The sequence below is a fragment of the Streptomyces sp. NPDC001407 genome, from assembly GCF_042895325.1.
Classification (GTDB): domain Bacteria; phylum Actinomycetota; class Actinomycetes; order Streptomycetales; family Streptomycetaceae; genus Streptomyces.
Window position 1 is genome coordinate 522,750 of the sequence record NZ_JBIAWF010000001.1, and the last position, 57,671, is coordinate 580,420.

Annotated in this window: 47 protein-coding genes (2 of these 47 cut by a window edge); 24 read left to right on the top strand and 23 right to left on the bottom strand. The window is 68.6% G+C overall.

What is annotated here, in order from left to right:
- From ACFY1P_RS02370 to ACFY1P_RS02390, 5 genes are all read right to left on the bottom strand, one after another.
- A protein-coding gene (locus ACFY1P_RS02370) for an ABC transporter ATP-binding protein (protein ID WP_361525093.1) crosses the window boundary here: on the bottom strand, window positions 1–398 show its 5' end (the start). It extends 556 nt beyond the left edge of the window; the window shows 398 of its 954 coding nt (coding positions 1–398); its start codon is at window positions 396–398; the stop codon falls past the left edge of the window.
- A 166-nt stretch (window positions 399–564) separates the two neighbouring features.
- On the bottom strand, window positions 565–3,048 hold the full coding sequence (locus ACFY1P_RS02375; protein WP_390749380.1) for a hypothetical protein: 2,484 nt from the start codon (window positions 3,046–3,048) through the stop codon (window positions 565–567).
- A 306-nt stretch (window positions 3,049–3,354) separates the two neighbouring features.
- Window positions 3,355–3,735, bottom strand: coding sequence for a DUF6113 family protein (locus ACFY1P_RS02380; RefSeq protein WP_361532439.1), 381 nt, complete (start codon window positions 3,733–3,735; stop codon window positions 3,355–3,357).
- 5 nt (window positions 3,736–3,740) lie between these two features.
- Window positions 3,741–4,634 (bottom strand): N-acetyl-1-D-myo-inositol-2-amino-2-deoxy-alpha-D-glucopyranoside deacetylase, encoded by an 894-nt coding sequence (mshB, locus tag ACFY1P_RS02385; RefSeq protein ID WP_390749381.1) that lies wholly within the window; start codon window positions 4,632–4,634, stop codon window positions 3,741–3,743.
- Between the two features lie 71 nt (window positions 4,635–4,705).
- Window positions 4,706–4,900 (bottom strand): hypothetical protein, encoded by a 195-nt coding sequence (locus ACFY1P_RS02390; RefSeq protein WP_361532418.1) that lies wholly within the window; start codon window positions 4,898–4,900, stop codon window positions 4,706–4,708.
- 186 nt (window positions 4,901–5,086) lie between these two features.
- Here ACFY1P_RS02390 and ACFY1P_RS02395 point away from each other — a divergent pair, with 186 nt between their 5' ends.
- The 6 genes from ACFY1P_RS02395 to ACFY1P_RS02420 all read left to right on the top strand — a co-directional run bounded on the left by ACFY1P_RS02395 (window position 5,087) and on the right by ACFY1P_RS02420 (window position 13,589).
- Window positions 5,087–7,204 carry an alpha/beta fold hydrolase gene (locus ACFY1P_RS02395; protein ID WP_390749382.1) on the top strand — a complete coding sequence of 706 codons (2,118 nt, stop codon included), beginning with the start codon at window positions 5,087–5,089 and terminating at the stop codon, window positions 7,202–7,204.
- Window positions 7,205–7,556: 352 nt separating this feature from the next.
- Window positions 7,557–8,534 carry an ABC transporter permease gene (locus ACFY1P_RS02400; RefSeq protein WP_361532424.1) on the top strand — a complete coding sequence of 326 codons (978 nt, stop codon included), beginning with the start codon at window positions 7,557–7,559 and terminating at the stop codon, window positions 8,532–8,534.
- Window positions 8,535–8,581: 47 nt separating this feature from the next.
- The gene (locus tag ACFY1P_RS02405) at window positions 8,582–10,387 is read left to right on the top strand and encodes an ABC transporter substrate-binding protein (RefSeq protein ID WP_390749383.1); all 1,806 of its coding nucleotides are present in this window, start codon (window positions 8,582–8,584) and stop codon (window positions 10,385–10,387) included.
- Between the two features lie 120 nt (window positions 10,388–10,507).
- Window positions 10,508–11,485, top strand: a complete 978-nt coding sequence (locus ACFY1P_RS02410; protein ID WP_361532430.1) for an ABC transporter permease — start codon at window positions 10,508–10,510, stop codon at window positions 11,483–11,485.
- Window positions 11,486–11,498: 13 nt separating this feature from the next.
- Entirely contained in the window at window positions 11,499–12,512 is a 1,014-nt protein-coding gene (locus ACFY1P_RS02415; RefSeq protein WP_361532433.1) for an ABC transporter ATP-binding protein, read from the top strand.
- Between the two features lie 18 nt (window positions 12,513–12,530).
- Entirely contained in the window at window positions 12,531–13,589 is a 1,059-nt protein-coding gene (locus tag ACFY1P_RS02420; protein ID WP_361532436.1) for an oligopeptide/dipeptide ABC transporter ATP-binding protein, read from the top strand.
- Between the two features lie 258 nt (window positions 13,590–13,847).
- Here ACFY1P_RS02420 and ACFY1P_RS02425 read toward each other — a convergent pair whose 3' ends face one another.
- The 5 genes from ACFY1P_RS02425 to ACFY1P_RS02445 all read right to left on the bottom strand — a co-directional run bounded on the left by ACFY1P_RS02425 (window position 13,848) and on the right by ACFY1P_RS02445 (window position 19,458).
- Window positions 13,848–14,888 carry a dipeptide ABC transporter ATP-binding protein gene (locus ACFY1P_RS02425; RefSeq protein ID WP_361534660.1) on the bottom strand — a complete coding sequence of 347 codons (1,041 nt, stop codon included), beginning with the start codon at window positions 14,886–14,888 and terminating at the stop codon, window positions 13,848–13,850.
- On the bottom strand, window positions 14,878–15,879 hold the full coding sequence (locus ACFY1P_RS02430; RefSeq protein WP_361534663.1) for an ABC transporter ATP-binding protein: 1,002 nt from the start codon (window positions 15,877–15,879) through the stop codon (window positions 14,878–14,880). Before ACFY1P_RS02430 ends, ACFY1P_RS02425 begins: the two co-directional genes overlap by 11 nt.
- Window positions 15,880–15,890: 11 nt before the next feature.
- The gene (locus ACFY1P_RS02435; RefSeq protein WP_361534666.1) at window positions 15,891–16,862 is read right to left on the bottom strand and encodes an ABC transporter permease; all 972 of its coding nucleotides are present in this window, start codon (window positions 16,860–16,862) and stop codon (window positions 15,891–15,893) included.
- Window positions 16,855–17,778: an ABC transporter permease gene (locus ACFY1P_RS02440; protein ID WP_361534669.1), complete on the bottom strand. Its 924-nt coding sequence runs from the start codon at window positions 17,776–17,778 to the stop codon at window positions 16,855–16,857. Before ACFY1P_RS02440 ends, ACFY1P_RS02435 begins: the two co-directional genes overlap by 8 nt.
- 66 nt (window positions 17,779–17,844) lie before the next feature.
- Complete coding sequence (locus ACFY1P_RS02445) at window positions 17,845–19,458, bottom strand: ABC transporter substrate-binding protein (protein ID WP_390749384.1); 1,614 nt, start codon at window positions 19,456–19,458, stop codon at window positions 17,845–17,847.
- Between the two features lie 470 nt (window positions 19,459–19,928).
- On the opposite strand from ACFY1P_RS02445, the gene ACFY1P_RS02450 reads away from it, so the two are divergent.
- The 12 genes from ACFY1P_RS02450 to asnB all read left to right on the top strand — a co-directional run bounded on the left by ACFY1P_RS02450 (window position 19,929) and on the right by asnB (window position 31,610).
- Complete coding sequence (locus tag ACFY1P_RS02450; protein WP_390749385.1) at window positions 19,929–20,057, top strand: hypothetical protein; 129 nt, start codon at window positions 19,929–19,931, stop codon at window positions 20,055–20,057.
- 73 nt (window positions 20,058–20,130) lie between these two features.
- The gene (locus ACFY1P_RS02455) at window positions 20,131–20,853 is read left to right on the top strand and encodes a 2OG-Fe(II) oxygenase (protein ID WP_390749386.1); all 723 of its coding nucleotides are present in this window, start codon (window positions 20,131–20,133) and stop codon (window positions 20,851–20,853) included.
- A 48-nt stretch (window positions 20,854–20,901) separates the two neighbouring features.
- Window positions 20,902–22,242 carry a serine hydrolase domain-containing protein gene (locus tag ACFY1P_RS02460; RefSeq protein WP_390749387.1) on the top strand — a complete coding sequence of 447 codons (1,341 nt, stop codon included), beginning with the start codon at window positions 20,902–20,904 and terminating at the stop codon, window positions 22,240–22,242.
- A complete protein-coding gene (locus tag ACFY1P_RS02465; protein WP_390749388.1) occupies window positions 22,221–23,198 on the top strand; it encodes a hypothetical protein in 978 nt (325 codons plus the stop codon). Before ACFY1P_RS02460 ends, ACFY1P_RS02465 begins: the two co-directional genes overlap by 22 nt.
- Complete coding sequence (locus ACFY1P_RS02470) at window positions 23,180–24,343, top strand: cytochrome P450 (RefSeq protein WP_390749389.1); 1,164 nt, start codon at window positions 23,180–23,182, stop codon at window positions 24,341–24,343. The genes ACFY1P_RS02465 and ACFY1P_RS02470 overlap by 19 nt, the downstream gene beginning before the upstream one ends.
- Window positions 24,340–25,227, top strand: coding sequence for an aldo/keto reductase (locus ACFY1P_RS02475; protein ID WP_390749390.1), 888 nt, complete (start codon window positions 24,340–24,342; stop codon window positions 25,225–25,227). The genes ACFY1P_RS02470 and ACFY1P_RS02475 overlap by 4 nt, the downstream gene beginning before the upstream one ends.
- Window positions 25,228–25,674: 447 nt before the next feature.
- Window positions 25,675–26,349 (top strand): NADPH-dependent F420 reductase, encoded by a 675-nt coding sequence (locus ACFY1P_RS02480; protein ID WP_390749391.1) that lies wholly within the window; start codon window positions 25,675–25,677, stop codon window positions 26,347–26,349.
- Entirely contained in the window at window positions 26,343–27,308 is a 966-nt protein-coding gene (locus tag ACFY1P_RS02485; RefSeq protein ID WP_390749392.1) for a Gfo/Idh/MocA family protein, read from the top strand. Before ACFY1P_RS02480 ends, ACFY1P_RS02485 begins: the two co-directional genes overlap by 7 nt.
- A gap of 1 nt (window position 27,309) precedes the next feature.
- Window positions 27,310–28,590 (top strand): MFS transporter, encoded by a 1,281-nt coding sequence (locus ACFY1P_RS02490; protein WP_390749393.1) that lies wholly within the window; start codon window positions 27,310–27,312, stop codon window positions 28,588–28,590.
- A gap of 53 nt (window positions 28,591–28,643) precedes the next feature.
- The gene (locus ACFY1P_RS02495; RefSeq protein WP_390749394.1) at window positions 28,644–29,444 is read left to right on the top strand and encodes an SAM-dependent methyltransferase; all 801 of its coding nucleotides are present in this window, start codon (window positions 28,644–28,646) and stop codon (window positions 29,442–29,444) included.
- 43 nt (window positions 29,445–29,487) lie between these two features.
- Window positions 29,488–29,751, top strand: a complete 264-nt coding sequence (locus ACFY1P_RS02500) for an acyl carrier protein (protein ID WP_390749395.1) — start codon at window positions 29,488–29,490, stop codon at window positions 29,749–29,751.
- 17 nt (window positions 29,752–29,768) lie between these two features.
- Window positions 29,769–31,610: an asparagine synthase (glutamine-hydrolyzing) gene (gene asnB / locus ACFY1P_RS02505; protein WP_390749396.1), complete on the top strand. Its 1,842-nt coding sequence runs from the start codon at window positions 29,769–29,771 to the stop codon at window positions 31,608–31,610.
- On the opposite strand, the gene ACFY1P_RS02510 is transcribed toward asnB, so the two are convergent.
- On the bottom strand, window positions 31,594–32,592 hold the full coding sequence (locus ACFY1P_RS02510; RefSeq protein ID WP_390749397.1) for a LuxR C-terminal-related transcriptional regulator: 999 nt from the start codon (window positions 32,590–32,592) through the stop codon (window positions 31,594–31,596). The two genes, asnB and ACFY1P_RS02510, sit on opposite strands and share 17 nt — an antisense overlap.
- 498 nt (window positions 32,593–33,090) lie before the next feature.
- On the opposite strand from ACFY1P_RS02510, the gene ACFY1P_RS02515 reads away from it, so the two are divergent.
- Entirely contained in the window at window positions 33,091–34,152 is a 1,062-nt protein-coding gene (locus ACFY1P_RS02515) for a tetratricopeptide repeat protein (protein ID WP_390749398.1), read from the top strand.
- A 942-nt stretch (window positions 34,153–35,094) separates the two neighbouring features.
- On the opposite strand, the gene ACFY1P_RS02520 is transcribed toward ACFY1P_RS02515, so the two are convergent.
- From ACFY1P_RS02520 to ACFY1P_RS02550, 7 genes are all read right to left on the bottom strand, one after another.
- A complete protein-coding gene (locus ACFY1P_RS02520) occupies window positions 35,095–36,246 on the bottom strand; it encodes an ABC transporter ATP-binding protein (RefSeq protein WP_390749399.1) in 1,152 nt (383 codons plus the stop codon).
- The gene (locus ACFY1P_RS02525) at window positions 36,239–37,300 is read right to left on the bottom strand and encodes an ABC transporter ATP-binding protein (RefSeq protein ID WP_390749400.1); all 1,062 of its coding nucleotides are present in this window, start codon (window positions 37,298–37,300) and stop codon (window positions 36,239–36,241) included. Before ACFY1P_RS02525 ends, ACFY1P_RS02520 begins: the two co-directional genes overlap by 8 nt.
- Window positions 37,301–37,311: 11 nt before the next feature.
- Window positions 37,312–38,262 carry an ABC transporter permease gene (locus ACFY1P_RS02530; RefSeq protein ID WP_390749401.1) on the bottom strand — a complete coding sequence of 317 codons (951 nt, stop codon included), beginning with the start codon at window positions 38,260–38,262 and terminating at the stop codon, window positions 37,312–37,314.
- A complete protein-coding gene (locus ACFY1P_RS02535) occupies window positions 38,255–39,184 on the bottom strand; it encodes an ABC transporter permease (protein ID WP_390749402.1) in 930 nt (309 codons plus the stop codon). The genes ACFY1P_RS02530 and ACFY1P_RS02535 overlap by 8 nt, the downstream gene beginning before the upstream one ends.
- A gap of 145 nt (window positions 39,185–39,329) precedes the next feature.
- Window positions 39,330–40,940, bottom strand: coding sequence for an ABC transporter substrate-binding protein (locus ACFY1P_RS02540; protein WP_390749403.1), 1,611 nt, complete (start codon window positions 40,938–40,940; stop codon window positions 39,330–39,332).
- A gap of 450 nt (window positions 40,941–41,390) precedes the next feature.
- The gene (gene typA / locus ACFY1P_RS02545; RefSeq protein WP_361530808.1) at window positions 41,391–43,295 is read right to left on the bottom strand and encodes a translational GTPase TypA; all 1,905 of its coding nucleotides are present in this window, start codon (window positions 43,293–43,295) and stop codon (window positions 41,391–41,393) included.
- A 219-nt stretch (window positions 43,296–43,514) separates the two neighbouring features.
- Window positions 43,515–45,560 carry an ABC transporter family substrate-binding protein gene (locus tag ACFY1P_RS02550; RefSeq protein WP_390749404.1) on the bottom strand — a complete coding sequence of 682 codons (2,046 nt, stop codon included), beginning with the start codon at window positions 45,558–45,560 and terminating at the stop codon, window positions 43,515–43,517.
- Between the two features lie 305 nt (window positions 45,561–45,865).
- Between ACFY1P_RS02550 and ACFY1P_RS02555 the strand changes: the two genes are divergently transcribed.
- From ACFY1P_RS02555 to ACFY1P_RS02575, 5 genes are all read left to right on the top strand, one after another.
- Window positions 45,866–46,150, top strand: coding sequence for a hypothetical protein (locus ACFY1P_RS02555; RefSeq protein ID WP_361530802.1), 285 nt, complete (start codon window positions 45,866–45,868; stop codon window positions 46,148–46,150).
- A 56-nt stretch (window positions 46,151–46,206) separates the two neighbouring features.
- Window positions 46,207–47,052 carry a hypothetical protein gene (locus tag ACFY1P_RS02560; RefSeq protein WP_361530799.1) on the top strand — a complete coding sequence of 282 codons (846 nt, stop codon included), beginning with the start codon at window positions 46,207–46,209 and terminating at the stop codon, window positions 47,050–47,052.
- Between the two features lie 14 nt (window positions 47,053–47,066).
- On the top strand, window positions 47,067–49,010 hold the full coding sequence (locus tag ACFY1P_RS02565; RefSeq protein ID WP_390749405.1) for a fumarate reductase/succinate dehydrogenase flavoprotein subunit: 1,944 nt from the start codon (window positions 47,067–47,069) through the stop codon (window positions 49,008–49,010).
- Entirely contained in the window at window positions 49,007–49,774 is a 768-nt protein-coding gene (locus ACFY1P_RS02570; RefSeq protein WP_390749406.1) for a succinate dehydrogenase/fumarate reductase iron-sulfur subunit, read from the top strand. The genes ACFY1P_RS02565 and ACFY1P_RS02570 overlap by 4 nt, the downstream gene beginning before the upstream one ends.
- An 89-nt stretch (window positions 49,775–49,863) precedes the next feature.
- Window positions 49,864–51,873 (top strand): TPM domain-containing protein, encoded by a 2,010-nt coding sequence (locus ACFY1P_RS02575; RefSeq protein WP_390749407.1) that lies wholly within the window; start codon window positions 49,864–49,866, stop codon window positions 51,871–51,873.
- A gap of 25 nt (window positions 51,874–51,898) precedes the next feature.
- Here the strand turns inward: ACFY1P_RS02575 and ACFY1P_RS02580 are convergent, their stop codons facing one another.
- The 5 genes from ACFY1P_RS02580 to ACFY1P_RS02600 all read right to left on the bottom strand — a co-directional run.
- Entirely contained in the window at window positions 51,899–54,418 is a 2,520-nt protein-coding gene (locus tag ACFY1P_RS02580; RefSeq protein WP_390749546.1) for a SpoIIE family protein phosphatase, read from the bottom strand.
- A 192-nt stretch (window positions 54,419–54,610) separates the two neighbouring features.
- Window positions 54,611–55,030: an ATP-binding protein gene (locus ACFY1P_RS02585; protein WP_361528819.1), complete on the bottom strand. Its 420-nt coding sequence runs from the start codon at window positions 55,028–55,030 to the stop codon at window positions 54,611–54,613.
- A gap of 186 nt (window positions 55,031–55,216) precedes the next feature.
- Window positions 55,217–55,618 carry a (deoxy)nucleoside triphosphate pyrophosphohydrolase gene (locus tag ACFY1P_RS02590; RefSeq protein WP_361528817.1) on the bottom strand — a complete coding sequence of 134 codons (402 nt, stop codon included), beginning with the start codon at window positions 55,616–55,618 and terminating at the stop codon, window positions 55,217–55,219.
- Between the two features lie 56 nt (window positions 55,619–55,674).
- Window positions 55,675–55,854: an SPOR domain-containing protein gene (locus tag ACFY1P_RS02595; RefSeq protein ID WP_361528815.1), complete on the bottom strand. Its 180-nt coding sequence runs from the start codon at window positions 55,852–55,854 to the stop codon at window positions 55,675–55,677.
- Window positions 55,855–56,107: 253 nt separating this feature from the next.
- Window positions 56,108–57,671, bottom strand: the 3' portion of a protein-coding gene (locus ACFY1P_RS02600) for an APC family permease (RefSeq protein WP_361528813.1). 80 nt of this gene lie beyond the right edge of the window; the window shows 1,564 of its 1,644 coding nt (coding positions 81–1,644); the start codon falls outside the window, past its right edge; its stop codon occupies window positions 56,108–56,110.

Genomic DNA, 57,671 nt, shown 5'->3' on the forward strand with positions numbered 1-57,671 from the left:
AGGTCGGCGTTCGCCATGACCTCCTGCACCGGATACGCGCGCGGGTGCAGGTCGCAGGCGAGCTTCACCAGCTCGCGGACCTTCACCTCCTCCATCAGCCCGCCGCTCTGGAGCATCGCGCCGACCTTGCCCTGGGCGATGGCCTGCTGCGGAGAGGTCCCGAACAGCTCCACCCGGCCGGCGTCGGGGGTCCGCAGGCCGAGGAGGAGGTCGAGGGTCGAGGACTTGCCCGCGCCGTTGGGGCCGAGGAGGGCGACGGTCTCGCCCGGGTGCAGCTGAAGGTCCAGATCGGCGACGGCCCGCACTTCGCCATAGCTCTTGCTTACATTCTCAAAGCTGACCACGGGGGCGCCGGTGCGGCGCCCTTCCCCCGTGAACGTGCTCGCTGTAGTGGTCATACCCACGATGGTTCCAGGCCGTGGCCCCCCTCGGCAGTGTCAGCCGTCGTGTACTGCCGATGACAGATGTCATGGTTCGGATAACCAGCAGGTCACGGGCCCCGAACGCACGCGAGCCCCCGTGCCGGGTGAGGCACGGGGGCTCGCGTGGGCCGACGGGCGTCCGTCAGCTCGGGTTGAGCGGGATGACGCCGACGCGCTCGGCGGGCGTCTTGCCCATCAGGGCCTTGCGCAGGGCGCCCACGACGTCCTGCGGGGTGACATCCGTCTTGCTGCCGTCACCGCGCTGGATCTTGACCCCGGCGAAGGTGGTCCCGTACAGCTCCTTGATCGCTTCGAGGTCGTAGGAGTCGACGAGCTTGCCGTCGACCTCCTTGACCGAGAGGATCTTCGGCAGCGAGCGCTCCGGACCGAACTGGATCTTGTGTGCCGCGTCGGTCTGCACGGTGACCAGGCCGGACATCGCGGGGATCGCGAAGCTCTGCATCTCCCGGTCGACCTCGGCCTTACTGACCTTCGGCTGCTGGCCCGCGCTGGGCAGTTCCACGGTCTTGTCCTGGCCGGTGGCGGCCCGGTCGCGGTACGCCTGGGCGACGGCGGCGACGGCCTTGTCGGTGTCCAGGCCCTGGTAGGCCTGACCGTAGACCGGCACCGCCTTGCCCGCCTCGAACTTGATCGTGCCTTCCTTTGCGGTGCCCGTCTCGCCGGAGGCCCGCTTCAGGGCGTCCGCGATCTTCTCCTCGTCGGCGCCGATCGAGGGCTCGGCCGTACGGGTGCCGCCGACGAGGGAGCCGATGACGGTGATCGGGTTGTAGTCCCGCCCGGCCGCCGCCCGCACCGTGGCCTGCGTGTCGATGGTCAGCCCGGCCACCGCCGGCTTGAGCGTCGCCTGCTTGCCGCCGATCGACACCTTCAGCGGCGCGGTCGCGCGGTCGCCGAGGGCGGAGTCGAGCTTCTGCACGGCCTGCTCCTTGGAGCTGCCGCCGATGGAGACGCCCAGCACGGTCGTGCCGTTCGGCACGTCGGCGTGGTCGAGCAGCAGCCCGGCACCGTACGCGACACCGACGATCCCGACGAGCGCGCCACCGGCCAGGACGAGCTTGGAGCGGCCCTTCTTCTTCGGGGCGCTCTTCGCGGGCGCGCTCTTGGCCGGCGCGCTCTTGGTCCCGGTGGACGCCGCGCCGGGCGCGGGCACCTTGGGCTTCGGCACGGGCACGCGGGGCGCGCCGCTGTCCACGGGCGCCTTGGCGCCGGGGCCCGCCGGCGGGGGCACGACGGGGACGCCGCTGACGAGCGTCTCGCCGGCCGCCTTCTGCCCGCCGGGCGGGGGCACCTTGGCGCCGCCCTTCTTGCCGCCGCCCTTGGCACCGCCCTTGGCCTGCTTCGGCGCCTGGGTGGCCGCGGGGGCCTGCGGGGCCGCCTGCGCGCCGGTGGCCGGGGCCGGGACGCGCGGGAAGCCCTCGCGCGGCGTGTCCGTACGTCCCTCGGCGAAGGCGCCGCCGCCGGGCGGGGCGGGGGCGAACGGGTCCGCGAGCGCGTTCTGGCCCATGGTGGGCGCGGGGAACTGCTGCGTGGACTCCACGGCCTCGTTCCACGGCGCGGCACCGGCCGCCGGGTTCGCGCCCGGGGTGCCCGTGGCCATGGGGTCGGCGGGCCAGGGCGTGGCACCGGTCGTGGAGGGGTCGGCGGGCCACGGCGTGCTGCTCGTCGTGGACGCGCCCTCGCCGGGCGCGGGCGGCTGCGGTACGGCACCGGTCGTCGAGGACCCGCCGGGCCAGTCGTCGACCTGCGAACCGGAACGGCGCGCGGCGCGCGTGCCCGAGCCGTTGCCCTGCCAGGACGCGGTGCCCGCGCCGGACGCGTCGAGCGGCCAGTCGTCGGCGGGGGCCGGCGCGCCCGCGGCCTGGGCGTCGCCCGGCCAGGGGGTCGCGGCGGTGGTCGAGGGGCCGCCCGGCCAGTCGTCGGCCGGGGCGGCGAGAGCGGTCGGGCCGCCGTTCTGCCAGGGCGTGGCGCTCGTCGTGGAGGTGTCGGCCGGCCAGTCGTCCAGGGGCGCGGCGACGGGCGGGGGCGCCTGCATCACGGGGTTGGCGCCGGTGGCCAGCGGGTCGGCGGGCCACGGGGTGGCGGCGGTGGTCGAGGGGTCCGGGGCGCCGGTCATGGGTGCCTGCCGGGGGACGCCGCCGCTCGGAGTGCCACCGGAAGCGGAACCTCCGCCGAAGCCACCGGCCGCGCCGGAGCCGCCGCCTGACGCACCGCCGACAGCACCGCCCTGCGCGCCCGTACGCCGCGCCGCACCGGTCGAGGGGCCGGGGGCCGACGGGCCGGACTTGCGCGGGGCGAACCAGTCGCTCGTCTTCTCCTTCTCGCCCGTGCCGCCCTGACGCTCCGCCTCCGCGCGCGCCGGGGCCGCGGACGGCTCGGGGCGGCGGGGCAGCGCGGGCTTGCGCTCGCCCGTGGCGGGTGCGGCGGCCGCTCCGGGCGCGGCGGCCGGAGAGCCCGGCGCCGCCGGGGCGTTGCCGCCCTCGGCCTTCTCGTCGGCGACGGGCGTGCGCATGATGACCGGCGGAATGGGGCGCGAGCCCGGGATGTTGATGCGGATCCGCGTCGTCAGCGTGGTCTCGGTCCTGGGCTCTTCCGGCTTCGGCGGCACGGCCGGCTCCTCGCTGCCACCACCGTCCGAGGACGGGTGACGGGTTCCGTACGGCGGGGTCCCCGACGGGTAAGCGGCGCCACCGCGCCCCTGGGGCCCGGAGGACGAACTGTCAGATTCACGGCTCAAAGCAGGTTCTCCCGGTTAGCTCCGCCGCCCGTCATGACCTCGTTCGGGCGGCTCGGCGGCGCGCACCACCATACTGGGCACCGCGGACACGCACTTGACGGCTGCCGGATCCCCCCGGCGGCAGGGAGCACGGGGCGCGCCATCGCGCCTCGCGCTCCTCAGGCAGAAATCGTCACGTCACTTGCCAAGTCGGACTGAAGGCCCGTCCGGTTGCGGCACTTTCGGGAGCGTGGCGCACATCACAGCCACGGCCATCCCGCCCAGCAGAAAGGCGTACGAGCCCAGTCCGGCGCTGAAGAGGAAGTCGCCCTCCGGTCTGCTCGCGGTCAGCAGCAGCACCGCGACGATCCAGCCGATTCCGGGCGCCATGCCGCCGCCGCGGGTGCGGGTCGCGAGGAGCCCGCCGTAGCTCAGCCCGGCGATGGCCAGCAGAGCCAGCGTCAACCCGCCGGGGAACCAGCCGCCTTGCACCAGCGACCCGGCGGCCCCGGCCAGCGCCCCGAGGACGGTGAGGCCGAGGTAGGAGCCGATGCGCGCGGCGCCGATCGGGGAGGCCATGCCGCTCACGCGTCCACCCCCGCGAAGAGGTCGTCCTCGCGCGCGGCACCCGCGGTGCCCCTCACGAGTCTGTAGTGCTCGGTGGCGAAAAGCGGCTGCCCCAGATCGTTGGAGAGCGCGAAGAAGGGGCCGTCCACGGCGATCTGTGTGACGTGGGCGCGCATCGCGGCCGCCTTGGCCTCGGCGTAGGCGGAGCCGTCGACCGCCGCGGTCACCTCGGCGTCGTCGACGACACCCGGCACGTCCGTCTCGGCGGCGATGCCCGGGAAGGGCTTGCCGACGCCCATCTCGCGCAGCCGTGCGAAGCCTTCCGCCAGGACGGAGCGCGGCACGCAGTTCCAGTAGACCTTCGCGACCTCGTGCGGGTCGCCGAGGTCGCGGCGGAACGCGCTCTCCCCCGCGAGCTCCACGGCCCGCATCGCGACACGGTGCGCCTGGATGTGGTCGGGGTGGCCGTAGCCGCCCTCGGGGTCGTAGGTGACCAGCACCTGGGGCCGCGTCTCGCGGATCACCTCCACGAGGAAGGTGGCCGCCTCGTCCACGTCGGCCTGCCAGAAGGACTGGGGGCGCTCGTTCTGCGGGGCGCCCGTCATGCCGGAGTCGCGGTAGTGCCCGGGGCCGCCGAGGAAGCGGTGGTCGGTGACACCCAGCTCCCGCATGGCGTCGGCGAGCTCGCCGGCGCGGTACGGCCCGAGGGCGTCGTCCCGGTCGGCGGCGAGGTGCGCCAGTCCGTCCGGGATGACCTCGCCCTCTTCACCGAGGGTGCAGGTCACGAGGGTGACATGGGCCCCTTCGGCGGCGTACTTGGCCATGGTCGCGCCGTTGTTGATCGATTCGTCGTCCGGGTGCGCGTGCACCAGGAGCAGCCGGCGGCCCGTCGGGGGGAAGCTGTCGGTCATGGGAACAGCCTACGAGTCCGACCGGCCCCGCGGGGCGCCCGCCCGCACTGTCGCCGGCGCCCGTGAGCCGATCAGAACTTGATGTTGCTGATGACGTCGGTTGCGCTCTTGCTCAGCTGGTTGAGCGTCGGGGCGATCGACGAGCTCGCGAGGTAGAACCCCAGCAGCACGCAGACCGCGGCGTGGCCCGCCTTCAGCCCGGACTTCCGGACCAGCAGGAAGACGATGATCGCCAGCAGCACCACCGCCGAAATCGAGAGTGCCACAGCGGTTCACCTCCATGTACGCGCGGTCGGACGGACAAGGGGCGGATGACATACGGATGCCACCCGCGACATACCAACTATGCGTCAGTGATCATAACTTTCCGGTGCCCCGACCTCACTCGGTGCACAGGAGCAAATCCGGGGCGCACGGCGAGATCGCGCCGCCCTCGCCGTAGGCTCGCCGGCATGACCGGACAGCTCACATTCCCACGTCAGTACGCCAGAACCCAGCGCTTCTCCCTCGGCGCGCCGCGCGCATTCACCGTGTCGCCGGATGGTTCACGTGTCGTCTTCCTGCGCTCCCGCACCGGGTTCGATCGGGCAAACGTTCTATGGGTGGTCGACCCCGGAACCGGACGGGAGTATCCGGCCGCCGATCCCGCCGTGTTGCTGGGCGGCGCGGACGAGGAGCTCTCGGCGGAGGAGCGGGCCCGGCGCGAGCGCAGCCGCGAGGGCGCTGCGGGAGTGGTCGGCTATGCCGTGGACAGCGCCGTGGAGTTGGCGGCGTTCGCCCTCTCCGGGCGGTTGTTCATCGCGGAGTTGCGTGGCGGCACCGCCCGTGAGCTGGTCGTTCCCGGTCCGGTGGCCGATCCGCGCCCGTCTCCGGACGGCCGCCGGATCGCCTATGCGGCGGGTGGCGCGCTGCGGGTGGTCGAGGCGGACGGCAGCGGCGACCGCGCCCTGGCCGAGCCGGAGAGCGCCACGGTGACCTGGGGGCTGGCGGAGTTCATCGCGGCCGAGGAGATGCACCGGACGCGTGGCTTCTGGTGGGCGCCCGACGGGGAGTCCCTGCTGGTCGCACGTGTGGACGACGCGCCCGTACGCCGCTGGTGGATCGCGGACCCGGCCAATCCGGACCGCGAGCCCGCCGAGGTCGCCTATCCGGCCGCCGGCACCCCCAACGCCGAGGTGACGCTGTCGCTGCTGGGCCTCGACGGCTCGCGCACGGACGTTGCGTGGGACCGTGAGCGCTACCCCTATCTGGCACAGGCGCACTGGTCACAGGGCCATCCGCCACTGCTGCTCGCACAGGCGCGCGACCAGCGGAGCCAGGTGTTCCTGGCGGTGGACACGGCGACCGGCGCGACCCGCGTCCTGCACACGGAGGAGGACGCAAACTGGCTGGATCTTTTCCCTGGCGTGCCCGCGTGGACCCCGGACGGCCAACTCGTACGGATCTCCGACGAGAGCGGCGTACGGACCCTGACGGTGGGCGACCGGGCCCTGACCGGACCGGCGTTGCACGTCCGCGCCGTACTCGACGTCGGCCCCGGCGACCTGCTCGTCTCCGCCTCCGCAGGGCCGGAGGCCAAGGAGCCGGAGACCGGCGAGACGCATGTCTACCGCGTCGGCGAGCACGGCGTGGAGCGCGTCTCCCAGGGCCGGGGGTGGCACTCGGCGACGCGGTCGGGTGCGGTGACCGTCCTGGTGTCGACGTCGCTGGAGCACAGCGGGGCGACGGTTCAGGTCCTGCGCGACGGCGTACGGACCGCCACGGTCACCTCCCACGCGGAAGCGCCGGTGCTGACCTCCCGCGCACGGCTCACGGAGGCGGGCGCGCGGCGCATCCCGTGCGCCGTCCTGCTGCCGACCGGCTACGCGGAGGGTGACGGGCCGCTGCCGGTGCTCATGGACCCCTACGGCGGACCGCACGGGCCGCGCGTGGTGGCCGCGCACAACTCCCACCTGACCTCGCAGTGGTTCGCCGACCAGGGCTTCGCGGTGGTGGTCGCCGACGGCCGCGGCACCCCGCACCGCTCCCCCGCGTGGGAGAAGGCGGTCCGGGACGACTTCGCGGGCGTGACCCTGGACGACCAGGTCGAGGCGGTCCGGGCGCTCGCCGAGGAGTACCCCCTGGACCTGGGCCGGGTCGCCATCCGCGGCTGGTCGTACGGCGGCTACCTCGCGGCGCTGGCCGTGCTGCGCCGCCCCGACGTCTTCCACGCGGGCATCGCGGGCGCCCCGGTCACGGACTGGCGGCTCTACGACACCCACTACACCGAGCGCTATCTGGGCGACCCGGCGGAACAGCCCGGGGTCTACACCCGCAATTCGCTCGTCACCGACGAGGGCCTGGGCGAGGCGGCCGGGCAGGCACGGCCACTGATGATCATCCACGGCCTGGCCGACGACAACGTGGTCGCGGCCCACACCCTCCGGCTGTCCTCAGCCCTCCTCGCCGCGGGTCGCCCGCACGAGGTACTGCCGCTCTCCGGGGTGACGCACATGACGCCGCAGGAACAGGTCGCGGAGAACCTCCTGCTCCTCCAAGTCGACTTCCTCAAGCGGTCGCTGGGCATGTAGCCGGGGCCACTCTCGCCGGACGGGCTCGCGTGGTGAGCGGCGGGCGGGCCGCCCCGCCGGCATGCCATGCCATGCCATCCACACCAGCCGCATCAAGCCCGTCCGGCGTTTGAGGACAACGCGCGAGGCGTGTTGCGGGAACAAGACGGCCCGCAGATCCGCGACCAGCACAGCCCGAAGGGCTGTCAAGCACGGCCCGCGCTCGATCCGCTCAACCTTCACCCAAGAAGCGCCGCCTCCGCACGCAGACCCCTTGACTGCGCTGTGAATCCATTGCCAAAGTCCGCTCAACCCACCGTGCGCTCCAGGTCCGCGATGGGCCAACTGGTCTACAGTGCGGGGGATTTAGGCGATGACGAGTCCTTCCCGGAGCACCCTGGCGCAACCGGAGCTCGCGGGCCGCTCACCCGGCCGGCTGATGTGGCGCCGCTTCAAGCGCGACCGCGCCGGGGTCGTCTCCGCGTACGTCGTGCTGTTCTTCTTCCTCGTCGCCCTGGCCGCCCCGCTGATCTCCAAGCTCTACGGGAAGGACGCGACGACGACCTATGGGCTCGACGAGCGGGGGCTGCTCAACGAGTTCGGCTATCCCGTGAAGCCCAACGGCGGTATATCCGGCCGCTTCTGGTTCGGCATCGAGCCGACGCTGGGCCGGGACGTGCTGTCCCAGCTGGTCTACGGGATCCGTACGTCCCTGCTCATCGCGACCGCCGCCACCGTCCTGTGCGTGATCACGGGCGTCCTGGTGGGGGTGACGGCCGGATATCTGGGCGGACGGACGGACTATCTGCTGGGGCGGTTCATCGACCTGCTGCTGGCCTTCCCCTCCCAGCTGTCCTTCATCGCCTTCACGCCGGTCGTCTACTCCCTCTTCGTCAGCCCGGAGAAGGAGACGCCCACCTATCTGCGGGTGGTGACCCTGATCCTGGTCCTGTGGGTGCTGGGCTGGATGGGGCTGGCGCGACTGCTGCGCGGGCAGGTGCTGAGCCTGCGGGAGCGGGAGTTCGTCGAGGCGGCCAAGGTCACCGGCGCCTCCCCCTGGCGGATCATCAGCAAGGAGCTGCTGCCCAACCTCTGGACCCCGATCCTGGTGCAGTCCACGCTGATGCTGCCCTCGATCGTGACCATCGAGGCGGGCCTGTCCTTCATCGGCGTCGGCATCGTGGAACCGACCCCCGACTGGGGCCGGATGTTCGCGAACGGCGCCCACTATTACGAGAGCGACATCACCTACATCTTCTTCCCCGGCCTCGCGATGATCATTTTCGTGGTCGCCTTCAACCTGCTCGGGGACTCGGTCCGGGACGCCTTCGACCCCAGGACCGGTCGCTGACGCGAGTGCCCTACCAGTTATCGACGGACAGGCAGGTGCATCGACCCATGAACCCGCTGACGAGACATCGCAGGTCAAGATCCCGGCTGTGTGCCGCCGCGGCCCTGGCGGCCGGGGCCCTGGCGCTCTCCGCGTGCAGCAGCGGAGGCGGCGGCGGGGACGGGGGGAAGGACCAGGGGCCCGGCGCGGACAAGAACAAGTCCTCGAACTACTCGATCGGCACCAAGGAGGACTCGGCCGGCCCCGCCCCCGGTGTCCCCGGCGCCAAGAAGGGCGGCACCGTCGGAGTCCTCCAGCGCGACGCCTTCGTCCACCTGGACCCGGCGCAGATCTACTACAGCGACATGCTCACCGACCAGATGCTCTACAACCGCTCGCTGACCTCGTACAAGGTGGACGACAAGGGCCAGGTCAAGGTCGTCGGCGATCTGGCGACCGACCCGGGCACGCCCTCCGACGGCGGGAAGACCTGGAAGTTCACCCTCAAGGACGGGCTGAAGTTCGAGGACGGCTCGGCCATCACCTCCCAGGACGTCCGGTGGGGCATCGAGCGGCTCTACGCCGCCTTCGAGACGGACGGCCCGCAGTACATCCCGCAGTGGCTCTCCGGCGACGGCACCGCCTTCCGCAAGGCGCTGCCCGACGGCCCGTACAAGGGCAAGCACCTGCCCTCGTCCGTGCTGGACACCCCGGACGACAAGACGATCGTCTTCCACTTCCTGGCGCCGCACGCCGACACGCCCTTCGCGACCGCGATGCCCAACATCGGCGCGGTCAAGGCGGCGAAGGACACCCAGCGGAAGTACGACAACGCGCCCTTCTCCTCGGGCCCGTACAAGGTCGGGGACTACAAGGTGGGCAAGTCGCTGACGCTCGTGCGCAACGACCAGTGGGACCCGAAGACGGACCCGGTGCGCCACCAGTACGCCGACCGGTTCGAGATCAGCTTCGGCCATCAGTACGCCGACTCCACCCGCCGCTTCCTCGCGGACCAGGGCGGCGACAAGAACACCATGTCCTTCACCAACGCCGTCGCCCCGGAGATGACGGAGAAGGTGCTGAACCAGGCGGACACCAAGGACCGCCGCTTCGTGGAGATCCAGCCGTACGTCGACTACATCAGCTTCAACATGGACCGGCTGAGGGATGTCAGGGTCCGCAAGGCGCTCGCGTACGCCATCCCCAACGGGCAGATCCTCCAGCAGATGGGCGGCACGACCGCCGGGGTGCTGGCCACCAACTACCTCTCCCCCGCCATGGACGGCTACCAGCCGACCGACCCGTACGGGAAGAAGGCCAAGCCCGCCGGTGACCCGGACAAGGCCAGGGAGCTGCTGAAGGAGGCCGGCAAGGAGGGGCAGGAGATCGTCTACGCCTACCCCAACACGGACCTCCAGCAGAAGGTCTCCGTGGTCGTCACCCAGGCGCTGGAGCGCGCCGGCTTCAAGGTGCAGAAGAAGGAGATCGACTCCAACACCTGGGCGACCGCGATCGCCGAGGTGAAGAACAAATTCGACATCTACCGCACCTCGTGGGGCGCGGACTGGCCCGTCTCCTCGACCGTGGTGCCGCCGCTCTTCGACGGCCGGGGGATCGCCGACGGCGCCCAGAACTACGGCCACATCAACGATCCGGCCGTCAACAAGGAGATCGACCGGATCAACGCCATCCCCGATGTGAAGAAGGCCGCGCCCCAGTGGCAGAAGCTGGCCGACAAGATCTTCACGGACGACGTCCCGGGCGTGCCGACCTTCTACAACCGGCAGTTCGCGCTGTGGGGTTCGAACCTCGGCGGGGTCCGCTACCACCCGGTCTACGGCACCGCCGACCCGACCGGCGTCTACGTCAAATAGCGCCGGTCCCCGTGCGGCCGGACCAGCACCGGCCCGGCCGCACCCCCGCGCCGGACCCGTACCGCCGCCCGGCCCGCGCCCCGCCGTCCGGACAGCCCGCCGACCGGAAGACCGCGAACCATGCTTCGATTCCTCGCCCGCCGCTCGCTCGGCGCGATCGTGATCATCCTGCTGATCAGCGCGATCACCTTCCTGCTCTTCTTCGCGCTGCCCTCCGAGCCGGCCCTGATGTCCTGCGGCAAGAACTGCACACCGGACGCCATCGCCGTCATCAACAAGAACCTGGGACTCGACCAGCCGGTGCCCGTGCAGTACTGGCACTACATGACCGGCATCTTCGTCGGCCGCGACTTCTCCGTCGGCCACTGCCCGGCCCCCTGCTTCGGCTACTCCTTCTCCAACCAGCAGCCGGTCTGGGGCACCATCGTCGACCGCTTCCCGACCACCTTGTCCATCACCCTCGGCGGGGCGGCCGTCTTCCTCTTCGTGGGCGTCGGCATCGGGATGCTCGCCGCCGCCTTCCGCGGCACCTGGATCGACAAGTTCTTCAGCTCCCTGTCGCTGGTCGGCAACGCCCTCCAGATCTACTTCGTCGGCGTGATCGCGCTCGCCGTCCTCGTCAGCGGGCTGCACTGGATGGACAACCCCGCCTACTACCCCATCACCCGGAACCCCGGGAAGTGGTTCATGGGGATGCTCATCCCCTGGCTCGTGCTCTCCATCATCTTCATCGCCAACTACAGCCGCATGACCCGCTCCCAGATGATCGAGCAGCTGGGCGAGGACCATGTGCGCACCGCCCGCGCCAAGGGCCTCAGCCGTCGCACCGTCTTCTTCCGCTACGCCTGGCGGGGCGCGCTGGCCCCCATCGTCACCATCTTCGGCATCGACCTCGGGTCGCTCTTCGGCGGCGCGATCATCACCGAGTTCACCTTCAGCCTGCACGGGTTGGGGCGGCTGGCCGTCTCCTCGGTCAGCGAGACCGACCTGCCCACCCTGATGGCGGTGATGCTCGTCGGCTGCACGGCGATCGTCGTCGCCAACATCGTGGTGGACGCCGCCTACGCCCTCATCGACCCGCGCGTGCGCCTCGCCTAGGAGCAACCACACCGTGACCACATCCGAGGGCGCGTTCCTGGCCGTACGGGACCTGTTCGTCCGCTTCGACACCGAGGACGGCGTCGTCAAGGCCGTCGACGGGCTCTCCTTCGAGCTGGAACGCGGCCGTACGCTCGGCATCGTCGGCGAGTCCGGCTCCGGGAAGTCCGTCACCAATCTCGCGGTCCTCGGGCTGCACGACCCGCGGCACACCGAGATCAAGGGCGAGATCCTGCTCGACGGACAGGAGTTGACCGGCGCGCCCGAGTCCACGCTGGAGAGGCTCCGCGGCGACAAGATGGCCATGATCTTCCAGGACTCGCTCACCGCCCTCTCGCCGTACTACACCGTCGGCCGCCAGATCGCCGAGCCCTACCGCAAGCACACCGGCGCCTCCCGGCGCGAGGCCCGGCTGCGCGCCGTGGAGATGCTCGACAAGGTCGGCATCCCCAACGCCACGCTGCGCGTGGACGATTACCCGCACCAGTTCTCCGGCGGGATGCGGCAGCGGGCGATGATCGCGATGGCCCTCGTCTGCGACCCCGAGCTGCTGATCGCCGACGAGCCGACGACGGCCCTCGACGTCACCGTGCAGGCCCAGATCCTCGACCTGCTCAAGGAGCTCCAGCAGCAGACCGGTTCGGCGATCATCCTCATCACCCACGACCTCGGGGTGGTCGCGCACACCGTGGACGAGCTGCTGGTGATGTACGCGGGCCGGGCCGTGGAGCGCGGCACGGTCCGCGAGGTGCTGAGCGAGCCCCGCCACCCGTACACCTGGGGGCTGCTGGGCTCCATGCCGCTGCTGGACTCCGACGTCGAGGAGCCGCTCGTGCCCATCCCCGGCTCCCCGCCGAGCCTGCTCACGCCGCCGCCGGGCTGCCCCTTCCACCCGCGCTGCGGCTACGTCACCGAGGTCGGCGGCGACCTGTGCCGCACCGAACGCCCCGAACTGCCGCCCGGCCGCGGCGCGGCCTGCCACCTCCCGCCCGCCCGGCAGCGGACGGCCTTCGGCCGGCCCGCCTGACAACGTAACGGAGTCCTGATGAGCGACCAGGTGTCCCCGGGCGAGCCGCTGCTCGTCGCCGAGGGGCTGACGAAGCACTTCCCGATCATGGGCGGCTTCCCCTTCCGGCGGAAGGTCGGGGCGGTGCAGGCGGTGGACGGCATCGACCTGACCGTACGGGCCGGCGAGAGCTTCGGCCTGGTCGGTGAGTCGGGCTGCGGCAAGTCCACCACCGGGCGGCTGCTCACCCGCCTGCTGGAGCCCACGGCCGGCCGGATCACCTATGAGGGCCGCGACATCACCCACGCGCGGCGCCAGGAGCTCGCGCCGGTCCGCGCCCAGATCCAGATGATCTTCCAGGACCCGTACGCCTCCCTGAACCCCCGGCAGACCGTCGGCCGGATCATCTCCGGGCCGATGGAGATCAACGGCATCCGGCCGCCCGGGGGCCGCGAGGCGCGCGTACGGGAACTCCTGGAGACCGTGGGGCTCAGTCCCGAGCACTACAACCGCTTCCCGCACGAGTTCTCCGGCGGCCAGCGGCAGCGCATCGGGGTGGCCCGCGCGCTGGCCCTGGAGCCGCGGCTGGTGGTGGCGGACGAGCCGGTGTCCGCCCTCGACGTGTCCATCCAGGCGCAGGTGGTCAACCTGCTCCGCTCCCTCCAGCGGGAGCTGGGCATCGCCTTCCTCTTCATCGCCCACGACCTCGCCGTCGTGCGGCACTTCTCGCAGCGCGTCGCCGTGATGTACCTCGGGCGCATCGTCGAGGTGGGCGACCGCGACGACATCTACCGCCGCCCGCGCCACCCTTACACCCACGCCCTGCTCTCCGCCGTCCCGGAGGGCTTCACCACCGGCGCGCCGCCCCGCGAACGGATCCGCCTCGCGGGCGACGTCCCGTCCCCCATCAGCCCGCCTTCGGGGTGCCGCTTCCGGACGCGGTGCTGGAAGGCGCGGCCTCGGTGTGCTTCCGAGGAGCCTTTGCTTGTGCGGCTGGAGGGGAGTGGTTCCTCTCACTTGACGGCGTGTCACTTTCCGGAGCCGCCGACGGTGGAGCGCGACCGTGAGGTGATCCTGGATCCGGCCCTGTCGGGGTGACTTTTTCCTTCCCCAGCCCCGCCCCTTCCCGGCTGCATCCGATTTGCGGCTCCGCCGCGCGGGGGGGGCTTCGCCCCAGACCCCGGACTGCGCTGACGCGCGGTGTCCTCAAACTCCCCCAGCTACCTCCCCCAGACTCCGTCCGGGGGAGGTAGCTGGGGGAGGCAACGGACCCGCAGTCGGGGGTCTGGGGCACGCGCCCCAGTTTCGGGAAGGGGCGGGGCTGGGGAAAAAGAAACCCGCACCCGGAAGCGCACCTCAGCCAGAGCCCGGCAAAACCTCCCGCTCCTCCGCGAAATGGCACGCAGAATCATGCGTCGCTCCCCCACTCCCCTCCCGGAACCAATCCGGCACGGACAGCGGCGGCACCACCTCCGCGCACTTCGCCTGCGCCTTCCAGCACCGCGTCCGGAAGCGGCATCCGGAAGGCGGATGCGCGGGTGACGGCACGTCGCCGGCCAGGAGGATGCGTTCGCGGCGGCCCCGGGCCCGTGGGTCCGGCACGGGGACGGCGGAGAGCAGCGCCTGCGTGTAGGGGTGCGTCGGATGCTCGTAGATCTGCGCGTCCGTGCCCACCTCCGCGAGCCGCCCGAGGTACATCACCGCGACCCGGTCGCTGATGTGCCGGACCACGGACAGGTCGTGGGCGATGAAGACGTACGACAGGTCGAACTCGGCCTGGAGCCGCTCCAGGAGGTTGACGACCTGGGCCTGCACCGAGACGTCCAGCGCCGAGACCGGCTCGTCGCAGACGATCACCTCCGGGCGCAGCGCGAGGCCCCGGGCGATGCCGATGCGCTGGCGCTGGCCGCCGGAGAACTGGTGCGGGTAGCGGTTGATGTGTTCGGGGTTGAGGCCGACGACGTCCAGCAGGTCGCGGACCTTCTGCCGCCGGCTGCCCTTGGGCGCCACCTCGGGGTGGATCTCGAAGGGTTCGCCGATGATGTCGCCCACGGTCATGCGGGGGTTGAGCGAGGTGTAGGGGTCCTGGAAGACCATCTGGATGTTGCGGCGCACGGCCTTCAGGGCGCGCCCGGACAGCTTGGTGATGTCCTGGCCCTTGTAGCTGATCCGCCCGCTCGTCGGCCGTTCCAGGTTGACCAGCAGCTTGGCGACCGTGGACTTGCCGCAGCCGGACTCGCCGACGATGCCGAGCGTCTCGCCGCGCCGCAGGTCGAAGGAGACGCCGGAGACCGCCTGGACGGCGCCGACCTGCCGCTTGAGGACGATGCCCTGGGTGAGCGGGTAGTGCTTGACGAGGTCGCGTACCTCCAGGATCACCTCGCCGTCAGCTCTCATCGAGGGTTTCCTTCCAGAAGTGGCAGGCGCTGGTCCGGCCGGGGGCGACGGTGAAGAGCGGTGGCCGGTCGGTGCGGCAGATGTTCTGGGCGCGGGGGCAGCGGGGGTTGAAGGGGCAGCCGGGCGGGATGGCGGTCAGGTTGGGCGGCAGCCCCTTGATCGCGTAGAGCTGCTCGCCCTTGCGGTCCAGGCGCGGGATGGAGTCGAGCAGGCCGCGGGTGTAGGGGTGGGCGGGTGCCGCGTAGAGGTCGCGTACGGGTGCGGTCTCGACGATGCGGCCCGCGTACATCACGGCGATCTTGTCGGCGACGTCCGCCACCACACCCAGGTCGTGGGTGATGAGCACGAGGCCCATGTTGTACTCGCGCTGGAGCTCGGCCAGCAGGTCCATCACCTGTGCCTGGACGGTCACGTCCAGCGCCGTGGTGGGCTCGTCCGCGATGATCAGGTCGGGCTCCAGGGCGATCGCCATCGCGATCATGATGCGCTGGCGCATGCCGCCGGAGAACTGGTGCGGGTAGTCGCCCACCCGGTCCTTGGCCCCGGGGATGCGGACGCGGTCCATCAGCTGGACCGCCGCTGCCCGGGAGTCCTTGCGGGTCATCCCCTCGTGCACCTCGAACATCTCGCTGAGCTGGGCGCCCACGCTGAGCACGGGGTTGAGCGAGGAGAGGGCGTCCTGGAAGATCATGGCGAGCTTGGCGCCGCGCACGCGGCGGCGCGTCTCGGCGGGCATGGTCAGCAGGTCCTGGCCGTGGAAGAAGACCTGGCCGCCGGTGACATGGCCCGGTGGCGAGTCGAGGATGCCCATGATCGCCTGGGCGGTCACCGACTTGCCCGAGCCGGACTCCCCCAGCACGGCGAGCGTCTCGCCCTCCCTGACGCTGTAGTCGACGCCGTTGACCGCCTTGGCCACGCCCTCGCGGGTGCGGAACTCGACCTTGAGGTCGCGTACGTCCAGCAGGACCGGCTGTGCTTCCTGGTGCTCCATCCGCCCGCTCCTCAGCGCAGTTTGGGGTCGAGGGCGTCGCGCACCGCGTCGCCGAGCATGATGAACGCCAGCACCGTGATGCTCAGCGCTCCCGCGGGCCACAGCAGCATGTGCGGGGCGTTGCGGATCTGGACGGAGGCGTTGGAGATGTCGATGCCCCAGGAGACGGTGGGCGGTTTGAGGCCGACGCCGATGAAGGACAGCGTCGCCTCCAGGGCGATGTAGGTGCCGAGCGCGATGGTCGCCACGACGATGACCGGCGCCACGGCGTTGGGCGCGATGTGCCGCAGCAGCAGCCGCCGGTCGTCGGCGCCGAGCGCCCGCGCGGCCTGGACGTAGTCGTTCTGTTTCGCGGTGACCACGGCGCCGCGGGCGATGCGGGAGATCTGCGGCCAGCCCAGCAGCACGATGAACCCGACGACGGGCCACACCGATCCGCTGGTGACGACCGAGAGGAAGACCAGTCCGCCCAGGATGATCGGGATGCCGAAGAAGACGTCGGCGAGCCGGGAGAGCAGCGCGTCCCACCAGCCGCCGTAGTATCCCGCGAGCCCACCGAGCACGCTGCCGAGCAGGGTGGCCCCGGCCGTGGCGCAGATGCCGACGGTGATGGAGGCGCGCGCCCCGTGGACCGTACGGGTGTAGACGTCGCAGCCCTGGGCGTCGTAGCCGAAGGGGTGGCCCGGCGCGGGACCGTCCTGGGCCCTGGCGAGGTCGCACTGGAGCGGGTTACCGCTCGCGATCATCTCCGGCCAGACGGCGATCAGCACCAGAAAGACGATGATCAGCGCCGAGACCACGAAGACGGGGTTGCGGCGCAGGTCCTGCCAGGCGTCGGACCACAGGCTGCGGGGCCTGCCCGTGGGCACGCCTCCGGTCGGCGGCGGCCCCTGCTCCAGGGTCTCCGCCTCGCTGGTGGCCAGGCTCATCGCGCCGCCCCCGGCGGGGGTGATGGCGTCCTGCGGGTCGGGGGACTCAGGCATAGCGGATCCTCGGGTCGAGCACGGCGTAGAGGAGGTCGACCAGCAGATTGGCCAGCAGGAAGACGATGACGAGGATCGTCACGAAGCCGACCACGGTCGGCGAGTTCTGCCGCAGGATGCCCTGGAACAGCTGGTAGCCGACGCCGTGGATGTTGAAGATCCGCTCGGTGACGATGGCGCCGCCCATCAGCGCGCCGATGTCGGTGCCGATGAAGGTGACGACGGGGATCAGGGAGTTGCGCAGCAGGTGCCGGGTGATGATCCGGCGCCGCGGCAGGCCCTTGGCGACGGCCGTGCGGATGTAGTCCGCGCGGGAGTTCTCGGCGATGGACGTACGCGTCAGCCGGGTGACGTACGCCAGCGAGGTCAGGCCCAGCACGACCCCCGGCAGGATCAGCTCGTCGAGCGGGGCGTCGGGCGAGACGGAGGGCGAGGCGATCCCCCATTTCACGCCGAAGAGGAATTGCAGCACATAGCCGCTGACGAAGGTCGGGATGGAGACCACGACGAGGGTGAGCAGCAATACCGAGGTGTCCGCCGGGCGGCCGCGGCGCAGCCCGCCGAGGACGCCGAGCACGATGCCCACGACGATCTCGAAGACGATGGCGGTGAGCGTGAGCCGCAGGGTCACCGGAAAGGCGTTGGACATCAGCTCGGTGACCTTCTGGCCGTTGAAGGCCGTGCCGAAGTCACCGGTGAGGATCTGGCCCATGTAGTGCAGGTACTGCTTCCACAGCGGCTCGTCGAGATAGAGCTCCTGGCGGATCCGCGCGGCGGTCGCGGGGTCGGGCGCCTTGTCGCCGAAGAGCGCGGCGACGGGGTCGCCGAGGGTGTAGACCATGAAGAAGATCAGGAACGTGCTGCCGATGAACACCGGGATCATCTGGAGCAGCCGCCGGATCACATACCGTCCCATGAGGGCTCCGGGGGTCGTGGCGGGAGGCTCTGGCGGGCCGGGTCTCCCGGTCCGTACGAAGGCTCGTCAGCTGACCTTGATCTGCTCGTAGACGGGCACGCTGAAGGGATTGAGCGTGACCTCGGAGAGCTTCTCGGAATAGCCGGCGCTGCCGTTCTGGTACCACAGCGGAATGGCCGGCATCTGCTCGGCGAGGATCTTCTCGGCGTCCTGGAACGTGGCGTTCGCCTTGTCCGCCGAGCTTTCCGCGTTGGCCTCGTCGACGAGCTTGTCGAACCGCGGGTCCGAGAATTTCCCGTAATTCGACGAGGCGTCGGTGTAGTAGAGCGGTTGCAGGAAGTTCTGGATGAGCGGGTAGTCCATCTGCCAGCCCGAGCGGAAGGGCCCGGTCATCCGCTGCTCGGCGGTCTGGTTCCGGAAGTCCGCGAAGGTGCCGACGGGGTTGACCGTGCACGCCCGGTCGTCGCCCAGGGCGTTGTTGATGCTGTTGCAGACGGCGTCCATCCACACGCGGTGCGAGCCGGTGTCGACGTTGGAGGTGAGGGTGACCCGGCCGCCGGGCAGCCCGCCGCCGTCCTGGATCAGCTTCTTCGCCATGACGGCGTCGTACGTGCAGGCGTCACCGCACAGGCCCGACCTGTAGCCGCCCTTGTCGCCGAGGGCCGGGGAGGTCCAGTCGGTCGCGGGGGTGCGGGTCTTCCGGTAGATCTGATCGGTGATCTGGGCGCGGTTGATGGCCATGGACAGGCCCCTGCGGACCTTTTCCATTCCGCTCCTCGACCAGGCCGGGTCGTACATCGGGAAGTCCAGGGTCTGGATGATGCCGGCCGGCTGGTTGATGTAGCGGTCACCGAGGTCCTTCTTGACGTTCTTCAGCTGGGCGCTCGGAATGTCGTCGACCAGGTCGAGGTTCCCGGCCTGGAGGTCGGTGTACGCGGTGTTGTTGTCGGTGTAGACGCGCAGTTCCACCCCTTTGTTCTGCGCCTTGTCGGGGCCGGGGTAGGCGTCCCACTTGAGGAGCTTCATCGACGAGCCCTTGTTGTAGGAGTCGATGACGTACGGGCCGTTGCCGATGGGCTTCTTCAGCCAGGCCGCGTGGTTCTCGAAGAAGGCCGCGGGCAGCGGGGCGTAGGCGGCGTAGCCGAGGGTGTCGGGCCAGGTGGAGAACTTCGTCCGCAGCTTGACCGTGAAGGTCCGATCGTCCTTCACGGACAGGCCGGGGAGAGTCTTCGCCGCCGCCGTCCCGCTGGCCGGGTGGACCTTGTCGTAGCCGTCGATGTAGGCGAAGAAGGAGGAGTTCTTCTGTTTGTTGTCGATGAGGGCGGCGTAGTTCCAGGCATCCACGAAGGATTTCGAGGTGACCTTCTCGCCGTTGCTGAAGGTCCAGCCGTCCTTGACGGTGATGGTGAAATTCTGCTGGTCGGAGGTCTCGATCCGGTCGGCGAGCATGTTCTCGGCCGCGCCGCTCCTGGGGTCGTACCGCTTGAGCCCCCGGAAGATCATGTCCAGCACCTTGCCGCCCTGGACCTCATTGGTGTCGGCGGGCTCCAGCTGATTCTGCGGATCCCCCCAGGAGGCTCGCACGACCCCCTTGACCGCGCCGCCTCCCCCACAACCCGAAGCCAGCAGCACCACCGACAGCACACAGACACCCCACCGGACACGCGCGACTCCCCGCATGGGGCCCTCCTCGTCCTCAGCCTCACTAGGACGAGATCACACCCCATGAGGTGACGCGACGGGGCTCATTGGGTGCCGGACGGCGCAGAAACCGCCCGTATGCGTGAGTGAGGGTCCTCGAACGCGGGACGCGTAGCGGTGCCCGAGGGCAACAGGGGTTACGCCGACCATGAGGTCGGCAGGAAGTTCGACCCGCGGGCTGGGTAACGCCCCCCCAATAGCTCAGCGTGACAGAACAGGCCAACTGGCATGAAAAGTTACAGTACGCACCACCCGCCCCCTTCAGGTTCCTGCAACGCCACATGATGGCCCATTGCCTTCATTGTCGCGCCAGCACCCTCTGGGCAATTCTTGCCTTAGCGAACAAGCAAGCCCCGAGGTAACCGGAGGAATCCCTTCAGGTGTCTCTGAGCTTGCTCTTGCTGAAATATACGGCAGGGGAGTCACCTCCTCCTAAGAAGGGAATCGCAATGGAGTCTCAGGACAAGAGCATTGAGATCGCCGAGAACAACGAGCAGTCCGTCTTCGAGGACATCGAGATGCTCTCTTGGCCGCGCTGCCTGGCTGCCGTCCCGGCGGATGTCCTCGACCTGGTCTAAGCAGGAGTGAGGGGCGGGCCGGCGCTACAGCGAGGCTGGCCCGCCACGCATCACAGAAAGACATTCCTCTCTCATGAAGATCACCATTCAGACTCCCCATCTCACAGTGATCGACGACTTTCTCAGTGACATTGAATTCGCATCGCTGGCGACTTCGTTGCAGTTCCTGTCATACCGTTCCATGCACTCCAAGGGATGGGTCAAAGCGTACGGACTGCCCTCGGCGGCAGTTCTTCAAAGTGAGCTGGCTACCCGAGGGATAGTGGACTCCACCCCTCCGGGTATGAGCCTGGTGGGAAATCTCGTCGAACGAATCGCTCAGCCTGATGAAGCGCTGCAGAGTCACTATCCGCAAGGAATCACCGGCAAGAGGGCGACGGTCACCGGGCGTATTGTGCTTTCAGGAGTCGGGGCCGGGCTGAACTGGCACAACGACGCAGAGAGCCTGTTGGGCGCCTATGTTTTCTACGGACACCCGCGATGGGGTTCCTCATGGGGCGGAGAACTGCTCGTTCTCGCCGACGGCGAAGCGGGCGACCAGGGCAGACCTGAAAGCCCCGGAAGGCAGCCCCGGCAGGTCATTGGCGATGTGGGGCCCGACTTCATGCTCGACGTGAGTGCCGAGCAGTACAGGAATAGCATCGGGCACGGCACCTTCGTCTCCGCACGGCCCAACCGGCTGGTCCTGCTCACTTCTCGCGTCCATCACAGAGTCACGCCGGTGACGCCCAGTGCGGGAGACCAGCCGAGGGCAGCTGTTGTCGGATTCTTTGTATCTGATGCAAATCCCTCCTGAGGAGTTCCACCGCGTCGTTCTCAACTTCCAGCTCGGATTAGTGATCCAGTGACACCGCAGATAAAGATTCAAGGCGCACTAGACCAAGCAATCGTAGAGGCGGGCGCCGGCGGAAATTGCGTGGTGCTTCTCGTGGACAGGGGAAATGAATTTCTGGTGGAGCGAGGGATCCACAACGCCGCCGCGACGCCGATGGAGCAGTACTACCAGCTCGGGTCCCTGTCAAAATTCATCACTGCGGCAGCGTGCCTCTCCCTCGGGGAGCAAGGCGTGCTGGGCTTGGATGATCCCCTGCAATTCGCCGAGCATCTGATCCCTCGATATCTAAGCCAACGGGTCGCTATCACGCCGCGTCAGATCCTCCATCACATTACGGGCCTAAACGTGCGCAGCGTTCCCGGATACCCACGCGACGAGGATATCCCCACTCTGGCAGAGGTCATTGCCGGGCAGGGCAGGTCGCCAGCTCTCGCTTTTACCGGAATCCCGATGGGCCGCGTAGTCTACAGCAGCGGAGCCTTTACTCTTCTTCAGGCGGAGCTTGAAGAAAGTCATGACCTTCCTGGGCTCCTCCTCGATGCCATCCGGAATATTTCTCCTAGCGCGACAATACTTGCCGAATCGCCTACGGGACCGGAATCCACCCTCACAGCAAAAGGCTTCATCCACTCGGCGATACCTGTTCCGCACGGCTCGCTCCATTACCCCGAGATCTGTGCCGGCGGCCTGTGGGCGCGCCCCCAGGACCTCATGTCATTGCTTATCGACATCGCACCTCACCTGCGAGGTGCAGGCAGCAACAACACTGTGAGCAGCCGGATCCGTAACGAACTGCTCTCTCTCCACCTCCATCCGAAGATGGCAATGTCCGTCCTCGTCGACGAGGACCGAGATGGACGGACGTACTACCACCATCAGGGAGCCAGCGCCGGATTCACGACCGAATTCGTGAGCTACCCCCATGAGGACGTACACATCGTCGCCATGGCATCAGCTGCTGTCACCCCTCCGGAGTTGCGCACAGTGGTCAAACAGGCGCTCGCCGCCTCCTCGGTAAGCCCCTCGACAGCGCCCATGCCGGGTGTGCTTCCGGAGAGCACCCCGTCGACGGAGAGCCATACCGAGGCTGTCGGGACTTACGCCGGCGACTCACTCGAAGCCGAGGTAGCCGCAGAGATCGTGACGGTACGGACTCGGAGCGGGTTCGAGCTAGAGCTGCGAAGGACGGCCCCCTATCTCTACTCGGTACCAGGAGAGCCATATCCCCGGTGCGTTATCGAGGGCGAGAGGTTGCGGTTCAGCGATGGCTCCCGCTTGTACAGGCTCAACCGCTCCCCGAGTTCCAAACAGAAAGATCGGTGGCTTCGGTGCCCGACCCCCTCGTGCTGACCAGGATCCAGGGTGGCTGGGACCTCTTCATGACCAACTACGTCGAAGCAGCTCGGACGTTGCGTCGAAACCCCGATCAGCTGGCACGGCTTCTTGCCGAACGTCGTCGCGCCGTGGAGCGCCACCCTCTCACCGATGCGGTACGGGAGATCTATGACGGCCAGATCGGCCGGAGCCGGACCGCCATGGCAGAGCTGGCACCGCCACAGCTTCAGCGGTACGCCGACAGTGCGGTGCCACTGATCGAACAGACGTGGTTGCGGAGTGATTCCACGCGGAGCAGTGCGGTCGAGGCAGCTCGAGTTGTGTTGAGAGGTCTGTCCCTCCCGGACCAGCACGCACTCGATGTGGTCACCAGCCCACCCGGAGGCGGCCCGGCTGCCCGAGTCGCCAAGACAGACACCGGATTCATCATTCTGGCTACCGACGACGGGACGACGTCGTCCCTCGCGGTCCTCCTCCATGAGCTGGGGCACTTTCTCTACGAAACCGCCCCAGGGGCAGGGCTGACCGAAAGCTTTCCACACTACGTCGAATCCGAAGCTGCAGCACTAGCGCTCGGACGAGTTGGCTTCGACATGTATCTCGCCGCACTCCCGGAGCCCAGCGAGAAGCAGAAGCTCTGGGCTTCGTACTGCGACACCGAAGCATGGCTGAACCACTTCTACTTCTTGACGGAGGCATCCGAACTGGGCCTCTGCGAGCCACCTCCGAAAACGTTGGACATGCTCTACCTTCGGGACACGTACAGCACCTCGGTTGGATACCAGGTTGTGTACGCCATGGCATCAAGCCTAATTGCCGATGATCCGGGGCAGTTTGTTACCCAACTTGCCTCAAGGCACAGATCCACTGAGGCGAGCAGTCGGTACTTTCAGCCCGCACCTCCAGAGTTCAAACTGCCACACCACCGCGTAGGAGAGGAGAGGACCTCCAGATGGCGACCGACTGCGTAGAGCTCGACCCCCAAGATGAAGTCGCAGCACGCTTCTACAGCAAGATTGACCGGAGCAAGGCCGTCCAGCGCACTGGTGAAGGGCTCTGGTTGGTGCTCGGACATCCGGAGGCGGTGCAGCTGCTGCGGAACCGCACCGTGAGCAGCGTGACCAGAAAGCCAGCACTCGGGATCTGGGACCAGGTTTCATCCCGTTTCTTCATGTTCAAGGACACCCAGCAGCACCTGAAACTACGACGCATGGTGAGTGACTGCTTTACGCCCGCCCGATTGAACGAGCTGAAGGCCATCGTTCACCAGACGACCTCGGATCACCTGGATCAGCTGAGCGAGCTTACTTCGGTAGAGGGACGTCAGGTCGACATCATGAAGACGGTTGCCTACCCGGTCACAGCGGACGCCATATGCCGTCTGCTGGGCGTATCCCCGGTCGAGGGGACCTTCCTCGGTCAGTGGGCTGTCTCCCTGTCTAAGCACACCAGCGACGAGCAGTTCAATCGCAGCGCCGAACAGATCCTCGCCTTCTTCCAGGACCAGCTGTCTGCCTACCGGAACATCTCCAATGGTTCGGGGTTGTTGCCGATCATGGCCGAGCGGGCCCTTGCTGCAGGCATCGACGATGACGAACTCCTCGCCACATGCATCCTGCTGGTGGTCGCGGGCTTCGAGACGAGTGCCAACTTCTTCGGGAACATGCTCTTGTCGCTGTTGTGGCGGCGCGAACGGTTCGAGCACCTGGTCGCAGACGAGGCACTCATTGGTCCGGCGGTCGAAGAACTGCTGCGACTGCACACCCCTGCGCATGTTGTGATGCGCAGAACGACCGAACCTACCGTCGTGGGAGATACGGTCATACCGGCCGATGTCCAGGTAGCCGTGCTTCTTGGGTTGTGCAATAGGGACCCGCGGATTTTCGACGATCCGGACGCGTACCGTCCTGACCGCTCCTCCAATCCCCATCTCAGCTTTTCCCAGGGGTCGCATTACTGCGTGGGCGCGTCACTGGCCCGAGTTGAGCTCGAAGCGATGCTGCGCGCCGTCCTCACTCATCTCCCCATGCTGTCCCTCCACACGGAGCAGCCGCTGCGCTGGTCCGGTCGCTTCCTGGGCAGAGGCCTCGACCAGCTACAGGTCCTTGCATCATGAGTCCACAGAGCCATGCCGTCGTCGGTAATCCGTCCACACTGAAGCCGGCGCTGGAGTGGGGCCCCTTGCGCCTGGGGCTAGGCGGCAACCGCCTGGCGGGGTCCGACTCCTTCGGCCCGCCCAGGGACACGGCCGAGAGCCGCAGAGTCGTCCAGCTCGCCTGTGACAGCGGAATAGCAGTCATCGATACTGCCGACTGCTACGGCCCCTACTGGTCCGAACGCATCATCGGCGAGGTACTCAGCCGGCGGAACGCCCGTCCGCTCATTGCCACCAAGGCCGGTGTGGTGCGCGATACTTCTGGTGGTTGGGCAGTCGACGCGCGGCCGAAGAGCCTGGCCCGGGCCGCTGAAGCCAGTGTCCGCAGACTGAGGCTCGATACGGTCGACGTGCTGCAACTGCATCACCCCTCCACTCGCATTCCACTGGAGGATCAAGTCGGTGCCTTGCAGGACATAAGGCGCCGAGGCCTGGCCCGTCACGTGGGCCTGTGCAATGTAACTCTCGAGCAGTTGCAACGGGCCGAGCACGAAGGTCCGATCGCCAGTGTGCAGAACCACTTGCATGCCCAGCGCATCACCCCGGACGTGCTGCGCCTGATGGCGTACTGCAAAAGCCGCGGGATCACCGTCATGGCTTACCAGCCCTTCGCCGAAGGAGCCCTGCTGAAGGACCCGAGGATGATGCGAGCGGCTGAACGGAAGGGCATTTCGGTGGTCCAGGTGGCACTCGGCGTGCTGCTCGATCTCGGTGACCATGTAGTGCCGATTCCAGGGGCCGGGTCGACCCGCCACGCTCAGGCGAATGTCAACGCCGTCGTGGACCACCTCGGCCTCGCCGAGCGCGTGCTTCGACCGACACTGTCCGATGCGGAGCACCTGTGATGCGACTGCCCGAACGCTTGGGGCCCCGGCCTTCCACCAGCCCCACCGTGCCACACCAACAGCTGACCCAGAACTCCCCGTACCACGTGCAGCAACGACTCCTACGCAGGTGCGAGGGGCTCGCTGGCGTAAAAGTGTCTGCCACCAGGATCTCCGTCCCAGGTGCCGTGGGCCTTCACCTCACCGCAGAGGGGCAACACAGCCGGACAATCGAGTTCGCACATGCCCATCCTTCGTACGACGGCTCGTGGCACGTCTGTCTGCCAGTAGCCGGGGCAGCCGCAGTCATCAAAGCGGGCTGGGGCGAGTACCACCCGCTCGCTGGTGATCGGCTTCCCCAAGGCACCGTCCTGCTGTTCGCGCCGAGAAACTGCGAAGAGTCCGACATCTGCTTCGACGTCCTGGAGAGCGCTCATGCTTTCGCGGTCCGTGCCATCGGAGGAGACCATGAGTGACGACGGCCACCCTTCGGTATGCGTGCTGGGCGCGGGGCGTTTGGGAACAGCTCTTGCCCTGCGGCTCATGGACTACGGGGTCAGGACTCGAGTCGCGACACGCCGGTCCGACTCCGAGGCACTCGGACGCTTGCATCCCCTGCTGGAACGTCGGGCTGTGCGGCCGACGCCTGAAGCACTTGACGGGGCGGACGTAGTGGTGCTCGCGCTTCCGTTTCTTACCGCAGTGAACCTGGCGGAGAAATTCCCAGGGTTCGCTGAGGGGCGGATCGTCGTGGATGCGACGAACCCGCTGACCGACGAGCTTGATGGGCTTGTTCTGCCTCCTGACACCAACGGAGCCGTCGAAATCGCGCGGCGTATCCCGTACGCGCGCCTGGTCAAGGCCTTCAGCACCTGCACCTCCGGAGATCTGATGTCGGAGGAGACGGGGGCGGTCAACCTGGTCGCGGGAGATGACCAGCAGGCGAAGCAGACCGTGCTGCGACTGTCCCGTCACATCGGTCTCGCAGCTCTCGACGCCGGCGTGCTCGCACACTGCGGCGTGCTGGAAGGCATGGTGCTCTTGCGCGAGGAGATCAGCCGTCGCAACCCGGACGTGCCGGATCCCCGCCTTTCGACGGGAGCTTTGCTTTCCCTCGCCCCAGGGGCAGGACGCTCATGGTGAACTGGGGATTCATCGGCGCCGGCCATGCGGCCCGGGTCGCCCTGGCACCGGCGGTCCACCAATCCCAACTGAGTGCACTGCGGGTCGTGGCATCACGGGATCTACGGCGAGCCGAGGCTCTTTCCCCCCAGTGGCACACCGCCGACTACGAGGACGTGCTGGCGGACGACGAAGTCGAGGTCGTTTACATCAGTTTGAGTAACGAGAGTCATCTTCCCTGGTGTCTAAAGGCACTTGAGGCAGGCAAGCACGTGTTGTGCGAAAAGCCGCTCGCGCTGTCCGCCGTGCAGGTGGATCGGATCACGGAAGCGGCGGACCGTGCGGGACGTACCGTCTCGGAGGCCATGTGGTATCGGTGGCACCCTCGGATGCGTTCGGCAGAGCGGATCGCTGAGTCCTTCAGCGATGGAGCACACATCGAAGCGACCTTCGCTTTGCATCGAGCAGACCATGACAACTATCGGTGGGACCCATCGCGCGGTGGTGGCGCACTGTACGACCTGGGGGGCTACGTCCTGAGCGCGGTGCTGGCAATGAACGGCTGGCGATCGCCCCGGATCAGGTCGAGCACAATGACCATCGACTCGACTGGGATTGACACGAGCACCACGGCATCACTGGCATGGGACAGCGGTACAACGGCCGCGCTCCACGTGTCCTTCACCGCCGAACGGCCGCGCGAGGTATTCACCCTGCGTGGAGCCGGCGAGCTGTTGTCGCTGCCCGATTGGCCGTTCTCCGCGATGGCGCGGGACACCGTGCACCTGATTCACCGGAACGCGGCGGGCTCGGAAAGGACGTCGGAGTATTCCGGCATCGACCCCTACCGCCTGATGGTGGACGACTTCAGCCGTGTGGTGAGCGGCGGGACCGGCTGGACGATGCCGCTCCACCAGTCCCGCGTCATAGCCTCGCTGTCCGATTCCCTCGCCTGGCAAGCCGCTGCCAAGGAGAACTGACATGGACCCCACTCCCAGCAGACGAGTCTTCCGGAAATTGTGGGCGGCGACGGCCACATCGAATCTTTCGGACGGCATAAGCCTGGCCGCAGCACCCCTGCTCGCGGCCGCTGTGACCCACGACCCCGCGCTGATCGCAGGAATCACCGTGGCACAGCGCGCCCCCTGGCTCGTGCTGGCTTTCATATCCGGCGCCCTCGCAGACCGCCTGGATCGCAGACGCGTCGCACAGGCAGCTAACTGGATCCGCGTAGCTGGATTCGTGGCTCTCGCGCTGGCCGCCCTCTGGGACGCCGTCTCCATGCCGCTGCTGTACGTAGTCTTCTTCGCTATCGGTACGGCCGAGACGCTCTACGACAGTTCGTCGTCCGCGTGGCTGCCGACCTTGGTCGCCCCTGACGACCTGGGCCGGGCCAACGGACGGCTGCAGACTACGTTCGTCATCTGCAATGAGTTCGTCGGACCGCCAGTGGGTGGATTACTCTTCGCCTCCGCAACTGTGGCTCCGTTCGCACTCGGAGCCGCCGGCTATCTGGCTGCTGTCGGCCTGCTGGCACTGATCCCGGCAGCAACTCGGCACTGGCAGAAGGCCTCTGTTGAGCCGCTGACGGCTAAGAGCATCGCTACGGATATCGCCATCGGCGCGCGCTGGTACTGGTTGTCACCGACGCTGCGGTCGCTGAGCCTTGTCGCGGCAGTTGGCAATGCCGCCAACGCTGCCACGTACGGAATCCTTGTGCTGCTTGCCACGGATGTGCTGGGTGTGTCGTCGGGTGGGTACGGCGTGCTGCTCGCGGCTGGCGCCATCGGCGCGGTACTCGGTGGTCTTGTCGCCGGCAAGGTCGGGGAGCGGATGCCGACCGGCACACTGATCCTGGTCACTAGCCTGGTGTCAGCCGGATCCACCATCGGAATGGGCCTGGCCATCAGCACGGCAGCCACGGTCTGTTTCATGGCGTTGGATGGCTTCGCCGTCTTGATCCAGTCCATCCAAGTCGTCACCCTCCGACAGCAGATCGTGCCCAATGAGCTGATGGGCCGCGTCACCTCGGTCTACCGATCCGTTGCAGTGGGTGCTTTCACTGTCGGTGGAGTCGTGGGCGGCCTGGTCGCCAAGTTCTTCGGAATCCCCGCGGCCTTCTATGCCGGTGGTGCTGCCATGACGGTTACCGCCTTCGCGGTACTGCCCGTGCTGAACAACACGCGGATCGCTCAAGTAAGAACAGCGGCGGCCGCATCGGGCAAGGCGGCCGAACAACAGCACGCAGACACCCTGGTGTAATTCCTTGCCGTAAAAGTTTCGCTGTAAAACCAATCACTATCAAGGGGAAGATCATGGCAGTTGTACGCCTGGTAGGGGCGGGAATATTCCCGCAGCGGGATCTCAGCATCGGCGGCCGCAACGCGCTACTCAACGCATCAAAGGTGATTTACGTCAGTTTTCCCGGAGCCGTGGAATGGCTGCGCGAGCTGGGGGTGAGCAACACACAGGACATCGCCAGCTATTACAAGGACGGAGCAGAGGACCGTGACAACTACTCGAGCATGCTTGACGCCGTCGTCGCGGCTGCGCGTGAGTTCGGAGATGTCACCTACCTCGTCCAGGGGCATCCCAACCTCGGAGTCACCCTGACACAGGAGCTGTTCCGTCTCTCGGACAAGGAAGCTGACCTCGACGTCGAGGTGATCCCGGGAATCAGCAGCCTTGACACGATGATGCTCGACCTTCGCCTGGACCTGCTCGAGCGTGGATGCATGGTGGTCTGCGCCAATCGCCTACTGCTCTTCCGGTACAACCTCGACCCGCGGCTCGGCATGCTCATCTACCACGGTTCGTCAGTGGGAACGAGTCAGACGAACTTCGTCGAGCCCTGGCGGAGCAACCAGATTCAGCTGCTGCAGGAGTACCTCTGCGAGAGCCTGGGGGAGAACCGATCTTTCGTCGCCGTCTGCTCGAAGTCACATAAGGACGAAGAGTCGAAGCTCGTCCGAGGAAAGCTGTCAGGGCTCGCACAGGCAGTTGAGGCGATCGACTACGGCACTTCGATCTATGTGCCGGCGAGTGAGAGCGTGGGCGAGGTCGACCGAGAATTTCTGAGCCTGCTCGTGGGCAACAAGGCTACGGCTGCCAGCTGACCGGATCACCCTTGGGGGTTCCCTGTCGAAAAGAAAGGCGAAAGTGAAAGAATTTACTCTTGAGGATCTGCTCTACATTCTTCGAGAATTTGCCGATCCGGACACCTGGACCGAAATCGAGTTGGGTGGAGACATGGCGGACGAAACCTTCGACGCCCTCGGATACGACTCACTCTCCCTGTTCAACACGCTGGCGCGCATAGAAAGCGACCGCGGAGTTGAGTTTTCGTCTGACGTCGTCTACAAGGCCGGGACTCCGGAGGGCCTGGTGAAGCTGGTGAACGAAGCTCTTCTGGAAACCGCGTAAGAGAGGAGGCAGGGGCAATGTGTGGAATCACAGGGTGGGTGAACTTCGGGCACGATGTGTCGGAGCAATACGAAGAGATCCGGAAGATGACCGACACGCTGGCCTGCCGCGGCCCGGATGCGGAAGGAATGTGGACAGCCCGCCACGTAGCCCTGGGGCACCGCAGGCTTGCCGTCATCGACCTTGACGGCGGTCGGCAGCCGATGACGAACGAGGGGCCGGGCCATGAGTGCGTAACGCTCACGTTCTGTGGGGAGGTCTACAACTTCTCCGAGCTCCGTACCGAACTCACCAGCCACGGGCACGTGTTCCGCACACGCAGCGACACCGAAGTGGTACTCCGTGCCTACATACAGTGGGGACGCTCGTTCGCCGAGCGCCTGAACGGGATGTTCGCACTGGCGATCTGGGACAGTAGGAACGAGGAGCTGACTCTCGTACGCGATCGTATGGGCGTCAAGCCTCTGTACTACTTCCCCACCCCGGACGGTGTGCTCTTCGGGTCCGAACCGAAAGCCATACTGGCCCACCCAAGGATATCTGCGCGTGTCGACTCCGACGGCCTGCGCGAAGTCCTCGACATGGTGAAGACGCCGGAGGCGGCGATCTATTCGGGCATGTACGAGGTCCGTCCCGGGCACCTCGTCCGCGTGAGCCGGAAGGGCCTGACCAAGCATTGCTACTGGGCCCTCGAGGCTCGTGAGCACACCGACGACCTCAGGACTACGATCCGGACAGTCCGAGAGCTGCTGGAAGACACTGTTCAGCGCCAGATGGTGGCGGAGGTCCCCCTGTCCACCCTGCTCTCCGGCGGCCTGGACTCATCCGCCATCACGGCTCTGGGCGCCCAAACGCGAGGTTCGGGCCCGCTACGGTCGTTCTCCGTCGACTTCTCCGAAGCCGCCACCCGGTTCCAGGCGGACGCAGTCCGTGGTGCAGTCGACGCCCCGTATGCACGTGAGCTGGCTCGACACGTCGGCGCCGAGCACACCGAGATCATCCTGGACAGCGCCGAGTTGCTCAGCCCCGCCGTGCGCGCAGCCGTCCTGCGGGCCACGGACCTACCACCGGCCTACTGGGGCGACATGTGGCCATCCCTCTACCTGCTGTTCGCAGCTGTAAAGCAGCACACGACAGTGGCACTGTCAGGGGAGTCGGCAGACGAACTCTTCGGTGGATACCGGTGGTTCCATAATCCGGGAGCCGTGCAGGCGGACACCTTCCCATGGCTCACCTCGGGTTCGGCCCGCTACTTCGGCGGGGTTCAGCTGCTCGACCGAGGGCTGGTGGAGAAGCTCGATATTCCCGGCCACCGACAGGCCCGCTATCACGAGGCACTCGGTGAGGTCCCTGTCCTGCCGGGCGAGGAGGGGACTGAGCGCCGGATGAGGGAGATGGGCTACCTCAACCTCACCCGCTTCGTGCAGACGTTGCTGGATCGCAAGGACAGAATGAGCATGGCGGTCGGGCTCGAGGTTCGGGTCCCCTTCTGCGACCACAGGCTGGTCGAGTACGTGTTCAACACCCCCTGGGCGATGAAGGCATTCGATGGCCGGGAGAAGAGTCTGCTCCGTGCTGCCACGGCTGACCTGCTGCCGACGTCCATACTGGAACGAGTCAAGACTCCGTACCCGACCACTCAGGATCCGGCATACGAGAGTGGGCTACGGGCCGAGATGGCCGAGATCGTCCGAGACAGCAACGCCCCTGTCCGGCCTTTGCTGGACCTGAAGAAGGCGCAGGCAGTCTTGAGCCGACCGCAAAGCACGACCAGTCGGTCCTACGACCGAGGCGGCCTTGAAATGGCGATCTGGTTGAACCGGTGGCTCGGCTCCTACGACGTCACTCTGGATCTGTGATTGCGGGTTCGCCGAGAAGGCCTGAAGTAGCCAGCAGATAACCCAGCTGTGCCCGATTCGTGCTCCCGAGCTGCTCGGCGATCTTCGCGATATGTGAGCGACACGTCCGGACGCTCATACCCAGACGGCGGGCGATCGCTTCATCGACATACCCGGAGACCAGGAGCTGACAGATGGTGCGCCGGATGCCGGGAATGACACTGGGCTCTTCCCTGCTTCGACTGCCGGAAGTGAGGGGGGCTGCACGTTGCCAGGCCCGTTCGTAGACGTCCACGAGAAAAGTGATGAGAGCCGGATTGCGGACTTCGAGAGCACTCTGACGGTCGCTGCGGGCAGGAATGAACGCCACCTCACGGTCGAAGATGATCAGGCGTTCGAAAAGCTCGTCCAGGGTGCGCACTTGAGCTGAATCACCAGCCTCGGTGATCTGATGGATGTAGTCCATGGTTGCAGGGTTGTAGCGAACGGTGTGCTGATACAGAGTCCGCAGTCGGACACCACGGGCGATCAGGTCCCGGCTCCGTTGCAGAGCTTCGGAGAGGACGGCTGAGGAGCGGCCGCCGCCAGGCTGGGAGGTGAGCAGTTCGGTGGTGCACCTTTTGGTGGCAAGGTCGATGGCGGCGTTGATGGCCGGCAGGCCTTCGAGCATCGCCAGATCCGAGACCGGGCGCTGCTGGGCGTTGTAAAGAGCCTCGATCGGGTCCAGAGCCCGCTGCAGTTCCTGCGCGACCTCCTGGCGCTGCTGGATCTCCTGTTCAATGGGGCGTACGAGCATGGCCAGAGCGGCGGAGGGGCGGATGGGGGTCAGGAACTGCTCAGGGCCGGGAACCGGCTGGAGAAGCTGCAGCCGCAGGAGACAGGCAGGCGTGGAAGGCTGATCGGCGTGGCCGGTGCGGACTGCGTCCAGGTAGTACCTGACACCTCGCTTGCAGAGCGCACCGTCGATACGGCAACCGTTGCCCGATTCGCACGATTCGTTCATGTTCAGCCTCCTGCAATGTCACTTCATGAGCACTTTCAACTCTTGTACGGCTGAAGACGTCGGGAGAAGCTCTCCTTCATCACGGGTCAAACACCCGTGAGTGAGAGGGGAAGATGAAGCTTCTTCGCAAGGTTACCGGGTTGACAATTGCACTGGTTGCGATTGTCACGGTACTCACAGTTGCCGACTCTGCTGATGCGAATCCGTCGAGCACGGAAACCCACACTGCTGCCGCTAACCCCATGGCACTCGATCCCGGGTGGGACTAGTCACTCCGCCGGGGGCTCTGCACTGAACGCGGCGCCATTGAACCGGAAGAGCATGAACTACCTGCCAGCGCCATACGAACCGCCACACGGTCCCGGAGACCTCACCCGACGGCTGGAAGCCCTCCTCGTGGCGAACGTGCCAGCTGTCTGCCCCGTGCATGTAGGGCTGGCGTCCCCCGTGTCATGTTCCCCGAAGCACGCGCGTGCAACCTATGCCATTGCTCAGCGTTTGGCGCGCCGTGATGTCGAGGCCCTTCCGGTCTTCGGTGAGATTCCGCCTCGTCAGTTGCGCCTTCTCACCGCGGCCAGCTGGGGCCGGGCGGATGCGGTAGGGAGGGAGTTCAGTCATCTTCCTTCGGATCTGACGACGGAACTCTGGCGGCAGGTCCACGAGCTTTCCGCCCGCCCTGAGGATCTGACGCCCATTGAACGCGATGTCGCCGGCATGTTGATGCTGAGGCTCGATTACCCCCAGCGGGCCGCTCGGCTGCTCGGGATCACAGATGCCCAGATGGGCATATCGTCGTTCCCGCAGGACGTACGGCCAGAGCATGTGCTCACCAGGCTGGCCGTCCTTACGCAGCTGCACCCCAAGCCCGCTCAAGTCGTGTCGCAGGCGCTCCGAGCAGTATCTGATCCTCGGCTGTCAGTACTGACCCGCCTGGCACTGGCGAGCTTCGCGATACCTCTCCAAGCAAGTCACGGGTCCGGATCCACGGCCCTGCACCAGGCAATTGCCCTGGCAGAACAGGCGCTGACACACCCGCTGGACATGGATCCCGAACATCGGTGGGTCGAGCGCAAACTGCTTCGATCACTCTCCGATGCCGCCATCTTCAGAGGGGAGGCTGCGGCCACAACTGACTACTTGGACCGGGCCGCCCTGAGTCTCATCGAAGTCCAGCCAGAGAGTGCTCTGCTTCAACTCGCCTGGGACGAAGAAGTGTTCTCCGCGTTTCAGGCACAAGGGCGCGCATGTCGCAGCATCAACGATACCGAGGGTGCCGTGACGGCCACGTCCCGCCTCCCGGGCATCAGTCCCTATGACGCGGACGCTTGGCGCATCTATGGCTACACCCTCCTGGCGGCAGGACGCCTGGACGAGTCGCTGCACGCTTACGAGCAGATGCTTCCTCTGGGAGGGCATTCGGTGGCCGCGGCAGCCTTCCACCTTGGGTGGATCCACGAGAAGCGCGGTGACAGGAAGCGCGCGCAAGACTCATACGCGTTCTCCGATGCAATCGACCCAACTGTTCCTGCAGTCAACGAGAGGCTGTCATCCCTTCAGTGATGGCCGAGTCAGGTCTATTGATGCCGCTGAACACACAGGGCAAGGCAGGGCGTCGATGTCTTCTCGGGAGAACATCACGTCACCACCACTGCCGGTAGTTCATTAGATCCGGCGGGAGAGGTCAATGCTTTGTCCTGCGGCGACGGCATTTGCCGGCCCGAGAGCGTCTCCGGCGTCGGCAGGGTAGTGGCGGGGATGAACCAGGAGCCGACTGCTCGCAAGGCCCTGGCTCGGCAGATTGGCGGCCTGGTCGGCAGAGGCGCCAGGTCGGTGGTGGCGACCAGGCGGTACGGACCATAGACGGCCGACCGCCGAGCGTGGTGTCGGTGGCCCACAACCTCGGGATGTCCGCCGCAGATGTACCACCGCACAGGTGTCCAGTCGCCGGGTGGTCGGCATCCTGCCAGGGCGTGGGTGGTTCCGATGGGGTGTGCGGCTGGGCTGCAGGGCCCCAAGTTCCACGGTGCAGCTTAAGGGCCACCACGTAGGCCAGTTGGGCCTTGCGTAGCACAAAGTGACAGCCATCGCTGGTGCTGTAACCACAGTCGGCCGCCACCACCGCCCAAGCGAACCCGACCGCTGCACGGCGAGGGCAGCGGCTTGATACGGAAGGCCAGGCCGGACCGGCTGCGAAGTTGTGGGTGGGGCGGTACCGGAGTTCGTCGACGACGTCCCCGCCGTCGTGCGGAGCAGCGGCGGTCTGCTCGCAGAGTACCTTCAGCCACCAGGTGCTGACCTGTCCGACGTCCCATGTGGACTCGGAGACGAAGAACTGCAGCCGCTGCACGGGGCCGCCCCTGCGCGGGGCCAAGCTGGTGAAGAGAGCGTTGAACCGGTCCTCGAATTCCGAACGGGCCAGACTGTGCGGGTCACCCGCGCTTCCAGCCTGTCCGGAATTCGAGGGCCGGGGCCGGAGCCCCGGCAAACCGGCCCTCGGACGGACTACGCCGCCGGAACCACCTGCTTCTCCTCCGCGAAGTGGCACGCCGACTCATGTGCCGCCGGGGTGTCCTTGCCCTGGTAGAGCTCGGGGATCGCCAGCAGCGGGATCTCCTCCGCGCACTTGTCCTGCGCCTTCCAGCAGCGCGTGCGGAAGCGGCAGCCGGAGGGCGGGTTCGCCGGGGAGGGCACGTCGCCGGTCAGGATGATCCGCTCCCGGCCCTCGCGCGCCTCCGGGTCGGGCACGGGCACGGCCGACAGCAGCGCCTGGGTGTAGGGGTGCGTCGGGTGCTCGTAGATCTGCGCGTCCGTGCCGATCTCGGCCATCTTGCCGAGGTACATCACGCCGACGCGGTCGGAGATGTGCCGGACGATGGACAGGTCGTGTGCGATGAAGATGTAGGAGAGGTTGAACTCGTCCTGGAGCTTCTCCATCAGGTTGATGACCTGGGCCTGCACGGAGACGTCCAGCGCCGAGACCGGCTCGTCGCAGACGATGATCTCCGGGTTGAGCGCGAGGCCGCGGGCGATACCGATGCGCTGGCGCTGGCCGCCGGAGAACTGGTGCGGGTAGCGGTTGATGTATTCGGGGTTGAGGCCGACGACGTCCAGCAGCTCCTGCACCCGCTTGCGCCGGTCACCCTTCGGGGCCACCTCGGGGTGGATCTCGAAGGGCTCGCCGATGATGTCACCGACGGTCATCCGGGGGTTGAGCGAGGTGTAGGGGTCCTGGAAGACCATCTGGATGTTGCGGCGTACGGCCTTCAGCGCGCGCCCGGACAGCTTGGTGATGTCCTGGCCCTTGTAGAAGACCTCGCCCGAGGTGGCCGTCTCCAGGGTCATCAGCAGCCTGGCGACCGTGGACTTGCCGCAGCCGGACTCACCGACGATGCCGAGCGTCTCACCCTGGTAGAGGTCGAAGGAGACGCCGTCGACGGCCTTGACGGCGCCGACCTGCCGCTTGAAGAGGATGCCCTGGTGCAGCGGGAAGTGCTTGACCAGATTGCGGACCTGGAGGATGGGCTCACCGCGGTCCACGGGGGCATCGAGAACCGCCTCGACCTCCGCGGTCGTGCTCGCGTCGGCGGGGACGACCTCGGAGACATTGGGCGTCGTCTCCGCCACGGCCTCGTCCTTCTTGCCGGTCTCAGCCATGGATCGTCTCCTTCCAGAAGTGGCATGCGCTGCCGCGGCCGGCCAGCGACGCGCCGTCCTGCTCGGTCACCTGGTGCAGGGCGGGCACGTCCGTACGGCAGATGTCCTGCGCCTTGGGGCAGCGGGGGTTGAAGGCGCAACCGCTCGGGATGGCGAGCAGGTTGGGCGGCAGCCCCTTGATCGCGTAGAGCTCCTGCCCCTTCTGGTCCAGGCGCGGGATGGAGTCCAGCAGTCCGCGCGAGTAGGGGTGGGCAGGACGCTTGTAGAGCTCGTGGACGGGTGCGGTCTCGACGATGCGGCCCGCGTACATCACGGCGATCTTGTCGGCGACGTCCGCCACCACACCCAGGTCGTGGGTGATGAGGATGAGGCCCATGTTGTACTCGCGCTGGAGCTCGGCCAGCAGGTCCATCACCTGCGCCTGGACCGTCACGTCCAGCGCCGTGGTCGGCTCGTCCGCGATGATCAGATCGGGCTCCAGGGCCAGCGCCATCGCGATCATGATGCGCTGGCGCATACCGCCGGAGAACTGGTGCGGATAGTCGCCCACCCGCTCCTTGGCCGCGGGGATACGCACCCGGTCCATCAGCTCGATGGCTTTGGCCTTGGCTTCCTTCTTGGACAGCCCCTTGTGCACCCGGAACATCTCGCCGAGCTGATAACCGACGCTGAGCACGGGGTTCAGGGAGGACAGGGCGTCCTGGAAGATCATGGCGATCTTGGCGCCACGGATCTTCCGCCGCTCCTCGGCGGACATCTTCAGCATGTCCTGGCCGCGGAAGAGGATCTCGCCCTGCGGAATCTTCCCGGGAGGCATGTCGAGGATGCCCATGATGGCCTGCGCCGTCACGGACTTGCCGGAGCCGGACTCACCGAGCACGGCGAGCGTCTCTCCGGAGTCCACGGAGTAGTTGACACCGTTGACCGCCTTGGCGACGCCGTCACGGGTGTGGAACTCCACGTGCAGATCACGGACTTCGAGCAGCGGAGCGTTCTTCTTGCCGTCGGCCGGGCGCTGTTCCTCGGCGCCTGCCGTCTTCGGGGTAGTGGTCACGTACGCCTCCCTCAGCGCAGCTTGGGGTCGAGGGCGTTGCGGACCGCATCGCCGAGCATGATGAAGGCCAGCACCGTGATCGAGACCATCAGCGCCGGGAAGAGCAGGACATGCGGCGCGTTGCGCAGCTGGTCCTTGCCGGCGGAGACGTCGATGCCCCAGGACACCACCGGGTCGGCGAGGCCGATGCCCAGGTAGGACAGGGTGGCTTCGGCGGAGATGTAGCCACCGAGCGAGATGGTCGCGACCACGATCACCGGGGCGATGGCGTTCGGCAGGATGTGCCGCAGCAGGATCCGGCCGGTGCCGGCGCCGAGCGCCTTGGCGGCCATCACGTAGTCCGCCTGCTTGCAGGAGATCACCGAGCCTCGCATGACGCGGGCGATCTGCGTCCACCCGAGGATGATCAGAGCTCCGGAGACCACCCAGACGGAACGCACGTCGAAGGAGGTGAGCACGACCATGGCGCCGAGGAGGAACGGGATTCCGGCGAAGATATCGGTGAGGCGGGAGAGCAGGCTGTCGAGCCAGCCGCCGAAGTAGCCCGCCAGCATGCCCACGACGCCGCCGAAGAGGGTGACGGCGGCGGTGACCACGACACCGACGATGACCGAGGCACGGGCGCCGTAGACGAGCCGGGCCCAGATGCTGCGGCCCTGGCCGTCGTAGCCGAGCCACTCGCCCGAGAAGACCTTCCCGTACTGCGGGTCCTTGAGGAAGGCGCCCTGCAGATTACCGTCACGCGGCGAGGTGTCGGTGAACAGGCTCGGGAAGCACGTCATGACCAGGAGCAGCAGGATCAGCACGGCCGACGCCACGAACAGCGGATTGCGACGCAGATCGCGCCACGCGTCGGACCACAGGCTGCGCGGCTTGCCTGCCGTGGCCTTGGCCGGGCTCTTGGACACGGCCTGCTCCTCGGCGGCCGGAAGCGTGGCGGTGCCTTCGGTTGCCTCAGGCATAACGGATCCTCGGGTCCAGGACCGCGTAAAGCAGGTCGACGAGCAGGCTGGCCAGGAGATAGACGATGACGAGCAGCGTCACGACGCCGGTGACGGTGGAGCCTTCGTGGCGGTTGAGGGCCTCGTAGATGACACGCCCGACACCGTTGATGTTGAAGATGCCCTCGGTGACGACCGCACCTCCCAGCAGAGCGCCGAGGTCGGTGCCGAGGAAAGTCACCACGGGGATCAGGGAGTTGCGCAGCAGGTGGACGCCGACGACGCGGCGACGCGGCAGGCCCTTGGCGACGGCGGTACGGATGTAGTCCGCGCGCAGGTTCTCCGCGATGGAGGTCCGGGTCAGCCGGGTGACGTACGCGAGCGACAGCGAGCCCAGCACGATGGCCGGCATGAACAACTGCCCGAAGTCCTCGGAGTTCTGGACGGTGGGCGTCAGCCAGCCCAGCTTCATGGCGAACAGGAACTGGAACGCGTAGCCCAGGACGAAGGACGGCACGGACACCAGCAGCAGGGTGAAGAAGAGCACCCCCTTGTCCAGCAGGCGATCGGCGCGCAGACCGGCCAGCACTCCGAGGCTGATGCCGACGACCACGGTGAAGACGAACGCGAAGAGCGCCAGTCTGATGGTCACCGGGAACGCGTCGGCGATCACATCGGCCACAGGTCTCTGGCTGGCGATCTGAGTGCCGAAGTCGCCCTGGAACAGCCCGCTCAGATAGTTCCAATACTGGTGCCAGAGCGGCAGGTCGAGCCCGAGGTCGTGCTTGACACGGGCGATCTGCGACGGATCGATGGCCTGCTCTCCCCACATCGCCCGCACGGGATCACCGGGCAGGGCGTGCATCATGAGGAAGATCAGCAAGGTTGACCCGAGGAAGACCGGGATCATCTGGAGCAGTCGCCGCGCGACGTAGCGCCCCATGGTGCCTCCATATGGATAACGACGGCACCGGGGGCCGCTCCTCGGCAGCGAGGCTGCGGGGAAGCGGCCCCCGGCACCTTCCCGCCCGTACCGGATTACGGGGGTGGCGGGGTACCGGTTGCGGATGGGTCCGCGGGAGCGGGGACTACTTGGGGGTGATCTCGGTGACGACCGGGTCGCCGCGGAAGTCGAACTTCACGTTCTCGACCTTCTTCGAGAAGCCCGCGTTGGCCTTGTAGTTCCACAGCGGGATGGCCGGCATCTTCTGCGCCATGGCCTTCTCGGCGTCCTGGTAGAGCTTGACCGACTCGTCCAGCGTCTTGGCGTTGTCACCCTTGTCGAAGAGCTCGTCGATGCCCTTGTCCGAGAAGCGGCCGCTGTTGGCCTCGGCACCGGTGCGGTAGAGCTCGCGCATGAAGTTGACGTTCAGCGGGTAGTCGGCGACCCAGCCACCGCGGTACATCGCCTTGACCTTGTTCTGGTCACGGGTGTCGAGATCCGCCTGGAAGTCCGGCTTGGCGTCGCCGAGGCACTCGATGCCGGTGTTCTGGCGGATGTTCTGGCACACGGCGGTGATCCACTCCTTGTGGCCACCGTCGCCGTTGTACTGGATCCAGATCTTGTTGCCCGGAACGCCGCCGCCTTCCTTGATGAGCTCCTTGGCCTTCACCGGGTCGAACTTGAAGACGTCGACGCCGAGATCGGTCTGGTTGCCCATGACACCCGGCGCCGTGAAGCTGGTGGCGGGGACGCGGGTGTTGTTCAGGACCGTCTTGGTGATGGTCGGGCGGTCGATGGCCATCGACAGGCCCTGGATCACCTTGGGGTCGACGTTCTTGAACGGCTCGCTGTAGAAGGCCGGGACGATGCTCTGGACGGCCGCGTAGGGCTGCTCGATGGCACGGTCGCCGAGGTCCGACTTGTACTTCGGCAGGTCCTTCGGACCGACCTGGCGGATCACGTCCAGGTTGTCGGAGAGCAGGTCCTGGTAAGCGGCCTCGACCGTGGAATAGGCCTTGAACTGGACGCCCTTGTTCTTGGGCTTGTCGTCACCCTTGTAGCCGTCGAAGGCGCCGACCTGGATGAGCTTCTTGTGCTCCCACTTCTCGAACTTGTAGGGGCCGTTGCCGATCGGCTTCTGGCCGGCCGCCTTGGGGTCCTTGAAGAACTCCTTCGACTGCGGCATGAAGGGCACGTAGCCCAGCTTGTACTCGAAGTACGGGACGGCGTGGCTGAGTTCGACGGTGAACGTCGTGTCGTCCACGGCCTTGAGCCCCGACATCTTGTCGGTCTTCGGGTCGCCCTTCTCCGGGTGGACGTCCTCGTAGCCCTTGATGTCGTTGAACCAGAGGCTGTCCTTCTGGTTGTTCTTGACGTTGGCGCCCCAGTTCCAGGCGTCGATGTATGACTGGGCGGTGACCTTCTCACCGTTGTGGAACGTCCAGCCGGACTTGATCTTGATCGTCCAGGTCTTGGAGTCCTCCGTCGAGATCTTCTCGGCGGCGTCATTCACGATCTTGCCCTGGTCGCCGAACTGCACCAGCGGCGAATAGAGCGCGGTGACGACCTGGTGGCCGAAGGTCTCGTTGACGTCCGACGGGATGAGCGGGTTCTGCGGCTCACCGTTGTCGATGGAGACATACCCCTGGGGTTTGCCCGAGTCTGACGAGCTGTCGGATCCACCGCCACAAGCCGTCGCGGCCATGGCCACGACTATCGCACTCGTGACCCACTTCGCACTCTTGGCACCGCGCATGGGTATGCCTCCTCAGGAGTCCACTGTCACTACATAGAGAGGCACCGGTCCCACGCTGACACCCCTGACAGCGGAGACGGAACCGGCACCTCGAGTGTGCTCGTGAGTCGGCGCTCCCCACAGCGCGTGACCCATTGACCCGAGCTCAATGAACCCAACTATTGAGTACGTCCGGCTTGTAAACCACACTTAAAGGGTCTCGCTTTGGTCACATCGATCACATTCGCCTGTCCGAAATCCGGACAAAGCGAGGAGAGACAGACACCCGCGAAACGGACTGTTAACACAACAACTGCTGTTGTCCGTCCGCTATTCGGACACCCGTGGTTTAAACCTGGCACTTAATCACTTGCCCGAAAGGGCAGTGTGCGCATCCCGAGCATGCCAGAGGCCCGGCACCACCACCGGTGAAAGTGGTGAAGCCGGGCCTCTGGTGAAACCGGCAGCGCGTCAGCGCTTCGCGCGGGAGGCGGTGCGGCCGCGCTCCTTCTGGTCCAGGACGACCTTGCGGATGCGGACGGCCTCCGGGGTCACCTCGACGCACTCGTCGTCGCGGCAGAACTCCAGGGACTGCTCCAGCGACAGCTTGCGCGGCGGGACGATCGCCTCGAAGGAGTCGGCGGAGGAGGAGCGCATGTTGGTGAGCTTCTTCTCCTTGGTGATGTTGACGTCCATGTCGTCGGCGCGGGAGTTCTCGCCGACGATCATGCCCTCGTAGACCTCGGTGCCCGGGTCGGTGAAGAGGACGCCGCGCTCCTGGAGGTTCGTCATCGCGAAGGCGGTGACGGCGCCGGAGCGGTCGGCGACCAGGGAGCCGTTGTTACGGGTCTTCAGCTCGCCGAACCACGGCTCGTGGCCCTCGTGGATGGAGTGGGCGATGCCGGTGCCGCGGGTGTTCGTCAGGAACTCCGTGCGGAAGCCGATCAGGCCGCGGGACGGGACGACGAACTCCATGCGGACCCAGCCGGAGCCGTGGTTGGACATGTTGTCCATGCGGCCCTTGCGGGTGCCCATGAGCTGCGTGACCGCGCCCATGTGCTCCTCGGGCACGTCGACCGTCAGGCGCTCGACCGGCTCGTAGGTCTTGCCGTCGACCTGCTTGGTGACGACCTGCGGCTTGCCGATCGTCATCTCGAAGCCCTCGCGGCGCATCTGCTCGACCAGGATGGCCAGCGCCAGCTCACCGCGGCCCTGCACCTCCCAGGCGTCGGGGCGCTCGGTGTCCAGGACGCGCAGCGAGACGTTACCGACCAGCTCGCGGTCCAGACGGTCCTTGACCTGGCGGGCGGTGACCTTGCGGTCCTTGACGGCGGACTTGGCGTCCGCGCCCTTGCCCGTGCCGCCGCGGCCGACCAGCGGCGAGGTGTTGGTGCCGATGGTCATGGAGATCGCCGGCTCGTCGACCGTGATCAGCGGCAGCGCGATCGGGTTCTCCGGGTCGGCCAGGGTCTCGCCGATCATGATGTCGGGGATACCGGCGACGGCGCAGATGTCACCCGGGCCGGCCATCTCGGCGGGCTTGCGGGTGAGGGCCTCGGTCATCATCAGCTCGGTGATGCGGACGTTGGAGATGGTGCCGTCACGCTTGATCCACGCGACCGTCTGGCCCTTGCGCAGCTCGCCCTGCTCGACGCGGAGCAGCGCGATGCGGCCGAGGAAGTTGTCGGCGTCGAGGTTGGTGACGTGCGCCTGGAGCGGGGCCGCCTCCTCGTACGTCGGGGCCGGGACGTGCTCCAGGATGGTGGAGAAGAACGGCTCCAGGTTGGTGCTGTCCGCGGGGACGGTGCCGTCCTCCGGCTTGGTCAGCGAGGCGACGCCGTCACGGCCGCAGGCGTAGACGATCGGGAACTCGATCTGGTCCTCGTCGGCGTCCAGGTCGAGGAAGAGGTCGTACGTCTCGTTGACGACCTCGTCGATGCGGGAGTCCGGGCGGTCCGTCTTGTTGATGCACAGGATGACCGGCATCCGCTTGGCGAGCGCCTTGCGCAGCACGAAGCGGGTCTGCGGCAGCGGACCCTCGGAGGCGTCGACGAGCAGCACGACCGCGTCCACCATCGACAGACCGCGCTCGACCTCGCCACCGAAGTCGGCGTGGCCGGGGGTGTCGATGATGTTGATCGTGATCGGGTCCCCGCCGTCCTTGGGGTGATACTTCACCGCCGTGTTCTTGGCGAGGATCGTGATGCCCTTCTCACGCTCCAGGTCGTTCGAGTCCATGACGCGGTCGTCGACGGACTCCAGCTGGTGCGCGGCGAAGGCGCCGGCCTGCTTGAGCATGGCGTCGACGATGGTCGTCTTGCCGTGGTCGACGTGGGCGACGATGGCTACGTTTCGAATGTCGTGGCGCGTGGGCACTTGCGGCGCTTCTCCCGGAATCGTGGATGGCGACGCGTACGGTCCGGTACGCGCGCCTGCCGGGCAGGACACGCCACGGCCTATCAACTCCATGGTACGGGCCCGCGCCGACTTCGGCGGCCCGGGGATGCGTACAGGCGTTCTGACCTGCGGTAATTCCATCGGCCCGGCCGCGGAAGGAGCCCTTCCGGCGGCCGGGCCGACGCTGTGGACCCCCGGTCAGGCCCGGAAGCCCAGATCCTGGTAACGCGGGGTGGCGAAGCCGAACGCCCCGGCGTTGGCCACCGCGCCGCGGGCGGCGACGAGCTCGGGGCGCTGGTAGAGGGGGATGGAGCCGGCCGCCGCCCAGATCCGGGCGTCCGCGCGGTCGACCAGGTCGTGGGAGACGTCCGTGTCCAGCTCCGTGGACGCCTGCTCGAAGAGCTGGTCGATCTGGTCCGTGCCGACCCGGGTGTAGTTCTGCTCCACCAGCAGCGAGCCGTCGGCCGCGGGCTGCGGCTTGGCGAAGACGGGCCGGGCGTCGGTGGCGGGGAAGGGCGTGGCGGGCCAGGAGTAGAGGGCGAGGTCGTAGCTGCCGGCGGCGATGTGGTCCTTGAAGTAGCCCGCGTCGGCGACCTTGGTGATGTCGGTGTGGATGCCGACCGCCTCCAGGCGCCGGGCGATGCGGTCGCCGACGGCCCGCAGCGGCTCGGCGGCGGCGCCCTCCGGGAGGATGAAGCGGAGGCTGAGCTTCTTGCCGTCCTTCATCCGGACCGGGGCGGCGACGGCCTTGCCGCCGGCGTCGCGCGGGGCCTTCTCGTCGACGTCTCCGGGCTGGCCGGTGCGCTCCTCGCGCTCCTGCCGCTCCGCGGCCGACTCCTCGCCGGGGTCGGCGGCCGGTTCGTCGGCGGTCCGGGTGTCCTCCTCGTCCTCCGTGGGCCCGGTGCCGCGGCCGGGGCGGCCCGCCTTGTCCGCCTCGGCCTGCTTCTTCGACAGGGCCGAGCCGTGGGCGCCCTTCTCCCGCCAGCCGGCGTCCGCGAGCAGGGCCTCGGCGGCCTTGGGGTCGGGCCCGCCGACGGCGTCGCTGTTGTCCTCGTAGCCCTGCTGTCCCGCCATGTAGAAGTGGCTGCCGAGCGGGGTGGCGGGCAGGCCCAGCGGCCGCAGCACCGTTTCGGCCAGATCCTTGCGGTCGATGGCGCGGGCCACCGCGCGGCGCACCCGCTCGTCGGCCAGCGGGCCGGAGGCGCCGTTGAGGGCGAGCTGGGTGTAGGCGGGCTCCAGGGACTTGCGCACGGTCAGCCCGCGCAGCGCCTCCGCCTCGGGGGGCCTGCCCACGGCGGCCCGGTTCCCCTTCTCCCCCTCCCCCTTCTTCAGCGGCTTGTTCGCGGCGGTGATCCGGTGTGCGACGGAGGGGCTCACGTCGGCGAGGTCGAGCTTGCCGTCCGCCAGCTCGTCGGCCCGCTCGCCGGGCGGCACGGCGCGCAGGACGAGACGGTCGAGCTTGGCCCGGTCGCCCCACCACTTCGGGTCGCGGACGAGCGTGAGCGTGCCCTCGTCCTTGTCGCGGGAGTCGACCCGGAAGGGGCCCGCGGAGACCTTCAGCTCGTTGCGGGCGCCGTCGTTGAAGCCGCCCGGGCTGCCCATCACGGACTTCGGGTAGAGCGGGCTGAAGAGGGAGGCCCAGTCGACGTAGGGCTTGGCGAAGGTGACCTTGACCTCGTGGGCGTCCGCGCCCTGCTCGACGCGGTCGATGCGGTCGTAGCCGGCGTTGCGCGCCGTCCAGTAGGCGCTGTCCTTGCCGCGCAGCGCCTTCCACTGGGCCTCGAAGTCGGCGGCCGACAGGGCCTTGCCGTCGCTCCAGGCCGCCTTGGGGTTGAGCTTGTAGACGACGACCTGCCGGGGCTCGCGCTCGGCGACGGTGACGGCCGTGAGGTAGTCGGCGTTGCGCTGCGGCCGTCCGCCGCGGTCCATGGTGAACAGCGCGGGCAGCACCGCGCCGGCGACGCGCTGGGTGGTGGCGTCGGCGTCGGCCTGGAAGGTGTTGAAGGTCGCGGGCAGCGCGTCCACCGCCCAGCGCAGGGTGCCGCGGTCGGCGACCTCGGCGCGCGGGGCGGCGGCGATGTCCGGCGGGGTGACGGAGCCCTCGGCGCCGTCGTGGCTCCCGCCGCAGCCGGCCAGGACGGGCAGCGGGAGCAGGACGCCCGCGACGAGCAGCACGGCGGAGCGGCCCGTTCGGGACCGGGTCAGGGTCGTCAGGGGTGCCGAGAGGACCAAGAGAGGGGCCATGGGATACCTCCGCCGGACTGGGCTGCCGCCGGATGGCTCGTCCGGCGCAATGCGCGGTTGATCGCATCTACCGACAACCACTCAAAGCGACGGGCATGGCGAAGGGGCGCCGACACGGCGCCGCCGGGCCGCACGCCACCCACGTGGGCGAACGGTGCCCCGGGCCCCGGACGCGGGGCGCCGCCTCCCCCGACGGCGCGATCGCGAACGCTATCTTCCCCCGGAGGGGTGTGACGCGCGACACTCACTGTCGCAACACCGTCGCCACCCGCAACCGCCGATCGCGGAAGTGAGGGCAAGGACCCATGTCCCTGAACGATGAAGTGACGGCAGTCCAGCGCTGCCTGGACGACCTCGGCCGCGCGCTCGCCCGGCTGGAACCCCTCCTGGGCGCCAGGGACCTGGAGCTGCGACGCGTGCGCACCGACGCCGCCCACCTGCGCGAGAGCGTCACGCTCCTGCGCTCCGCCCACGCACCGGACACACCCCGCGCCGAGCCGGTCCCGGTGCCCGACGCCCCGTACGACGCCTCGCTGTGGAAGGACGCCGACGAGGAGGGGCTCGGGGCCCGCGACCGGCACGCCCCCTGACACCCCCGGGCAGCGCGGCGAGACACCGACCACCCACTCCTCCCCGGAGTCCCACTTTGGCCACTGGTACCGATCCCCGGACAGGCACCGCCACCGCCCCCAGCCAGTCCCCCGGTGGCGTGCACCACGCGTCGCGCGCCTCGATCACCCCCCGCCACCTGCGCACCGACCGCTGGTGGCTCGCCCCCGCGGTCACGGCCGCCGGGCTGCTGGCGTTCGTCGTCTACTCCACCTGGCGCGCCTTCGCCAATGGCGACTACTACGCCGCGCCGTACGTCTCGCCGTTCTACTCCCCCTGCATCGCGCAGAACTGCGTCCCCATGAAGGACGGCGCGGACTGGGGCCTCTTCGGCTCCTGGTGGGGTCTCTCACCGGCCCTGCTGGTCCTGATCTTCCCGCTGGGCTTCCGGCTGACCTGCTACTACTACCGCAAGGCGTACTACCGCGGCTTCTGGGCCTCGCCCCCGGCCTGCGCGGTCGCGGAGCCGCACAAGAAGTACACCGGCGAGACCCGCTTCCCGCTGATCCTGCAGAACGTGCACCGCTACTTCTTCTACTTCGCGGTGATCGTCGCGGGCATCCTCACCTATGACACCGCCCTCGGCTTCCGCAACGCGCGGGGCGAGTGGGGTCACATGGGGCTCGGCACGCTCGTGCTGCTCGCCAACATCGCGCTGATCTGGGCGTACACCCTCTCGTGCCACTCCTGCCGGCACATCGTCGGCGGCCGGCTGCGCAACTTCTCCAAGCACCCGGTGCGCTACCGCATGTGGGGCTGGGTCAGCGCGCTGAACGCCCGCCACATGCTGCTCGCCTGGGCCTCCCTGGTCAGCGTGGCGGTCGCCGACTTCTACGTCTATCTCGTCGCCAGCGGCGCCTTCGACGATCCGCGCTTTTTCTAGAGAGGGGCATGTTGATGTCGCGTACGGCCCGGCAATCCTGGGACGTCGTCGTGGTCGGTGCGGGAGGCGCGGGGCTGCGGGCCGCCATCGAGGCCCGGGAGCAGGGCCTGCGCTGCGCGGTGATCTGCAAGTCGCTGTTCGGCAAGGCGCACACGGTCATGGCCGAGGGCGGCATCGCCGCCAGCATGGGCAACGTCAACCAGGGCGACAACTGGCAGGTGCATTTCCGCGACACCATGCGCGGCGGCAAATTCCTCAACCAGTGGCGGATGGCCGAGCTGCACGCCCAGGAGGCGCCCGAGCGGGTCTGGGAGCTGGAGACCTGGGGCGCGGTCTTCGACCGCACCGCGGACGGCCGGATCTCGCAGCGCAACTTCGGCGGCCACGAGTACCCGCGGCTCGCGCACGTCGGCGACCGTACGGGCCTGGAGCTGATCCGCACCCTCCAGCAGAAGATCGTCTCGCTCCAGCAGGAGGACCACCGGGAGACCGGTGACTACGAGTCCCGGCTGAAGGTCTTCCAGGAGTGCACCGTCACCCGCCTGCTCAAGAGCGGCGAGCGGATCTCCGGCGTCTTCGGCTACGAGCGCGAGTCCGGCCGCTTCTTCACCATCGAGGCCCCGGCCGTGGTGCTGGCCACCGGCGGCATCGGCAAGTCCTTCAAGGTGACGTCCAACTCCTGGGAGTACACCGGCGACGGGCACGCGCTCGCGCTGCTCGCCGGGGCGTCGCTGATCAACATGGAGTTCGTGCAGTTCCACCCGACCGGCATGGTCTGGCCGCCGTCCGTCAAGGGCATCCTGGTCACCGAGTCCGTGCGCGGCGACGGCGGGGTGCTGCGCAACAGCGACGGCAAGCGGTTCATGTTCGACTACGTCCCGGACGTCTTCAAGGAGAAGTACGCCGAGTCCGAGGCCGAGGGCGACCGCTGGTACAAAGACCCCGACCACAACCGCCGCCCGCCCGAGCTGCTCCCCCGCGACGAGGTGGCCCGCGCCATCAACTCCGAGGTGAAGGCGGGCCGCGGCAGCCCGCACGGCGGGGTCTTCCTGGACATCTCCAGCAGGCTGCCCGCCGAGGAGATCCGCCGCAAACTCCCCTCCATGCACCACCAGTTCAAGGAGCTGGCGGACGTGGACATCACCGCCGAGCCGATGGAGGTCGGGCCCACCTGTCACTACGTGATGGGCGGGGTGGACGTCGACCCGGACACGGCGGCGGCGGTCGGCGTGCCCGGCCTCTTCGCCGCGGGCGAGGTCGCGGGCGGCATGCACGGCTCCAACCGGCTGGGCGGCAACTCTCTCTCCGACCTGCTGGTCTTCGGCCGGCGGGCCGGGCTGTACGCCGCCCGGTACGCGGCGGGGCTCGCGGCGGCGGACCGGCCGGCCGTGGCGGAGACCGACATCGAGGCGGCGGAGGCCGAGGCGCTGCGCCCGTTCGGCGCCGAGGGCGGCGACCCGGCCGTCTCGCACGGTCCGGCGGAGAATCCGTACACCCTCCACCAGGAACTCCAGCAGTCGATGAACGACCTGGTGGGCATCATCCGCAAGAGCCCCGAGATGTCGGAGGCGCTGCGCCGGCTCGCGGCGCTGCGGGACCGTTCCCGGCGGGCGGGGGTGGAGGGTCACCGGCAGTTCAATCCCGGCTGGCACCTGGCCCTGGACCTGCGGAACATGCTGCTGGTCAGCGAGTGCGTGGCGCGCGCGGCCCTGGAGCGCACGGAGAGCCGGGGCGGGCACACGCGCGACGACCACCCGGCGATGGACCGGCAGTGGCGGCGGGTGAACCTCGTGTGCCGCCTGGCGGAGGAGAGCCCGGGGTCGGCGGCGGCCGATCCCCTGCTGGGGCTGGTGCGGGTGGCCCGGCGCGAGATGCCGCCGATCCGCGGCGACCTGCTGGCGCTCTTCGAGAAGGACGAGCTGGTGAAGTACTTGACCGACGAGGAGCTGACGACTTGAGTTACGACGCCCATTTCCGGGTCTGGCGGGGTGATGCGGACGGCGGGCACCTCGTCGACTACACCGTGGCCGTCAACGAGGGCGAGGTGGTCCTCGACGTCATCCACCGGCTCCAGGCCACCGAGGCCGCCGACCTGGCCGTCCGGTGGAACTGCAAGGCGGGCAAGTGCGGTTCGTGCAGCGCGGAGATCAACGGCAGGCCACGGCTGATGTGCATGACCCGGATGTCGTCCCTCGACCCGGACGCGACGGTGACGGTCACCCCGATGCGGGCCTTCCCGGTGCTGCGGGACCTGGTGACGGACGTGTCCTTCAACTACGCGAAGGCGCGCGAGGTGCCCGCCTTCGTGCCGCCGCCGGGGGTGGCGGCCGGGGACTACCGCATGAAGCAGGAGGACGTCGGCCGGTCCCAGGAGTTCCGCAAGTGCATCGAGTGCTTCCTGTGCCAGGACACCTGCCACGTGGTGCGCGACCACGAGGAGAACAAGGCGGCCTTCGCCGGGCCGCGCTTCCTGATGCGCGTCGCCGAGCTGGACATGCACCCCCTGGACGCGGCCGGCGAGGCCGGCATCGACCGCAAGCGCGCCGCGCAGGACGAGCACGGCCTGGGCTACTGCAACATCACCAAGTGCTGCACGGAGGTCTGCCCCGAGCACATCAAGATCACCGACAACGCCCTGATCCCGCTCAAGGAGCGCGCCGCCGACCGTAAGTACGACCCACTGGTGTGGCTGGGCAACAAGATCCGGCGCCGCGGGGAGTGAGCCCGGCGCGAGCCGGGCGCGAATACGCTCCGTGGAGGGCTCCGAGCTCCCGGTAGCGAGTCGGGCACTACCGCCATACGCTCCCAAATGTGACACGGCTTTCCAGGCGGTACGGGCCGGGGGCGCCGGGCCGGGCCCGGGTCAGGGCTCCCCTCGCCCTCCTCACGCTGTGCGCGCTCACGCTCCCGGTGCCGGCCGCCCATGCCGACACCCCCCTCGACCTGGACACCGGCGGCCGGATCACCGACACCGTCGGCGCGCTGGGCCAGCGCCGCTCGCAGGTCAACAGCGCCCTCAACCGGCTGCACACCGTCCACCACATCCAGCTGTACGTCACCTACGTGCGCGACTTCTCCGGCCGCTCCGGGCATGACTGGGCGAACGCCACCGCCGACCGCAACGGCCTGGGCCCGCACGACGTGCTGCTCGCGATCGCCACCCACGAGCGGCAGTACGCGGTCTCCGCCGCCCCGGACTCCGGCTTCCGCCAGGAGCAGCTGAAGACCGTCTCCTCCACCGCCATCGCGCCCGCCCTGGCCCAGCACGACTGGGCGGGCGCGGCCATCGGCGCCGCCGAGGGCTACGGCGCCGTGCTCCAGGGCAGGCCGGTGCGGCTCCCCGCGATCTCGCCGGGCAGCAGCGACCCCGGCGGCGACGGGCTCGTGCCGGGCAACCGCCGGGTGTGGCTGCCGGTGACGGTGGCCGTCCTGGCCCTGCTCACCGGCCTCTACCTCTGCTTCTGCTCCCGCCGGGCCGCCCACCGCCGCGCCGCCCGGCGGGCCCGGCCCACCGTCGCCACCTCGACCCCGCCCGGCCTCGCCCGTTTGGCCCAGCCGCTCACCCCGCTTCCCGAACTGGAGGCCGAGGCCGCGCGCAATCTCGTCGAGACCGACGACGCGGTCCGCACGAGCGCCGAGGAACTCCTCTTCACCACCGCGCAGTTGGGCAAGTCGGCCACCCGTCCCTTCGCCGAGGCCGTCGCCTACGCGAAGAGCGAGCTCGCCTACGCCTTCCGGCTGCGGCAGGGGCTGGACGACGCGCCGTACGAGGACGACGAGATCCGCCGCCGCACCCTGGACGAGATCTGCTCCCACTGCACCAGCGCCAACCGCCGGCTGGACGCCGAGTCCGGGGCCTTCGACCGGCTGCGGGCCCTGAAGGTCAACGCCACCGGCATCCTGGAGCACGCCGAGGAGATCGCGCGGGCGCTCGGGCCGCGGGTCGACACCGCGGAGGCCGCGCTGGCCGCGCTCGCCGAGTGCTGCGTCAAGTCCGCGCTCTCCCCCGTGGCCCGGCACCCCGCCGAGGCCCGTGACCGCCTCGCCTTCGCCACCGCGGGCCTGGCGGAGGCGCGCCGCTCCCTGGCGGAGGGCGACGCGGACGGCGCGGCGATCTCCCTGCGCGCCGCCGAGGCGGCCCTCGCGCAGGCCCGCACCCTCACCACCTCGGCGCTGCGCCGGGCCCGCGAGCTCACGGGCACCGCCGCCCGGCTGCCGTCCGCGCTGGCCGATGTGGAGGCGAGCCTGGCCGAGGCCCGGGCGGCCGGCACGGTGGACGACGGACGGGTGGCGGAGGCCGAGCGGGCGCTGGCGGAGGCGCACGGGGAGATCGCGGGCGGGCGGTACGACCCGCGGGCGGTGCTGCGGCGCCTCGCGGAGACCGCGGCCGTCCTCGACGCGGAGGCCGGGGCCCTCGCCGACGAGGGGCGCGCACGGCGGCGCGTGGAGCGGGCGCTCGGCGCCGCGCGGGGCGAGGTGGCGGCGGCGCGCGACTTCATCAGCACGCACCGGGGCGCGATCGGCTGCCGCGCCCGCACCCGGCTGGCCGAGGCGGAGCGCCACCTGGCCACGGCCCGCGCCCTGGCGCCCAGGGGCGGCCCGGCGGTCCTCCATGTGACCGGCGACGCGGACTCCCTGGCCCGCCAGGCCCGCGCGCTCGCCGAGCACGACGTCTCCGACTACGCCGCCCCGTACGACCCCCGCACCCCGCACCCGGCGCGCGCCCTGTGCGGCGCGCTCCTGGGCGGCATCATCCTGACGGGGCTCCTCCCGGCGACGTTCGGCGGCGGCGCCACGAGGGGACGGCTGGCGGCGGAGTGAAGGAGCCTGGCCGCGCGACGGCCGGTCAGTACAGGCTCATCAGGGCCTCCACCGCGTCCGGCGTGGGCGTGTCCCCGTCCGGCAGGGCCAGCTCGAACCACACCGTCTTGCCGTGCGGCGTGCGGCGGCTGCCCCACGCCGCGCTGAGCAGCCCCACGAGCTGGAGCCCGCGCCCCCCTTCGTCCGTGTCACGCGCCCGGCGCCGCCGGGGCTGGACGAGCCCGCCGTCCCAGACCTCGCACACCAGTGTCCGGTCGAGGAGCAGCCGCAGCCGGATCTCGCCCTCGCCGTACCGCAGCGCGTTCGTGGCCAGCTCGCTGACCAGCAGTTCCGTGGTGTCCACGAGGCTCTCCAGGCCCCAGGAGAGCAGCTGCTCGCGCGCCAGCTCCCGGGCCCGCGCCACGGAGCGGGCGTCGGGCGGGAGCGTCCAGTCGCCGACGCAGTCCGCGGGCAGGCCCCGCAGCCGCGCCATGAGCAGCGCGATGTCGTCCTCGCCGTGGTGGGTGTCCAGCGCGCCCAGGACGTGGTCGCAGACGTCCTCCAGCGGCCGGGAGGGGTCGGTGAGGGCGTCCCGGAAGGCCTCCAGGCCCTCGTCGAGCGGGTGGTCGCGGGACTCCACGAGGCCGTCGGTGTAGAGGACCAGCAGCGCGCGGTCGGGCAGGTCGATCTCCACCTGCTCGAAGGGCTCGCCGCCCACGCCGAGCGGCATGCCGGGCGGCACGTCCAGCAGGAGCGCGGGCTCGCCCGCCTCGACGAGGACGGGCGGCAGGTGCCCGGCGTTGGCGACCGTGCAGCGCCGGGTGACCGGGTCGTAGACCGCGTAGACGCACGTGGCCAGATAGACCTCGGAGAGGTCGGCCGCCCGTACGCCGCCGCGCACGCCCCGCGACGCGGACTGCTTGCCGCCCGGCCTGCCGAGGCCGTGGGCGATCTCGTCGAGCGCGGAGAGCACCTCGGCGGGCTCCAGGTCGAGCATGGCCAACGTCCGTACGGCCGTGCGGAGTTCGCCCATGGCGACGGCGGCCCGCAGTCCGCGGCCCATGACGTCGCCGACGACCAGTGCGGTGCGGTGGCCGGGCAGCTCGATGACGTCGAACCAGTCGCCGCCCACCTCGGTGGCCGCGTTGGCCGGGAGATAGCGGCAGGCGATGTCCAGCCCGGCGGCGTCGGGATCGCCCGGGGGCAGCAGGCTGCGCTGGAGGATCAGCGCGCGCTCGTGCTCGCGCCGGTAGAGCCAGGCGTTGTCGATGCAGACCGCGGCGCGCGCCGCGAGCTCCACGGCGAGCGCGGTGTCGCGCTCGCCGAACGGCTCGCTGCCCTTCGTACGGGAGAACCGCGCCAGCCCCACGACGGTGTCCCGGGCGACCATCGGCACCGCGAGCGTGGAGTGCACGACCGCGCCCAGCTCCGGGCCGTCCTCGCGCTCGCGGCCCGGCACCAGCTGCACCTGCGCGGTGCGCAGGGCACCGGCGTAGGGCGAGTGGAAGGCGTAGCGGTGCACCTCGCCGACCTGCACGGGCTTGTCGGCGCCGTCGACGGGCGCGCCGGAGACCGCGCTGGCGTACGCGACGCGCCGCAGCTCGCCGCTGCCGTCGGCGAGGCCGGGCGGCGCCTCGTCACCGACGAGGAGGCCCTGGTAGAGGTCGACGGAGGCGAGGTCGCAGAACTGGGGGACGGCGACGTCCAGCAGCTCGCGCGCGGTGGTCTCCAGGTCGAGGGAGTTGCCGATGCGCGCGCCCGCCTCGTTGAGCAGCGCGAGGTTGCGGCGCACGCCCGCGGCCTCGCGCTCCGCGCGGCGGCGGCCGGTGACGTCGGTGGCGATCGCGGCCACCCCGATGGGCCGCCCGCTGCCGCTGTGCAGCCGGTAGAGCGAGACCGACCAGCGGCGGCGCTCGCTCTGCCCGGGGACCGGCCCCACGAGCTGGATGTCGGACACCGGCCGCCCGGTGTCGAGGACTTGGCGCAGCGCCGCGGTCAGCCGCTCGGCCTCGCCGCGCGGCAGGAAGTCGTGCGGGGTGCGGCCGCGGTGCCAGGCGGCGGGGCGGCCGAAGGTCTGGGCGAAGCTCTCGTTGACGCGGAGCAGGGTGAGGTCCGTGCCGAAGAAGAAGAATCCCAGGGGAGATTGGCCGAAAACGGCCTCGGAGGCCGCGATGTCGGTCTCTATCCCGCGCAGCGCCCGGGCGTCCACGGCCACGCAGAGCGCGCCGCGCTCGCCCTCCTCGTCCTCGGTGGGCATCACATAGATCTCGGCCAGTCCCGGCGAGCGTTCGCCGCGCGGATAGGGGACGAGGCCCGTCCACTCCCGGCCGTCGAGCCCGCCCTCGCCCAGGAAGGGGGCGGCGCCGGCGCCCGGGCCGCGACGCACCCCAGGGGCGTCGGGGGTGAAGATCTCCAGGGGGTCCTTGCCGACGGCGTGCCGGGCCGCTATTCCGAAGAGCTCCGCCGCGCGCTCGCTCCACTGCTGGATGCGCCCGTCGGCGCCCAGGGAGAACGAGGCCACGCGGATGTAGTCGTAGAGGGATCCCGGCGGGCTGTTCTGCCACATCGCCGCGGCCTGTGTTCCCTCCGGCGTACCGCTCGCCGTACCCGCTGGCTTTTCGCTCACGTGCCCGTCCCCTCCGGCTCATGTGCTCGCACCGGCATCAGAAGCCCGAGTATCCAGCACAGGGGCCTCTCGGAACACGGACTTCACGATCACAGCACGGTCTCGACCCGCTATGTCTCCCCCGGGGGTTTCCTAACCGGGCAGGCCCAGCTCGAACCACACGGTCTTACCGGTGTTTCCCCGGCGGGTTCCCCAGCGGCGCGATGTGCATGCCACCAATTGCAGGCCACGGCCGCCTTCGTCGTCCGGGTGGGCCGCGCGCTCCCGGGGCGGGTCGGGCAGCGGGTCGGAGACCTCGACGAGCAGGGTGGGGCCGGCGCGGGAGTACATCCGTACGCCGATGGGGCCGCTCGCGTACCGCAGGGAGTTGGTGACCAGCTCGCTGACCAGCAGCACCGTCACGTCCGTGACGGCCTCCAGGCCCCATTCGCGCAGGGTGTCGCGCACCAGCGTGCGGGCGGTCCGTACGGCGCCCGCCTCGGCGGGGAAGCTCCACTCGGCGAATCCGGGCGTGGACGCCAAGGTCCCTGCGCTGTCGCTCACGCCGATCACTTCCCAGCCCGCTGCGACCCCTCCGGGACTTGCCCGGTTCGGGGAGAATAATCAGCACATACCCGGTATGTCAGGCTGGCTATCTTCCCCACGGCGGTGGGGAGGGTCTGTGACACGGATGGAGGACGGCGCGGCGGTCATTTGACGGATGACGGCGGCGTACGGGCCCGCCGGGGGGACTCGGGGTCACGTACCCGCGGCAAGCAGGCGGACCGCCGCCTCGACCGCGGGCCTGTCCTCGTCCAGCCAGTCGACCTCGTCGACGCGGTCGGGCGACAGCCAGCGCAGCTCGTCGTGGTCCTGGAGGGGGCGCGCGGTGCCCGCGACGAGCTTCGCGGTCCACACCTGGAGCACGAACGGTGGGCGCAGGGGCCACTCCCCCGCGATCCGCTCCAGCGGCTCGACCTCGACGCCTAGCTCCTCGCGCAGCTCGCGGACCAGCGCCTGCTCGGCGCTCTCGCCGGGTTCGAGCTTGCCTCCGGGCAGCTCCCAGCGGCCGGCCAGCAGGGGCGGGGCACTGCGCCGCGCGGCGAGCAGCCGCCCCCGGTCGAACACCGCTCCGCCCACCACCACACGCGCCGTCGTCATGAGCCGCAGCCTATGCGGTCTCCGGCGGCGGACCACCGCCGGACCGCGGGCCGGCGTCAGGAGAGCGCGCGCCCCACCCGCACCACGACATAGAGCTGCCGGCGGCCGCCCGCGTCGAGCCGCTCGGCGACCTCCTCGGCCTCCGTCTTCGTGGCGTAACGCCCGACGCGGTAGCGGTTTCCGTTGTCCTCCTGGCGGATCACCAGCCAGGGCAGGACCGGTCCGCTGTCAGTCATCGCCCCCGCCTTCCCGCTGCCGTGCGCACCGGCGCATACCGTCTGGCGTTTCCCGGAGAAACCGCAGTCCGCATATGCCCGAGCCTACGCCCGACCTTTACTCAGCGGATACGCTTTTTCACGAAGAGGTACGCATTTGGCCACGCGGCCCCGGCCCCCGCTCCTGGCCGTTACCCGGACTTGCCAAAGGCATGCGCGCCCGGCCCGCCGGATGTCCCGGAGAACGCCGCAGGGGGCGGAAAGATTCCGGCGGTTACGCCTTGGCCTCCGAGAGCGCGGCCTCCTCGGCCGCCTGCTCGGCGAGCATCTCCTTCTCGGTCTCGACCAGGGTCGGGTTGCGCCAGGCGCTGCGCACGCCCCAGACGTAGAAGCCGAGCGCGAGCAGGACGACCACGACGATGTCCCAGCCCTGGGCGAGGTAGCCCTTGCCGCCGAACTCCGTGCCGCCGGCCCACGAGACGAAGGCCATGACCAGCAGATAGGCGACCATCCAGACGCCGGCCTTCAGGTGCGGCTTGAGCTCGGCCCACGGCTTGCGCAGCTCGTACCAGGCCCAGATCGGCAGGCCGACGGCCATGATCAGGATGACCTTGCCGGTGAGCGGCCAGCGGGCCCAGTAGAGCACCAGCGAGCCGAAGATCATCGCGATGGGCGCGATCACCGGCATGGCCTTCAGCATGACCGGGCGCTTGAGGTCCGGGGCGATGCGGCGCAGCGACATCACGGCGACGGGGCCGGTGATGTACGAGATGACCGTGGCCACCGAGACGATCTCGGCGAGCGAGCCCCAGCCGCGGAAGACGGCCAGGAACATGAACGCGACGACCAGGTTGAGCACCAGCGCCGGGCGCGGCACGCCGGTCTTCTTGTCGACCTTGCCGAAGACGCCGGGCAGGTGGCCGTTCTCCTGGACGCCCTGGATCATGCGCGAGGTGGTGGCGGCGTAGATCATGCCCGTGCCGGACGGGGAGATGAAGGCGTCCGCGTAGAGCAGCATCGCGAGCCAGTTCAGGCCCCAGGCGACGGCCAGGTCGGCGAGCGGCGAGTTGTAGATCTTGCCGAGGTCCGCCCAGCCGTGCGAGGAGAGGTCGGCCGACGGGACGGCCATCAGGAAGGCGACCTGGAGCGCGATGTAGATGACCAGCGCGATCAGGATCGAGCTGATGACGGCCTTCGGCAGCGACTTGCCGGGGTTGCGGGCCTCGCCCGCCATGTTCAGCGGGGACTGGAAGCCGTTGAACGCCCAGACGATGCCGGAGAGCGCGACCGCGGTGAAGACCGAGCTCCAGCCGTTGGGCGTGAAGCCGCCGGCCGACTCGATGTTCTTGGTGTCGAAGTGGGCCCACATCAGGGCGCCCGCGGTCAGGACCGGGATGACGACCTTGAAGACCGTGATCGCGTTGTTGGTCTTCGCGAACAGCGTGATCGCGAACCAGTTGAGGAAGAAGTAGAAGAGCAGCAGGACGCTGGCCAGGGCCACACCGCTGCCGGTCAGCTCCTTGCCGTCGTACAGCTGCTTCGCCCAGCTCCACTTCCAGGAGCTCATGTACTGCACGGAAGCGGTCGCCTCACCGGGGATGACGGAGACGATCGCGATCCAGTTGGCCCACGCGGCGAGATAGCCGGCGAGCGAGCCGTGCGAGTACTGGCCGTAGCGGACCATGCCGCCGGCCTTGGGGAACATCGCGCCGAGCTCGCTGTAGGTGAGCGCGATGGTCAGTGCGACGGCCGCGCCGATGACCCAGGCGAGGATCGCGGCGGGACCGGCGATGGCCGCGGCCCGCTGGGCGCCGAAGAGCCAGCCGGAGCCGATGATC

Excerpts from the sequence above, each read along its gene's own strand:
- ACFY1P_RS02380 (WP_361532439.1), bottom strand. The coding sequence starts at position 3,735 with ATGGCCTCCCCGATCGGCGCCGCGCGCATCGGCTCCTACCTCGGCCTC.
- mshB (WP_390749381.1), bottom strand. The coding sequence starts at position 4,634 with ATGACCGACAGCTTCCCCCCGACGGGCCGCCGGCTGCTCCTGGTGCAC.
- ACFY1P_RS02395 (WP_390749382.1), top strand. The coding sequence starts at position 5,087 with ATGACCGGACAGCTCACATTCCCACGTCAGTACGCCAGAACCCAGCGC.
- ACFY1P_RS02400 (WP_361532424.1), top strand. The coding sequence starts at position 7,557 with ATGACGAGTCCTTCCCGGAGCACCCTGGCGCAACCGGAGCTCGCGGGC.
- ACFY1P_RS02405 (WP_390749383.1), top strand. The coding sequence starts at position 8,582 with ATGAACCCGCTGACGAGACATCGCAGGTCAAGATCCCGGCTGTGTGCC.
- ACFY1P_RS02410 (WP_361532430.1), top strand. The coding sequence starts at position 10,508 with ATGCTTCGATTCCTCGCCCGCCGCTCGCTCGGCGCGATCGTGATCATC.
- ACFY1P_RS02420 (WP_361532436.1), top strand. The coding sequence starts at position 12,531 with ATGAGCGACCAGGTGTCCCCGGGCGAGCCGCTGCTCGTCGCCGAGGGG.
- ACFY1P_RS02425 (WP_361534660.1), bottom strand. The coding sequence starts at position 14,888 with ATGAGAGCTGACGGCGAGGTGATCCTGGAGGTACGCGACCTCGTCAAG.
- ACFY1P_RS02430 (WP_361534663.1), bottom strand. The coding sequence starts at position 15,879 with ATGGAGCACCAGGAAGCACAGCCGGTCCTGCTGGACGTACGCGACCTC.
- ACFY1P_RS02435 (WP_361534666.1), bottom strand. The coding sequence starts at position 16,862 with ATGCCTGAGTCCCCCGACCCGCAGGACGCCATCACCCCCGCCGGGGGC.
- ACFY1P_RS02440 (WP_361534669.1), bottom strand. The coding sequence starts at position 17,778 with ATGGGACGGTATGTGATCCGGCGGCTGCTCCAGATGATCCCGGTGTTC.
- ACFY1P_RS02445 (WP_390749384.1), bottom strand. The coding sequence starts at position 19,458 with ATGCGGGGAGTCGCGCGTGTCCGGTGGGGTGTCTGTGTGCTGTCGGTG.
- ACFY1P_RS02450 (WP_390749385.1), top strand. The coding sequence starts at position 19,929 with ATGGAGTCTCAGGACAAGAGCATTGAGATCGCCGAGAACAACGAGCAG.
- ACFY1P_RS02455 (WP_390749386.1), top strand. The coding sequence starts at position 20,131 with ATGAAGATCACCATTCAGACTCCCCATCTCACAGTGATCGACGACTTT.
- ACFY1P_RS02470 (WP_390749389.1), top strand. The coding sequence starts at position 23,180 with ATGGCGACCGACTGCGTAGAGCTCGACCCCCAAGATGAAGTCGCAGCA.
- ACFY1P_RS02475 (WP_390749390.1), top strand. The coding sequence starts at position 24,340 with ATGAGTCCACAGAGCCATGCCGTCGTCGGTAATCCGTCCACACTGAAG.
- ACFY1P_RS02480 (WP_390749391.1), top strand. The coding sequence starts at position 25,675 with ATGAGTGACGACGGCCACCCTTCGGTATGCGTGCTGGGCGCGGGGCGT.
- ACFY1P_RS02485 (WP_390749392.1), top strand. The coding sequence starts at position 26,343 with ATGGTGAACTGGGGATTCATCGGCGCCGGCCATGCGGCCCGGGTCGCC.
- ACFY1P_RS02490 (WP_390749393.1), top strand. The coding sequence starts at position 27,310 with ATGGACCCCACTCCCAGCAGACGAGTCTTCCGGAAATTGTGGGCGGCG.
- ACFY1P_RS02495 (WP_390749394.1), top strand. The coding sequence starts at position 28,644 with ATGGCAGTTGTACGCCTGGTAGGGGCGGGAATATTCCCGCAGCGGGAT.
- asnB (WP_390749396.1), top strand. The coding sequence starts at position 29,769 with ATGTGTGGAATCACAGGGTGGGTGAACTTCGGGCACGATGTGTCGGAG.
- ACFY1P_RS02510 (WP_390749397.1), bottom strand. The coding sequence starts at position 32,592 with ATGAACGAATCGTGCGAATCGGGCAACGGTTGCCGTATCGACGGTGCG.
- ACFY1P_RS02520 (WP_390749399.1), bottom strand. The coding sequence starts at position 36,246 with ATGGCTGAGACCGGCAAGAAGGACGAGGCCGTGGCGGAGACGACGCCC.
- ACFY1P_RS02530 (WP_390749401.1), bottom strand. The coding sequence starts at position 38,262 with ATGCCTGAGGCAACCGAAGGCACCGCCACGCTTCCGGCCGCCGAGGAG.
- ACFY1P_RS02535 (WP_390749402.1), bottom strand. The coding sequence starts at position 39,184 with ATGGGGCGCTACGTCGCGCGGCGACTGCTCCAGATGATCCCGGTCTTC.
- ACFY1P_RS02540 (WP_390749403.1), bottom strand. The coding sequence starts at position 40,940 with ATGCGCGGTGCCAAGAGTGCGAAGTGGGTCACGAGTGCGATAGTCGTG.
- ACFY1P_RS02550 (WP_390749404.1), bottom strand. The coding sequence starts at position 45,560 with ATGGCCCCTCTCTTGGTCCTCTCGGCACCCCTGACGACCCTGACCCGG.
- ACFY1P_RS02555 (WP_361530802.1), top strand. The coding sequence starts at position 45,866 with ATGTCCCTGAACGATGAAGTGACGGCAGTCCAGCGCTGCCTGGACGAC.
- ACFY1P_RS02565 (WP_390749405.1), top strand. The coding sequence starts at position 47,067 with ATGTCGCGTACGGCCCGGCAATCCTGGGACGTCGTCGTGGTCGGTGCG.
- ACFY1P_RS02580 (WP_390749546.1), bottom strand. The coding sequence starts at position 54,418 with ATGTGGCAGAACAGCCCGCCGGGATCCCTCTACGACTACATCCGCGTG.
- ACFY1P_RS02590 (WP_361528817.1), bottom strand. The coding sequence starts at position 55,618 with ATGACGACGGCGCGTGTGGTGGTGGGCGGAGCGGTGTTCGACCGGGGG.
- ACFY1P_RS02595 (WP_361528815.1), bottom strand. The coding sequence starts at position 55,854 with ATGACTGACAGCGGACCGGTCCTGCCCTGGCTGGTGATCCGCCAGGAG.